The following is a 57,671-nucleotide window of genomic DNA, read 5'->3' as shown; positions in this document are numbered from 1 at the left end:
ATAAGTTCGAATTGTTGAAAGTATTTGTATTGAAAATCAGTGCCTTGTGATAAAATGCAAGAATTCAAACCTGATATGTGGGGATTCAAACCTGATGAATGGATACTTTAATGAACTTTGCGGCCTAACCGAGAATCTGGTTTACAAATTTTATTATTAATATTATGAAAGTAAAGAAATGTAAAAACACGTTACTCTGCGGCACACTTACTCTCTGTTTGTGGGGAGGTTTTTCGCAAGTGAGGGCTGCTTCATTTGAAAATTTTGCAATAGAACAGCAAAGCAACAAAGTAACAGGTATTGTGAATGATGAGTTTGGTCCGGTGATAGGAGCCTCTGTTGTTGAAAAAGGAACCAGCAATGGTGTAGTTACTGACCTGGATGGTAAATTCAGTCTGAATGTTAAACCTGGAGCAACATTAATCATCAGTTTTGTAGGATACAAACAGCAAGAAGTAAAGGCTGGTAATGCTCCATTGAACATTGTACTTGAAGAAGACAGCAAGATGCTGAGTGAAGTGGTCGTAACTGCTTTAGGTATTAAGCGCGAGCGTAAGGCTCTGGGATATGGTGTGGCTGAAGTGCAGGGTGAAGCGTTGACCAAGGCCAAAGAAACGAATGTCATCAATTCAATGGCGGGCCGTGTTCCAGGTTTGGTAGTGACCCAGACTGCAGGTGGAGCTTCCGGTTCTTCCCGTGTGATATTACGTGGTAGTACAGAGATGACTGGTAATAATCAGCCTTTGTATGTGATAGACGGTGTACCTTTGGATAATACCAATTTTGGTAGTGCCGGTACTTACGGCGGTTTTGACCTTGGTGACGGTATTTCCAGTGTCAATCCTGATGACATTGAAAGCATGTCGGTGCTGAAAGGACCTGCTGCCTCGGCTCTTTATGGTAGTCGTGCCAGCCACGGTGTGATTCTTATCACGACCCAAAAGGCCAATAAGGATAAGGTTAGCGTGGAATACAACGGAACGCTGACTTTTGATACTCAGTTGGCTAAATGGGATGATGTTCAGCAGGTCTACGGTATGGGTGCCAACGGAACTTATCCCATTAACGCGGTGTCTAATACGAACATGAGCTGGGGTGCCAAAGCTGACGGTACCAATATGCTTAAGTATTTTGATGGTGTGGAACGTCCTTACCTGATAGTTCCTGACAATACTTCCCAGTTCTTCCGCACAGGCTTTACTGCAACTAACAGTGCTATCATCGGGGTGAATAATGGCAAGACCGGTATTCGTTTCACCTATACTGATATGCGCAATAAGGATATTGTGCCAAAGACTCACATGAGCAGGGACATCTTCAATTTGCGCGCCAATACCAGTGCCGGGAAGTTTGACTTGGATTTCAGTGTTAACTATACCCGTGAAGATGTGAAAAATCGTCCTGCATTGGGAGACAGCAAATCGAATATTGGAAAGAATTTAATGACTTTGGCCACCACTTATGACCAGGCATGGCTCAAGTCTTATCAGGATGCCAGTGGTGAATATGCCAACTGGAATGGTATGGACCCTTATAATGTGAATCCTTATTGGGATGTTTACAAGAACTCAAACAGCTCTAAGAAAGACCAATTCCGTTTCAATGGTAAGGTTGTCTGGAACATCACTCAACACCTGAAGGTACAAGGAACAGCAGGAGCTGAGCTTAATTGGTTTACTTTTGAAGACTACAAGGCTCCTACCACGCCGGGATATGAATCCGGTTACTTGCAGAATAATAATTTCCGTAATCGCATGTATAACTTCGAGCTTCTGGCCCTCTATAATAACTCTTGGGGGAATTTCGACTTTAATGCGACATTGGGAGGTAACTTGTACAAAGTGAATAACCAGACTATAGTCACTACTGCCAAGGACATGAAGATTCGCGATGTGGTGGCTTTGATGAGCTTCAATGAAGTAAGTGTAGAGCCTTACAGTTATCGTAAGCAGATTAACTCTATTTATGGTGCCGTTAACTTGGGTTGGAAGCACATGCTTTACTTTGATGCAACCCTTCGTGGCGACCAGTCTTCCACATTACCCATCAGTAATAACATGTATATCTATCCTTCTTTCTCCGGTAGCTTTGTATTCTCCGAGTTGCTGAAGTTGGGTGACAAACTTCCTTATGGTAAAGTGCGTATGTCATGGGCGCAAGTTGGTAGTGATACCGATCCATATCAGCTCGGATTGGTGTATACCAAGTCTAAGTTTGCTTATCCCGGTTATACTATTGGTTATATCAGTAACGGTACTATCCCCAATAAGGATTTGAAACCTACCAAGACCAATTCATTCGAAATGGGTCTGGAACTGAAATTCTTGAAGAACCGTATCGGCTTGGACTTCACTTATTACAGCCAGCTTAGCAAGAATCAGATTATGGGTATGGCCAGCTCCTCGACTTCCGGCTACGGCTATCGTTTGATTAATGCGGGTGAAATTGAGAATAAAGGTGTGGAAATAGCTTTGAACACTCGTCCGATTCAAACGAAAGACTTCTCTTGGGATTTGAATTTCAACTTCTCGAAGAATAGTAATAAGGTGAAGAAACTGGTGGACGACATGGATATGTTTGAACTGGAAAAGGCTACATGGCTTGACGTACAAGTGGCTGCCAAGGTAGGTGAGAATTTCGGCTCTATCGTAGGTCCCGACTTCCAGCGTAACGAAAATGGTGATATTCTTATCGATCCCTCAACCGGATTGCCTATGTACGACAAGAGCAACCATGTGCTGGGAAATGCATCTTGGGACTGGACCGGCGGTGTTTATACCAACTTCTCCTACAAGAATATTTCACTTTCTGCCGTGTTTGATGTGAAGGTAGGTGCTGACCTTTATTCTATGTCAGCTCGGGCCGCGCATGAAACAGGCAAGAGCATGGCCACTTTGGAAGGCCGCGAAGCATGGTATAAGTCCGAAGAGGCTCGTCAGGCAGCAGGCTATGCCAAGGATTCTCCTGACTGGATACCGACCGGTGGTTTCATTGCTCCGGGTGTGATTGACAATGGTGACGGCACCTATCGTGAAAACGACATTATAATTAATCCAGAAAAGTACTGGATGAATGTTTGCCGCAATGCGCCTTCTATGTTCATCTATGATAACTCTTATGTAAAGTGCCGCGAAATCACGCTGAGCTACACCTTACCTAAAACCTGGTTGAAGAATGTAATAGACGGACTGACAGTATCGTTTGTAGCCCGTAATCCGTTCATTGTCTGGAAAAATATTCCAAACATTGACCCGGACTCCAACTACAACAATACCACCGGTATGGGTATGGAGTATGGTTCACTGCCTTCACGCAAGAGCTACGGCTTCAATATTAATGTAAAATTCTAAGAGACCCCATACAATTTATCCAATACATTATTAAAAAAGATATATACAATGAGACACTATAAATCATATATCACAATGGCGTTGGCAGCATGTACTTTGTCTTTTGCTTCTTGCAGCGATGAGTACATGGAGAACATGAATACCGATCCCTCAAAGGCTGCAACCATTGACCCCAACGCACAGCTCACGACTGCCCAACTCCATACTTATGGTGACCTGGAGGTGAGTGAAACTTACCGTAGCTACATTTATGCCTTTAATCAGCAACTGATGGGCTGCTGGAATACTACGAATTATGGTGGCCGCCATACACTTGACCTTAACGAGATGGGGCATATCTGGCAGAACTACTATTTGAAAAATATCAAGGACCTTACCGATGCGCAGGCACGCACTACGGATGATGACGAGAAGGTGAACATCAATGCGGCTGTCCGCATCTATCGTGTCTATCTCATGTCTCATCTTACTGATATTTATGGTGATGTACCTTACTTTGAAGCGGGAAAAGGCTTTATTGATGGTAAGTTCACGCCTAGATATGACACGCAAGAAGAGATATACAATGACTTTTTTGCGGAACTCGACGCTGCCGTAACAGCTTTTGATGGTACCAAGGACCGCATCACCGGAGATGTCATTTATAACGGTGATATAAACAAATGGAAGAAGTTTGCCAATTCACTCCGCTTGCGTTATGCTATGCGTATCTCGGATGCCAACCCACAGAAGGCCCAGGAAGAGTTTGAAAAAGCTTTGGCTGCAAATGGTGGTATCATTGTCTCTGGTGCTGATGACGCACTGATTCCTTATTTGGATATTGCTTTTGACTTTGGTGGCGAAAGCTATTCCGACTATCGTCGCAACGCTTTGTCACAACGTCTGTATGGTAACGACCCTCGCAATAACCCCAGTTTTATCTGCTCTACTTTTTATAATCAGCTGTTCAATACTGGTGACCCTCGTTTCCTTGCTATCATACGATTCTACTTTGACCAGATAATGAGCACAACCAGTACCGAAGGCCGCATTGATATCACTGAAGAGGTATTGGCTAAAAATATGGCGCATCCGCGCGATCCAGGTGCATTCTTCTATGAACCTTGGCCCGAAGCGTACGAGAGCGACCTTATAAAAGAATTGCAGGAAAGCAATCCTGCCATTGAAAAGATTTCCATGGATACAGAAACGGAACCCAAGTTGGCAAGTAACTTTCTTGAGGGTGAAAACCCGGGAGTGGTTATAACCTCGGCCGAAGTGGACTTCCTGCTGGCAGAAGCTGCTCTGAAAGGATGGAATGTGGCTGGCTCCGTAGAAGAGCATTATAGAAAAGGTGTACGTGCGGCTATGGACTTCTTGACGGACAATTACGGATGTGATAAAGTAACTGATGAAGAGTTCGACAACTATATGGCCAATAACATCATTGGTTACACGGTAGAGCAGAAAAAGGCATCTATCAATACGCAGGCATGGATTCTGCATTTCACCAATCCGTTGGAGTGTTGGGCTAATTTGCGCCGTTCCAACTACCCACAGCTAAAGTCTCCTGCAGAGTATGGCTTCAGCCAGGTTCTTACTGGGGGAGCAGCTATCCCGGTCCGTCTGTGTTATCCTGTGCTGGAATCTTCATACAATAAGAAAAACTATGAGGAAGCGCTGGAGCGTATGGGAGGTAATAATAGCTGGAATACCCCTGTGTGGTGGGATAAAAATAATGTTCAATAATTTCTGTTCAACATCAAATTAACTATCAATATGAAAAAGATATATGTTATGCTGTTTGCCATATTGGCATTCAACGCCTTCTTGACAAGCTGCAGCGACGAAGAGCCGTTCTCTACGGCTACGCCCAATGATGAGCCTCGTATACTCGACCCTACCTTTCCGGATCGGGTCAATGGAAATTTGGCCACATTTGCCAATTTCAGTCGTGACGGCAAATTTTCGATGAAACTCACGGTGACTCCCGCGGACTATACTACCGTAACCTGGTTTGTGGATGGAGAAGAAGTGGCTACCGGTACTGAAATAGAAAAGGAATTTATGGCAGGAACTTATCACCTTAAAATAACAGCTACCACCACTGTTGGGAAATCCACTTACCGTGAGGGGCTTATCCAGGTAAATCCTTTAGTGGATGACCCCAGTGCCACTGAAGTGGCATTCGAACGTATTGTGGCTCCCGGTAATAAAGCTTGTCTTTACGGCGATAACCTGGATAAAGTGGAAAGCATTCTTATTGGTGGGATGGCTGCCACGGATATTACTTATGTGGAGTCGGAAGATGGCAATTATGTGGAATATACTGTGCCTGCCGGCTTGTCGGAGGGAGACTACCGGGCTATTTTTATCGATGCCGAAGGAAATGAATATGGCGCCAATAAAGTGAAAGTGACTAAAGGGGCTATGATTACAATGGGAGCCAACCGTGCTACCGTTGGTACGGCATGGATAATGACCGGTATTAATCTTGATGCTGTTGCCTCGGTTGCGGTAGCTGATGTGGAGGTAGTGGAATTTGCAGAGCAAACTACCACTTCTCTCACGCTGATTTGCCCGGAACTGGCAGAAGGGGAATATACAGTGACTGGTAAGACCAAGACTGGTGAGAGTATACAGTTCTATGCCAATGGTGAAGTTACTACAGAACAGAAAGTTACTATCTCTTCTGAGAAAGCCCTATGGGAAGGCCATCATTATGTGTCTTGGGACAAAGCGGACGGTGATCCGAACAAATCGTTCAACCTAATTCCTCAAGAAGTGATGACTGCCCTTAAGCCGGGAACTATTTTGCGGGTGTATTATTCGATAGAGCCTACAGCAGAATATCATCAGATGCAACTTGCTACCGGTTGGTGGACAGGGCTGATGGATAAGATAGAATTCAGTGAAGATGGTGTTTACGAACTGATTATCACCCAAGAGGTTATTGACAAGATAAATGCTGAGGCCGGATTCCTTTGTGTGGGACACGGTTACTATGTTGACTTGGTAACAGTTCAATAATTTCTAATAAAGAGTGAAAAAATGCATACTTACATTTTACGATTTTTTCTGCTGTTTGCTGCATCTGCCACAAATCTTAGTGCACAGATACCCATATATCAAAATCCTGATATGCCTATCGAAGTGCGCGTTGAGGATGCGTTAAGCCGTATGACACTTGAAGAAAAGGTGGCACTTTGCCATGCGCAGAGCAAGTTCTCATCGGCAGGGGTGCCCCGTTTGGGTATTCCAGAGTTGTGGATGAGTGATGGACCTCATGGAGTTCGCCATGAGTTTGAATGGAATACTTGGAATTATGCGGGTTGGACCAACGACTCTATTACGGCTTTTCCTGCTCTTACGGCTCTTGCCGCCACTTGGAATCCGGATATGGCTGCACGCTATGGCAAGGCTATTGGCGAGGAGGCACGTTATCGTAAGAAAGACGTATTGTTAGGTCCCGGTGTCAATATCTACCGTACTCCCCTTAATGGGCGTAACTTTGAGTATATGGGTGAAGACCCTTATCTTGCCGGTGTGATGGCGGTTCCTTATGTCAAGGAATTGCAAAAGAACGGTGTTGCTGCTTGTGTGAAGCATTTTGCATTGAACAACCAGGAGCTGTGGCGTGGTACCGTTGACGTTGAAGTGAGTGACCGTGCTCTTTACGAAATCTATTTGCCTGCTTTCAAGCAGGCAATAGTGGAAGGGGGGGCATGGAGCGTCATGGGAGCTTATAACAAGTATCGTGGCCAGCATTGTTGCCATAATGCCCGTCTGCTCAATGATATTCTACGTGATGAATGGGGTTTTGACGGTTGTGTCATTACGGATTGGGGAGGAGCTCACGACACCAAAGAGGCTGCTCTTAATGGTCTTGACATTGAAATGGGGTCTTATACCAACGGTTTGACTTCGGATAATAGCTTGGGGTATAATCTCTATTATTTGGCAGACCCCTATCTGGAGATGTTGAAGAAGGGGGAATTGCCGATGGCGTCAGTGGATGCGAAAGCGAGAAATATACTGCGTCTGATTTTCCGGACTTCATTGAATCAGAATAAGCCGTATGGCTCACTCTGTACCAAAGAACATTATGATGTGGCTAAAGTAATAGGTGACGAGTCCATCGTACTGTTGCGGAACAATGGCATTCTTCCATTACAAGCTGATAAGTATAATCGGATATTGGTGGTTGGTGACAATGCTGTCCGTAGACTTACGGATGGTGGCGGTTCGTCGGAATTGAAACCAAAAGATATGATTTCTCCACTTGATGCACTGCGTGCCCTATATGGTGATAAGATAGAATACACCCAGGGTTATGCATGTGGCCGTCCCTTTTTTGGATATGAGGAGGAAATGCAACAGACGGTGATAGACTCTTTGCGTGTTGAGGCTGTGGCAAAGGCACGGCAGGCAGATGTTGTTATCTATGTGGGAGGTTTGAATAAAAATGCTTTTCAGGATTGTGAATCTACTGACCGTAAGTCGTATAATTTACCTTTTTCTCAAAATGAATTGATAGAAGAGCTTGTTGCTGTCAATCCAAATCTTGTGATAGCCAATATCAGTGGCAATGCTTATGCTATGCCGTGGTTGAAGAAAGTGCCTGCAATCCTGCATATTTCTTATTTGGGGACCATGGGAGGAGCGTCGATTGCAGATGTTATCAGTGGTAAAGTGAATCCATCGGGTAAACTGCCTTATTCTTTCCCGGTGAAGTTAAGCGATTGTTCGGCGCACTCTTTTGGTGAAGGGGCTTATCCGGGTATCGATACTGGCAAGGAAGATGTGTCTTTGACGGATTATCAGCGCAATGTCGGTGTCAACCCTAAAGAAGAGTATAAAGATGATATTTTAGTAGGTTATCGTTGGCACGATACAAAGAAGATTCCGGCTCTTTTTAGTTTTGGCCATGGATTGAGTTATACTTCTTTCAAATACGGCAAGTCTCGGCTGTCATCGAAGACGATGGATGAAAAAGGAAGTATCAAGGTGACAGTGCCTTTGACTAATACGGGTACGAGGATTGGTAAAGAAGTTGTACAACTTTATCTTGGGGATCCGGTGTGTAGCGTTATCCGTCCATTGAAAGAGTTGAAGCACTTTACAAAAGTAGAGGTCGAACCTGATGAAACTGTTCAAGTGGAATTTGTTATCACTTCTGATGATTTGAAGTTTTTTGATGAGGCAAGCCATCAATGGGTAGCTGAACCAGGAGTATTCAATGTGTATGTCGGGACTTCATCTGCAGATATTCGTTGCATGCACTCCTTTAAATATATATGTGATTGACGTAATAATTCAACGGCAATTAAACATATATGTGAAGAAAACGTACTGCCTTTTAGGCAGTACGCTGCATAATGAATCATTCTTTTGAAGCTTGAAATTTAATCAATATCCATTATCTTTGTATATTTGGATAGATAATTGCTAATATAAAACCATGATGAAACAGAAACTTCTTTACCTTTTGCCACTCTTCCTATTGTCGGGATGTGGACAGGTTACTTACAAGAATGCATCTCTGCCGGCAGAAGAGCGTGCCGGACTTTTGCTGAAGGAACTGACGCTCGAAGAGAAGGTGTCCTTGATGATGGACAGCTCCAAACCAGTGGAACGCCTGGGCATCAAGCCCTATAACTGGTGGAATGAAGCGTTGCATGGAGTGGCGCGTGCCGGGCTGGCCACAGTGTTTCCCCAACCGATTGGTATGGCGGCATCCTTCTCGCCGGAGACTGTATACGAGGTATTTACTGCTGTTTCTGATGAGGCCCGTGCCAAGAATGCCTACTATACATCCCAGGAAAGCCATGAACGCTATCAAGGATTGACGATGTGGACGCCTACAGTGAATATCTATCGCGACCCCCGCTGGGGAAGGGGTATAGAGACTTATGGGGAAGACCCTTATCTGACCAGCCGTATGGGTGTGATGGTTGTAAAAGGTTTGCAGGGTACGAACGATGGAAAATATGACAAGCTGCATGCTTGTGCCAAGCACTTTGCCGTACACTCCGGTCCGGAATGGAACCGCCATGAGTTTAATGCGGAAAATATCAAGCCCCGTGATTTGTATGAAACTTATCTTCCTCCTTTCGAGGCTTTGGTGAAAGAAGGAAAAGTGAAGGAGGTGATGTGTGCCTACAACCGTTTTGAGGGCGATCCTTGCTGCGGTAGCGACCGCCTACTGATGCAGATTTTGCGCGATGAGTGGGGATTTGACGGTATTGTCCTTTCGGACTGTGGAGCTATTGCCGATTTTTACAGAGACTATGGTCATAAGACGCATCCTGATGCAGAGTCCGCTTCGGCGGCTGCGGTGCTGAGTGGAACTGACTTGGAGTGCGGTTCGAGTTACGAGGCCCTGGTAGAAGCGGTGAAGCAGGGAAAGATTGATGAAAAAGCAGTGGATGTAGCAGTCAAGCGTCTTTTGACGGCTCGCTTTGCCTTGGGTGAAATGGACGAGCCGGAGAAGGTGTCCTGGACCGGCATTCCTTTTTCTGTGGTGGCTTCTGCCGGACACGACTCTCTGGCGCTCGACATGGCTCGCAAGTCAATGACACTGCTTATGAACAAGGATAATACCTTGCCGTTGAAGCGTGGAGGGCTGACTGTAGCCGTGATGGGTCCGAACGCCAATGATTCTGTGATGCAGTGGGGAAATTATAACGGTATGCCTCCGCACACAGTCACCATTCTGGACGGAATTAGAAAAGCCTTGGGGACTGATGACCGGCTTATTTATGAACAAGGCTGCGGATGGGTGGAGAGAGCTCAGATACAGAGCGTCTTCAACCGTTGCAAGACTGCCGACGGGAAACCCGGATTTACTGCACGCTACTGGAATAACGTGACTCGTGACGGTGAGCCAGTCACTACTGCCCAAGTGACCACTCCTTTCCATTTCTGTACATCCGGTGCCACGGTTTTTGCTCCGGGTGTGAACCTTACCGACTTCTCGGCTACCTACAACAGCGTATTCACTCCCGACCAGTCGGGAGAGGTGGTCTTTGACATCTATGCTTATGGCTCAGGGAGATTGCGGATAAATGGGGAGGAAGTGAGAGGATTCTCCAATCAGCACGGTGGGCAGAAGAGTGCTTATACTTTGCAGGTACAAGCAGGAAAAACGTATGACGTTGAATTGGATTTTGAATATTTCCGTAGCGATGCACAGTTGAACTTTGACCTTGGATTTAAGAATGAAGTGGATGTGAGGAAATCTGTGGAGCGTGTAAAGGATGCTGATGTCGTGGTCTTTGTGGGAGGAGTCTCTCCGAACCTCGAAGGCGAGGAGATGGGTGTTGAGCTTCCCGGATTCAGAGGAGGCGACCGTACCGATATAGAGTTGCCTGCTGTCCAGCGGGAACTGATTGCCGCTTTGCACCGTGCCGGTAAAAAGGTGGTGTTGGTGAACTGTTCAGGTTCTCCTATCGGCTTGGAGCCGGAAACCGGGAGGTGTGGAGCTATCCTGCAGGCATGGTATCCCGGTCAGGCAGGTGGTACGGCTGTAGCCGAAGTCTTGTTCGGTGATTACAATCCGGCAGGACGCTTGCCGGTCACCTTCTACCGTAATGTGTCACAGCTTCCTGATTTTGAGGATTATAATATGACCGGCCGGACTTACCGTTACATGACCCAGGAACCGCTTTTCCCCTTCGGTCATGGATTGAGCTATACCTCTTTCTGCTATGGCGCTGTGGTGCTTGGTTCGGATAATATAAAGTCCGGTGAGAAATTGAGATTGAATGTCCCCGTAACCAATACCGGCAAATGTGACGGTGAAGAGGTTGTGCAGGTCTATTTGAAGAAAAACGATGATGTCGAAGGACCGAGCAAGGCATTGCGTGCTTTCAAACGGGTACATATCCCGGCAGGAAAGACGGTCGATGTAGAGTTTGATTTGGGCGATAAAGAGTTGGTGTGGTGGAATCCGCAAAGCAATACCATGTGCGTTTCCGAAGGCAGTTATGAACTTATGGTGGGCGGTAGCTCGCAGACTGCTGGTTTGCTGCGCCGGTCTTTTGTCATTCAGCCTTGATACATTGCTGACAAAGTCGAAAAAGAAAATTCCGCTTGAAGGTAAGTCATGACCCTCAAGCGGAATTTTTGTGTACTGGGGATACATGTTCTTAATAATCCTTAATACAATATGTTAACTTCCTTGCTTCTCTGTTCTTATCTAATTTTAATTGATATATTTGTGATATCATTATGATATCAATTAAATCTATAGAATATGGAAACAAAAGAGTGTGGTTTCAGTGGTTTCAAGATGAATGGCTTTTTGGCCTTGTTCCTTCATTTGGTAGTGCTTACGGCAGTGATAATCTTTGGGTTTATCATTTCTGTGCCTACCTTGATCCTTTCGGTGTGTCTGTGTCTGATATGGTTTATTATGTTTGCCGGCTATATGGAGCTGGAGCCGAACGAGGCGCGTGCTATGGTGTTCTTTGGTAAATATAAAGGGACGTTCAAGGAGACCGGCTTTTTCTGGGTAAACCCTTTCCTTAATAAGAAGAAGCTTTCGCTTCGTGCACGCAACCTGGATGTGGAGCCGATAAAGGTGAACGATAAGATTGGTAATCCTATTCTTATAGGACTGGTATTGGTGTGGAAGCTGAAGGACACCTATAAAGCCATGTTTGAGATTGATTCACAAACAATGGCTGCATCCGCTCCGACAGCGGGTAATGCGAACCAGGTCAGTCTTGGCAATGCGGTGGCCAACCGTATGAATGCGTTCGAGAATTTCGTCATGATACAGAGTGATGCCGCTCTTCGCCAGGTTGCCGGTCAGTATGCCTATGATGATAATGAGGCTGATACGGAAGAGTTGACACTTCGTTCGGGCGGTGAGGAAATCAATGAACAGCTGGAGCAGAAATTGAATGAACGCCTGGCCATGGCAGGTATGGAAGTGGTGGAAGCGCGTATCAACTATCTGGCATATGCGCCCGAAATTGCCGCTGTGATGCTGCGTCGCCAGCAAGCATCTGCCATTATTACGGCACGCGAGAAGATTGTGGAAGGGGCAGTCTCTATGGTAAAAATGGCGCTCCATAAACTTTCTGAAGAAGAAATTGTTGAACTGGACGAAGACAAGAAAGCAGCAATGGTCAGCAATCTGTTGGTAGTGCTTTGTGCGGACGAGGCTGCCCAACCGGTAGTCAATACGGGAACGTTGAACCATTGATAAAGGATACGGATGAAAGAGATGGGAGGCATAGGACGGTGGGCTCTTATACTGCTCTTGCTGGGCAATGTATATGGGGGCTTTGCACAAGATGCGAATACTGCGCGCGCGCAGCACATTTATGAATTGTTTGTGGCAGGGCAAGGTGACAGCATCCATGCGGCATTGAACCGGGAGTTGCAGGAGAAACTGGCTCCGGCACTCTTCAATGATTCTTTCCGGCAAGCAGAGAAAATGTTTGGTAAATCCATATCAAAAGGAGAATGGAAGACCGATTCTGCCCAGGGAATTACTATCTATTATTCCGATGTGGAATTTGAACGTTATAATCTCCGCTTTCTAGTGGCTTTTGATGCTGACGGGGCACTGAATACAATCCGGCTAGTCCCTGCACCTGCTGTTAGCACTGCCCAACCGGTAGCCTATGATAAGACAAAAATGGATGAAAGGGATATTACGCTGGGAGCCGACGGCTACAAGCTTCCCGGAACGTTGACTTTGCCCAAGAGGGCAGTCGGTTCGGATGTATGCAGGGTTCCTTGTGTTATTCTGGTACATGGTTCCGGTCCTCACGACCGTGACGAGACGATAGGTCCCAACAAGCCTTTCCGTGACCTGGCCTGGGGATTGGCGGAACGCGGCATTGCCGTCGTCCGCTATGAAAAACGGACAAAAGCATATGGTGCGGCTTGCGTTCCTGCCGGTCGCGAACTCGATTATGATACTGAGGCCGTGGACGATGCCGTTGCCATAGTGGAGCAGGTAAGGGCTTTGCCCGAGCTGGCTTCTGACAGTGTGTATGTGTTGGGGCACAGCCTGGGAGGTACATTGGCTCCCCGTATTGCCGGGCGTTCGAAAGGTTTGGCAGGTATCATTATCCTTGCCGGACTGGCAAGACCGCTTGAAGATGCTCTTGAGGAACAGTTTTATTATACCTCTTCTTTGACGGATTCTTCAGTCAATGTAAAGGCTCAACTTGATGAACTGAAACAACAGTTGGTGAATGTCAAAAAGCTTGGTACCGAAGAGTTCGATGAGGCAATTCCCTTACCATTGGGGCAGCCCCGCTCATATTGGCTGTTTGCCAACGCTTACAAACCGGTGGAGGTTGCCGCTAAACTAAAGCTGCCCATATTTGTTCTTCAAGGGGAGAGAGATTATCAAGTGACTATGGAAGACTTCGGTTTATGGCGTTCCGGTCTGTTGCGTTGTAAGAATGCGTACTTCAAATCTTATCCGAAATTGAATCACTTGTTGCAGGAAGGCAGCGGCAAGGCGACTCCGTTTGAGTATAGCCATGCTTCGCCCGTCCCGGCATATGTTATGGATGACATTGCCTCCTTCGTGCGGGGCAAGCAGAATACTCTTTGATTGGTACTTGGTTATATCAAAGTAACTTCAATCATAAATCGTAAATTGTTAAATAGTAAATAAATAGTGGCTAAAAAAGAAACTTCAACCAAAAGCTTTGTCCTCCGTGTGGATGCTGCAACGATGGATGCCATTGAAAAATGGGCAGCCGACGAGTTCCGTAGTACCAATGGACAGCTTCAGTGGATTATCGCTGAAGCATTGCGGAAGAGTGGGCGGATGAAGAAGTCCAAGAATCCTCCTCCGTCTGAAGAGAAAGCAAAGGAGGATTAGTGATAACAGATTCTAAATCGTAGATAATATGATTAATCTTGGTCCTTATTCCGGCAAGAAATGCCCTAATGTCCGTTTCCAACCCACTGTGCTTGACCGTATTCTGGAAGGTACGGCCCTGCTTATCGTGCTCGTTACGTGGATTAGCATTTTAATAGTTCTTTTACCATTTATCCTCCTTTTTCATCTTTATTTGTTGTTATAAATCTGCCATTACCTACTAATGGTTACTCTTTCTCTTCTTTTCGCAATTTTTAGGTATTGTTCTCCTTTTTAACTACCTCTACCTTTGCTCCCAACAAAATTTAAGATAAAAGATGAGAAAATTAACTGGCTTATTCGTTTTATGTTTTTTGCTTTCTGCCAATGCTTTGCAGGCTGCTGAACCTGAAAAAGTTACTTCTGCAGCAGAGAGTACGGAGATTTCAACAGACAAAGAGAAAAAGGAAAAAGTAGCGAATGATGGCGACAACTACAAGAAATTCCGTTTCGGTGGATACGGAGAAATGGTTGCAAGTTTTAAGGATTATGGTATTAACCGTTTCTATGGTGCACCTGAAGGCAATCCAGACAAACATAGGAATACAATTTCTATACCCCGTTTCGTGTTGGCTCTGGATTACAAGTTCAATTCCAAATGGATACTCGGTGCTGAAATCGAGTTTGAATCCGGTGGTACGGGTACTGCTTATGAACTTGAGAATACGGAAAACGGTGAGTATGAAACGGAGGTGGAAAAGGGTGGCGAAGTGGCTATCGAGCAATTCCACATTACCCGTTTAATTGTTCCACAATTCAACATACGTGCCGGTCACATCATTGTCCCGGTAGGATTGACCAACGCCCATCATGAACCAATCAATTTCTTTGGAACTTATCGGCCGGAAGGAGAGACAACCATCCTTCCTTCTACGTGGCATGAAAACGGACTCGAGTTTTTTGGTTCTTTTGGAAAAGGATATGCCAGCTTTGATTATCAGGCCATGATAGTGGCCGGTCTGAATGCCAATGGCTTTGACCGTAACACCTGGATAGCAAGTGGCAAACAAGGCATCTTTGAAGAAGACAACTTTACTTCACCGGGCTATGTGGCTCGTCTGGACTATAAGGGGGTTCCGGGGTTGCGTATAGGTGCTTCGTTCTATTACTGCGCTGATGCCGGTTCCAATTCTGACAAAGCGGATACTTATTCGTCTACCGGTAAGATTCCGGTAAGAATTTATACGGCAGATGCCCAATACCGTAATAAATATGTGGTTGCCCGTGCCAATATGGTATACGGAAATTTGGGTAATTCAGCGAAGCTTAGTGAGGCAAATACCAAATTGTCGAATAAATCTCCTTACAGCCGTATAACCCCCATTGCAAAGAATGTAGTCAGTTATGCAGCCGAGGCCGGTTTGAATATCAGCGCTTTCTTCAAAGGAAACAGGAAAGTTCCGGTTATCTACCCCTTTGCACGTTATGAATATTATAATCCGCAAGAAAAGGGAGAGGCCAGCCAGATAATGGAGAAACGTTGTCAGGTAAGCATGTGGACTGCCGGATTGAATTGGTATGCCTTGCCTAATCTGGTGGTAAAGGCTGATTACACTACCCGCCAAATCGGAACAAACAAGGTTTTTGGAACTGGCAAGTATAATAGTGAAAATGAGTTTTCGATCGGTATTGCCTATATCGGTTGGTTTGTCAAGAAGTAGATGAATAGTAATCAATTAATTTTATACAGATGAAGAAAAATTTCTTTTATGCGACAGCTTTGGTATTAGGGCTGGCATTTACGGCTACTGCTTGTAGCGATGATGATGACAACAGTACAGTTAATCCTGCTGACATTGAGTATAACTCGGAGAATGCGGCAAGTTGGCACAACTACATGAGAAATGTGGCGGCTTTGTTGAAGACAGATGCCACCAATCTTTATGATTCTTGGAATACGAGTTATAAGGGTGGGGCAAGTTTTGCAACTTCCTTCAAAGCTCATAATGGTGCCTATAACTTTTCAAGTGCCTGGAACTGTATAGAGCAGGTTATCGACGGTTGTGTTGAAATCTCCAATGAGGTAGGTGAGACGAAGATTGGTGATCCATATAATAAATATATGGCAAACAATGTTATAGAGGCCCTCTATGCTGTTGAGTCATGGTATAGCTGGCATTCCCGTGATGATTATACCAATAATATTTACTCAATCCGCAATGCCTATTACGGCTCTTTGGACGGTAAGGTGAGCGACAAGTCAATTTCAAAATTGGTGGCTGGAGTCAATGCGGAGTTGGATATGAAAGTGTCGGCAGCTATCACTACGGCAGCATCGGCTATTCAGGCTATTCCCCAACCTTTCCGTAATAATATCAACAGTCAGGAAACGGTAGCGGCTATCAAGGCTTGTGAAGAACTGGAAAGTGTATTGGATAAGGAGTTGAAACCTTATATCAGGGACAATAGCACCATTAACAGCAATGAAGCACTTGACCCGATTGTTGAAAATTATGTCAATGTTGTGGTTTTGCCTACCTATAAGGATTTGAAGGAGAAGAATAGTACGCTGTATGACGCTGTGGTGGCTCTTGCCAACAATCCCTCTAACAGTGCTTTTGAGACGGCATGCAATGCTTGGATAACAGCCCGTGAACCTTGGGAGGAAAGTGAGGCGTTCCTATTTGGGCCGGTGGATGAGCTGGGACTTGACCCGAATATGGATAGTTGGCCTTTGGACCAGAACGCCATTGTCCAGATTCTGAATTCCCAGAAATGGGGCGATTTGGAATGGAGCGAGGGTGATGATGATGCAAAAGTTGAATCTGCTCAAAATGTACGCGGATTCCATACTTTGGAATTCCTGCTTTTCAAGGATGGCAAGCCTCGTACAGTTAAATAAGAATTATTTATAAACAATACTCAAGAAGTAAAGGGGAGGATTTGGAGAATCCTGCCTTTACTTCTTTGGCATGTTTGGATATGCCATTATTAAAAAGTAGATAAAGATGATGAATCGTTTAATGAGATATTCATGTCTTCTCCTTTGTTTGTCGGCAGGTTTGACTGCTTGTGATGATGATGGGATTGACGTGTTGGATATAGAGATTCCTGAAGGATACGCTCTGTCTGCCGGAACGTCCACAATCTTCATGAATTCATCCAAGGCCTATGATTCACCGGCAGACTGGGTGTCGGGTGTTTACAACAGTCGCTTTAATGATGGTGACGGGCTTTACGATGATGTGCGTACGAGTAGCAATGGCATGGGAGGTGGTCTTGGCCCAGTCTATGCGGGGTATTCTTGTGGCAGTTGTCATCGTAATGCCGGCCGTACCAAACCGACGCTGTGGAGTGAAGGTGGATCGGGTAGTTACGGGTTTTCCTCGATGCTGGTTTATATAAGCCGCAAGAATGGTGCGTTTTTTCAGGATTATGGTCGTGTCCTCCATGACCAGGCAATTTATGGAGTGAAACCGGAGGGGAAGCTTTCTGTGGAGTATACTTATGAGACTTTTACCTTTCCCGACGGAGAGAAGTATGAACTTTGCAGACCGGCTTATTCCATATCCGAATGGTATGCTGACAGTATAAAGCCTGAAGATATGTTCTGTACGGTGCGTATCCCGTTGAGACATGTCGGTATGGGGCAAATGATGGCTTTGGAAGCTACGGAGATTGAAGCGCTTGCTGCAAAAAGTAATTATCCGGAGTATGGTATAAGTGGCCGTTGCAATTACATTACCGAACGTGGTGTGAGAAGCTTGGGGCTGTCGGGAAATAAGGCTCAACATGCGGATTTGACTGTTGAACTTGGTTTTTCAAGTGATATGGGTGTTACCAATAGCCGCTATCCGGAAGAGATATGCGAGGGGCAGTCCCAGGTGAATCAAGGCAGCATGATGGGGCTTTCTTATGCCCAGTTGGATGTTTCTACAGAAGATATGGAAGATGTTGACTTGTATATGCAGAGTCTTGGTGTTCCTGCACGGCGTAATGTGAATGACCCGCAGGTGATAAGGGGAGAACAGAATTTCTATAAAGCCAAGTGCCATCTTTGCCATGTCACCACGTTGCATACCAAGCCTCGGGGCTCCGTGCTGTTGAACGGTACCCGTTTGCCATGGTTGGGAAGTCAGACAATTCACCCCTATTCGGATTTTTTGCTGCATGATATGGGCTCCGAAATTATGGGAGTCGGTCTGAATGATAACTATGTAAGTGGGTTGGCGCGTGGCAATGAATGGCGCACTACTCCGCTTTGGGGTATCGGGCTTCAGGAAAAGGTAAACGGACATACCTACTTCTTGCACGATGGTCGTGCTCGCAATCTTGTTGAAGCCATAATGTGGCATGGGGGAGAGGGAGAAGCATCGAAAAATCTCTTTAAGAACATGAGTAAGGATGACCGTGATGCCCTGATTGTATTTTTAAATTCACTTTAGAACTAATAAGCTTTATATAAAAAGTAATTATGAAGAAATTTTTATATGTCGCCATGCTGGCTGTTTTGCCTTTGACCGCTATGGCGCAACATGAGGAAGATACGGAGAATGGTGTAGTGTCATTGGCCGGAAGAGAAGGTTTTACCATTGAAACAAAGAAAGGTGATTTTGTTTTCAAGCCTTATCTGTTGGTACAAACGAGTGCTAATTTCAATTGGTATGATGATGAAGGCTTGGATAAGGCTTATAACCAAGATAATATTGCCAATTCGGGTTTTTCCATTCCTTATGCCGTACTTGGCTTTACTGGCAAGGCTTTTGGAAAAGTAGCTTTCAATCTGTCCATCAATGCTGCTGCAAGTGGAGGAGCGCTGTTACAGCAGGCGTGGTTTGATGTACAGCTGAAAAAACAATTTGCGATTCGTGTCGGAAAGTTCAAGACTCCATTCTCGCATGCCTATCTGACAACTCTTGGCGAAACACTGCTTCCCCAGTTGCCGGTTTCTCTGACGTCTTCTGTAATTTTGCCTTATTCGTTGAATGCCGTGACGCCTAATATCGGTACGGGATTTGACCTGGGTGTTGAAATTCACGGTCTGGTGGCAGATAAGTTCGGTTATGAAGTCGGCTTGTTCAATGGAACCGGAGCTTCCGTGAATACAGCTTCAAAGACGATGAGTGATGACTGGCATATCCCTTCATTGCTGTATGCCGGACGTCTGACTTATATGCCCAAGGGGGTGATGCCTTCCACACAAGGTAATCCTAACCGTTTGAACGAGGATAAGATATTATTCGGTCTTTCGGGTTCTATCAATGTGGAGAGTGAAAATGAGAGTACCAATGATACCCGTGTGGGGTTGGAATTTGCCATGTTGAAGAACAAGCTCTATCTGGCGGCTGAAGCTTATTATATGAATGTAGGTTTCACCAAACGGCAAAAGATAAATGAATCGTATAGCTTTTTAGGCGGTTATGTGCAAGGTGGTTACTTTGTCGCTCCCCGCCTACAGCTTGCCGCACGCTACGATATCTTCAATCGTAACGGTACGGATGACGACGGTTTCCTGAATATGCCTGCTGTAGGTATGAATTACTTTTTCAGAGGATGCAACCTGAAATTGCAGGCAATGTATCAGTATGTAGCCCGTTGGGGACACGACACGCAGCTCGACCGTGATAATGATAATTTAGGTCTGGCCACTCACTCTGCCACGGTGATGCTTCAATATACATTCTAAATGAAGTCAGGAAAGGATTCGTCTATGAAAAAATACATTCTTTTCTTTTTTCTGCCCGTGCTTCTTATAGGTCTGCATGCATGCGATGAGGGGAGAATTTATGAGAATGCCGTAGTGGCCACGGGTGAAGGACGCACAGTGAAGATGACAGGCCGGATTAGTGGTGTGGATAAGTGGTCGGGCGACTATAGTGTGGTAGTGGCAGGATTTGATGATGAAAGCGATTATGCCATTGTTTCAAAGGTTGTTCCGGTATCCGAATCGGATAATGATGAAATCCAGTTGACAATGTCCGGCATAACGGATGAGGTGACAACAGTCGAGCTATGTGTAATCAATAAGTTGAGAAAGCGCATTGTCAGTTTGGTGGCAATGGAATGTACTGAAATCGCTGATACTATACTTATGGATGCAGGAACAGTTGATGCAAGTATGTACAATGCCATTCAACAAAAAATATTCAATGCCACTTGTACGGCTTGCCATGGTCTTAGCACCACTCCGGGTGGTGGCTTGAATCTGCTGGAAGGACATAGCCATGCTGATCTGGTCAACCGGGCTTCAACGACGGTGGACGGTAAAATGAGGGTTATGCCCGGCAATGCGTCAGAAAGTGTCTTGCATCTCATATTGGGTACGGACATCAGCTCGGATTGGCGTATAGACCATTCTCAGATGATAACCTCATCTGATATGCAGTCTTTGATTGGCAACTGGATTGACGATGGTGCACAACCGTAATAATGATGGGTCTTACTGGTAATACCGGTACTTTTTTGAACAACAACGACTAATTGATATTTAATATGAAAGATAAACAACAACAAACTAATCAATCGGAGAATACCTTAACCGAAATCTTTAAATATGAGGTAGAAGCGGGTGTTTCGGAATATCATGTAATGATTCATGCCACCAGACCGGAAGCGACTTATGAAGAACAGCTGAATGCGGTGGTCGACACTTACTGCCAACTGCGTGAAAGTGAACTACAAGGTGCTGTTGCCATCTTTAAACGCTACTTTCTAAGTGACGCCGCCAATCAGGCAGATATGCTACTGGCGCTTTCGGCAGAATGTTCGGATTGTGCACTCTCCGTGGTAGAGCAGCCGCCGTTGAACGGTACAAAGATTGCACTGTGGGTCTATCTGCAGAAAGGTGTGGAAACACAGGTACTTCATAACGGATTGTTCGAAGTGAGACATGGCGCCTACCGTCACCTTTGGGGAGGCGGCTCTTTCAATCGTGCCGCCAATTCGGAATACCAGACCCGTCTGCTGTTGAATGACTATGTGATGCAGCTGATGGAACAGGGCTGCAAGCTGGCTGATAATTGCATACGTACCTGGTTCTTTGTACAGAACGTGGATGTGAATTATGCCGGAGTGGTGAAGGCACGTAATGAGGTGTTTGTTACCCAGGACTTGACGGAGAAGACTCATTATATTTCCAGTACCGGTATCGGTGGCCGTCATGCCGACCCAAAAGTGACGGTTCAGATGGATACTTATGCTGTAGATGGTTTGAAATCTGAACAAATTCACTACCTTTACGCACCGACACATCTGAATCCCACATACGAATACGGTGTGAGTTTCGAGCGAGGTACGTATGTGGATTATGGCGACCGTCGCCAGGTGTTTATTTCGGGTACTGCGAGCATCAATAATAAAGGTGAGGTGGTATATCCCGGAGACATTCGCAAGCAGACGGAACGTATGTGGGAGAATGTGGAGGCTTTGTTGAAAGAGGCTGGCTGTACGTTTGATGATTTAGGACAGATGATTGTTTATCTGCGGGATGTTGCAGACTATACCGTGGTCAAAGGAATGTATGACGAACGTTTTCCGGATACTCCGAGAGTGTTTGTATATGCTCCCGTATGTCGTCCGGGTTGGCTGATAGAGATGGAATGTATGGGAGTCAGGTCTTTAGAAAACAAAGAGTTTGCTCCATATTGATTTTTTACTTTTAATTGATAGCTCTTAATTGAAAAAGTTTCTCATAGCTGTTTATGGTTGTTTGCTGCTCATGCTTGCTGCAACTACGTTTGTAGAGCAGACGTGCAGTACGGATTTTGTAGAAAAGCATGTTTATCATACGATTTGGTTCTGTTGTTTGTGGGGAGCCCTTGCTGCGATGACTGTTGTTGTGCTTGTAAGACTGCGGTTGTGGCGGCATCTCCCGACGTTGTTGTTGCATGGCTCCTTCCTCGTGATTTTGGCGGGAGCCATGACTACGTTTCTTTGTGGCCGGAAAGGATATGTGCATCTTACTGTCGGCAGTGAGGTGAACTGCTTTTTGGAACAAGACGGCAGGCAGGTTGTAGAGTTACCGTTCACCTTACGTCTGGACAGTTTCCGGATTGAGTACTATCCGGGTACGGATGCTCCTGCAGATTATATCAGCTATATTCACGGTGAGACGCCCGTCTCCATGAACCGTATTCTTTCACGGCAGGGGTTCCGCTTTTATCAGTCTTCCTTTGATGAGGATATGCAGGGGAGCTGGCTGACAGTGAATTATGACCCGTGGGGGATAGGGATTACCTATAGTGGATACCTCTTGTTAGGTGTCTCCATGCTCTGGATGCTGGTCAGCCGGGGAGGAGAGTTCCGCAGGCTGCTGAGGCATCCGTTGTTGAAGAAGGGAGGAATGTTTGTCCTATTGTTGCTGTGTCTGGGAAGTGGGGTACATGCGCAGAAGAGAAGCCTTCCGGCACTGGCACGCAAGCAGGCGGATAGTCTTGCCCGTAAGCAGGTGATTTATAATGACCGTGTGGTTCCTTTCAATACCCTTGCGCGCGATTTTGTACTGAAACTGACGGGAAAATTGTCTTATGGAGGCATGACGCCGGAGCAGGTGATTGGCGGATGGCTTCTGCGTCCGGAGGTTTGGCAGAATGAGCCGATGATTTATATCAAAAACGAGGCACTCCGTCGCCTGCTTCATTTGGAGACACCCTATGCATGTCTGGCTGATTTGTTCGACGGTGAGAAGTATCGCTTGCAGAAGTTCTGGAAGGGGAAGCAAGACCATCATCGGAAAATGACTTCTCTGGAAAAGGCCATTGTAGAGGCGGATGAAAAGGTGGGACTGATTTTGATGCTCCAAAATGGTACATTGATTCGTCCTTTGCCGGAAGACGGGAGTGTGGAGCCTGTTTCCGATACTAAAATACAAGCCGAATTGCTGTATAACCGTATTCCTTTCAGCAAATTGCTGTTCATGTTCAACCTTACGGTGGGGATGCTGGCTTTCTTCCGTCTGCTGTATCGCGGCCTGCGCCGTTCGTCGGCATTGTCAGACTCTTCCGGTAGGATTGTAGCGCTCTCTTTCTCTTCGCGTTTGGCAGATACTTTTTTCCCGTTTTCTCTTTATGCGGCGTTTCTCTTTCAGCTCTTCGGGTATGGTCTGAGGTGGTACATCGGCGGGCGTATCCCGTTGGGTAATGGATACGAAACGATGCAGTTCATGGCATTGTGTGCGCTGTTCCTGGCTTGTCTGTTTCGGCGGCGCTTCCCGTTTATGGTGCCTTTCGGTTTTTTGCTGTCCGGTTTTGCCTTACTGGTGTCCTATTTGGGACAGATGAATCCCCAAATCACTCCCTTGATGCCCGTGCTCGTTTCTCCGTGGCTCAGTACGCATGTGTCGTTGATAATGATGTCTTATGCTTTGTTTGCCTTTATGATGCTGAACGGCATACTGGCATTGTGTCTTCGCCGTTCAGCCCGGATGTTGATGCTGCTCAGCCGATTGCTGCTTTATCCCGCCGTTTTCTTTTTGGGAGCCGGCATTTTTCTGGGTGCGGTTTGGGCCAATGCTTCTTGGGGGCGTTATTGGGCTTGGGACCCGAAGGAAGTATGGGCGCTGATTACCTTTATGGTTTATGGAGCGGCGTTCCATGCGCGCAGCCTGCGCATTTTCCGCAGTCCGTTATTCTTCCATATCTATATGGTTGCCGCCTTTCTGACAGTCCTGATGACCTATTTCGGGGTGAACTACATCCTTGGAGGAATGCACAGCTATGCCAATGCCTGATTTACGGGTGGTTCTACCTATTTATGATGACTGACTTGTTTTATTATACCTAATTTAAGTGATTGCGTACTGTCTGCCGATGCCCTATCTTTGCAACATCAGATTTGAATGAATTAGTTAGTCATAATTACGTAACCACTTTTATGAAGATAAAAGGATCCCCGCTTCCCGATGTGATATCGTGAAGCGGGGATTTGTGTATGGCGTGACGGATACTGTGGGTAAGGTTGGATAAGGATACTTGTGGGGCATAAAGAGTCATAGGATGGGGAGGGATGACATAGGGGATGAGCTTTGTCTTCAGGCACAAGATAAACCTTAATCAATAGGCAGAGGGCTTTTCCCGTATGGAGGAGCATACTTTTGCAAGGGATTCATCCGGTTTTTCCCTATAGGCCGCAGCGGGTAGGGAAACGGTTGCCGGAAGAATCTTATAGAGAGTCCTTGATGTCGCTCAATTCTACCAGCTTGTTGACAATAGCGTAGATGGTGAGCCCTGCCGGAGAATGTATCTGCAGTTTGCGTGCAATGTTACGGCGATGGGTAATGACGGTATGGATGGAGAGGTAGAGTTTGTCGGCGATGGCTTTGTTGGTCATGCCCTTCACAACGCAGGTGATGATTTCCTTTTCGCGCTGGCTCAGGGTTTCTTGTTCGCTGTCTTTTTCCTCTTCCTCCTCGGTGTGTAGCAAGTGGTTGATTTTGGAGGCGATGACATCTACGTCATCGCACATGGCGAAGTTCTCGTCATATTCCTTCAATATGTTGTTGTCGATGACGGAGCATACCATAGCAATGTACTTGATACCGGATTTTCCGTGTTCTGCCTTGAAGGCGGGCAGGTCGAACCAGCCACCGAAAGTGGGGTTGATGATGATAATGTCTGCCGGATGCATGTGAATGTAGTTCTGCAGCGATTCCGGAGAAGAAACCTCAATAGGGTGTGCATTCAAGTTGGGAATACGCTTCAAAACAGCCGTCAGGCCACTCCGGATGATGACCGAAGTTTCTGCAATGACAATCTTCAAAGAAGTATTATTGTTCATTTTTCAGTTTCCTTTCTATTTGCGCTACGGCGGGAACAAACATATAATCTTCTACCTGGCAGTGGGTGGCAAGGTCTTGTTCGCAGTTGAATATATCGAACAAGACCGCATTCAGGAGATTGTTGTTCTCCTTTTCCGGGTAGTATTTGATGATGATGTTCTTCAGCTCTTTCAGTTTGGTATCTATCTGATTATGTTTGCTGGCAAAAGTGGCGATGTTGTATTCGTCCGATAGGTTGCCTTGGAGTAATTGCTCTACATAGGTGAATACGGCCTGGTTTTCATATTCCATGTGGCGGCGTACTTCCTTGGCATATTCATCGAAGAACTTCAGGATGAGGTAGGCTACATCGTTTGTACTGGAACAATCGATGGCTTCGATGAGTTTGCGGCGGATGGCCGGCAGGTTGAAGTCGAGGAAATATGTGTGGGCACGCTTCAGATAATCCATAAGGGCGGGAATGGAAAAATCACTTTCATTACCGCTGTAAGAGTATTGTTCTTCGCTGATAAAGTTGGCTACGGCGAGGAATGTAGGGCAATCGACGCCTTGTGCTTCGCAGACGTCCTTCACGCTCTTGTCTCCGAATCCTAATGACAGTCCGAAGCGGCTCATCACCATTAATAAGGAGTAATTGTCACAGATGAGGTCACTCATCTTGTCCGTGGAGCGGTACTTATGTTGCTCATTCATTGTATGTTATTGTTTTTAATTCTCTGATTCGTGCGCAAAGTAACGGCTTTTATCCGAGAACTGCAATCACTATTAGTAGGTATTTTGCTTGTCGGGAGACGGTTGGAGACTGGTGTTTGCCGAATAAACTAAAAGCTTTAGTTTTATTTAACGAGAGAAATTAGTTTTTGAACTAGATAATTTAGTTATTTGCGGAAAACAAAGAATGTTATGAAAGGATTGACTGCAAAAGAAGAAGAAATCATGGGCTTTTTCTGGGAAAAGGGACCCTTGTTTGTGAAGGAAATGCTGGCATTCTATGAAGAGCCGAAACCACATTTCAATACTTTGTCCACCATTGTGAGAGGATTGGAGGATAAGGGATTCTTGAGCCATCATACGTACGGCAACACGTATCAGTATTATGCGGTGGTCAGCGAGGAGGATTTCCGCAAGCGGACACTGAAGAACGTTATCAGCAAATATTTCAATAATTCCTATCTCAGCGCAGTGTCGTCTCTGGTGAAGGAAGAGGATATATCCCTGGAAGAACTGAAGCAGTTGATACAAGACGTGGAAAAGGGAAGGGACTGAGATTGTTGAGACTCTAATAACTCTGGCTTATGAAAAACATCGGATTGGTTTGTTTGCTGCTGGTAAGTATTTGCTGCGGATTGCAGGCAAAGAAAATCGTAAAGGTACCCTATTTCATGGCATGCAATACGCGTAGCATTGAAGTGGAGCAAGTGACGCTTGGAAAAGATACGACCTGGCTGGCGGTGAGGCTTTATGGCATGCAGGGCGATAGGGTCAGGATTGATTCGACAGCTGTGTTGCGGGCATCCGGAAAGGATTACGGATATTTGGGAAATACCGGTTTTGCCAGGGATGAATGGACGCATATTCCCGCTTCCGGTGAAATGACTGCTGTTTTGAAGTTTAGTCCGCTTCCGATGGATACTGAGAGCTTTGATTTTGTAGAGACACCGGACAGTGATGAAGGATGGGTAATTTATGGTATACAGCTCAACGGAGAGAAACCTCGGGTGGATATTTCCGAACGTTTGCGGAATAAGAAACCGGATGAGGTTTTGCCATTGCCCGGACCGGAATTGAATATGGGAAAGACTGTCATAAAGGGGCAGATATTGGGGTATAAACCGGAGTATGGAGTGACGTTACGCTACTATGACTCGCCTTGGTTCTTCATGTATTTCACCGGTAAGGACTTGAAGATAGCGGAGGATGGCACGTTCCGTTATGAGACAGAGGTGCTGTTGCCGAGCGGTGCTACGCTGTGGATATCCCGTTCGAAAATAGAATTGTTTCTCGTTCCGGGTGGAGAACTGGATGTCACAATCAATCTGCCTGAAATATTCTATTCGCAAAGCCGTCTTTTAAGCCGGAAAAGGGATGGTGTAACGGACAACTGTGTTTGGTTTGAAGGAGACTATGCCGGTCTGAATACCGAGTTGCTGCGGTTCGGTGAAATGAAAAGCTTATCGGGAGCTGATGATTTTTATGCAGATATTTGTGGGATGACTCCGCAGGCATATAAAAAGTATCTGTTCAGGCATTATGAAGATATGCAAAAGAAACTTGTAAAAAACAAGGATATGAGCCAGGCTTGCCGTACTTATATTCGGGCAAATCTGGATATGAATCTGTTCAGCCTTATCTATAATTACAAGAGTAACCTTAGTTATGCCCCGATGCTTTCGGGCAGGAAGGGGGTGAAAAGGGCGGACATGACGGTGGACAGTACCTCATACTTCAAGGAAATACTGCAACTGGATATTCTGCATACCCCCGAACAGAAATATTACAATTATTATACGGACTTTGTGAAGACCGCTACCGGAAATTTCCGGGATAAGTTTGTGCAAGACCCTCTTTGGCCGGACATGCTTCTTGCCGGGCGTGCTTCCCGTAATCTGAGCAAGTACATGCCTTTGACTGAGGAAGAGCGTCGGACGGTGGACAGCATCGCTTCTCCCGACCTCAGGCAATTGTTCCTGATGAGAAACGGGAGGATTGAAGCCGAACTGAAATCAGAGTTGGAAGCTACTAAGGGAAAGACCGGATATAAGATTGTTGAGGTGGAAAAGGAGGTAGCGGCAGACAGTTTGTTGCAGGTCATTACTCGTCCTTATCGTGGCAAGATGGTACTGGTGGATATGTGGAACACCTGGTGTGGTCCTTGTATGCGGGCCATGAAAAGCCTGAAACCGTTGAAAGAGGAGCTGAAAGAGGTGGTTTATCTATATATTGTCGACGAAACATCTCCTGAAGGAAAATGGAAAGTAATGATACCGGATATACCCGGTATTCACTGTCGCATTAGCAATGAGCAAAGTACGGCATTGGCAAAGCTGTACGAATATCCGGGTATCCCGACCTATTTCGTCGTGAACCGTGAAGGAGATATTTCCTACAAAGCAACCGGATTTCCCGGAGTGGAGATGCTACGGAATGAACTGACCAAGTAACTGTAAATAGTAAATCGTAAATCCCTAAATAGTAAATAATTCCATGGGTCTGTTTTTTGTTTATATACTCAAATCTTCTGTTTGCCTGGCGATATTCTATTTGTTTTATCGCTTGTTGCTGGCACGCGAGACGTTTCATCGTTTCAACCGTTTTTCATTGTTGGGCATTTTGCTGTTGTCCTGCCTATTGCCTTTGGTAGAGGTAAGTGTGAAGCAGGAGACGGAAGTGCACCAGACGATGCTGACATTGGAGCAGTTGCTGATGATGGCAGATGCAGTGAATGCCACTGAGGCCGGAGCAAGGGCTGAAACGGCAACAGTCACCTGGATACAAGTGGCGCTGCTTGTCTATCTGGCAGGAATCGTTTTCTTTGCCTTCCGCAACGTATATTCGTTGGTACGGTTACTGATGTTGCTGAAATCGGGTAAAAAAGAGGATATCGGCAGCTACTTACCGGGCAGGAAAGAGCGCGTTACTTTGATTGTACACAACTGTGACATCGCTCCGTTCAGTTGGATGGGATATATTGTCATTTCACGGAAAGACTTGGAGGAGAACGGACGGGAAATCCTTATCCACGAGCTTGCCCATATCCATAACCGCCATTCCTGGGACTTGCTGGTGGCTGATGTCTGCATTTTCTTTCAGTGGTTCAATCCGGCATCATGGCTCCTGAAGCAGGAATTGCAGAATATCCATGAGTTTGAAGCGGATGAAACGGTGATAAAGGAGGGTGTGGATGCAAAACAGTATCAACTATTATTAATAAAAAAAGCTGTCGGCACAAGGCTCTACTCTATGGCCAACAGCTTTAATCACAGTAAACTTAAAAAACGTATCACTATGATGTTAAAAGAAAAATCAAGCCCGTGGGCACGTTTGAAGTATCTTTATGTACTTCCGGTAGCTGCCATTGCAGTGACAGCTTTTGCCCGTCCCGAAGTCTCCGATAAAGTGGAGAAGATTTCAAGCGTCAAAGTTAACGATTTGGCTGCAATTGTAGAAACAAAAGTGGCGGAAAGTGCAGGTGACACTACGAAGCCTGCCGATGTGAAGTATGTACCGGCGGAAGTCCGCAAGCAGTTGAAGGGAACTTCGGTCTTCGAGGTGGCAGAGGAGATGCCGGAATTTCCCGGCGGCGGAATGAGTGCTTTCATGGATTATATCAAGACGAATATGCGTTATCCGGCATCTGCCAAAGAGAACGGTACGCAGGGACGGGTCACTGTCCAGTTTGTGGTGGATGAAGATGGAAGCATCAAGGACTCCAAGGTGCTCCGTTCTGTGGATAAGGATATGGATGCCGAGGCGCTGCGATTGATAAACACTATGCCGAAGTGGAAGCCGGGGAGACAGAAGGGGCAGCCGGTGGCTGTGAAATTTACGGTGCCGGTGATGTTCAGGCTGGACGACGACAAACTTGAAAAAACTTCTTCTGCCAATGGTATTACAGTTGAAGGATATGCGGGTAATGGGAAAGAGCCATTGTATATTGTGGATGGAAAAGAGGTGACGCCATCTGTCATGAGTGCATTGAATCCTGATAAGATAGAACGTGTAACGGTTTTGAAAGATAAATCTGCCACGGATTTATATGGAGAAGAGGGACAGAATGGCGTTGTTCTGATAACCCTGAAACAAGGAACTCCGGGTATGGTTATCCGCCGGGGTAATGAGGTGGCAGAGAATGCTAAAGTACAGCATAAGAGTAGTCTTGATTTAATAAAGACTGTCTATATTGATGGAGAAAAGGTTGACTTGGGTACTAAAACTATCGATGATTTAATACCTGCCGAGAATATTGAGGGTATTGAGGTGAAGAAAGAGGCAGGTGGAAAAGGTGAGATTTACATCACTACTAAAAAAACTAAAGCTGTAGAAAAGACCATTGCCAAAGGCAATATGAAAGTGGAAGGCAAAGTGGTGGATGAGCAGGGTGAGCCTGTTATCGGTGCGGCTGTTCTGATAGAAGGTACCACTACGGGAAGCGTTACCGATGTCAATGGCAATTTTGTCCTTTCTGTACCTTCTAAGGATGCTGTATTGGTTGTTTCGTATATAGGCATGGCTACCGGCAAAGTGAAGGTGCAGCCCAAGCTTACGATTACGCTGAAAAGTGAATAGTCTCTAACAACTATGATAAGGAAAATTCTCTCTTTGTTTCTGATTCTGGTAGCTGTGGGGGCAGGGCTTTGCTCTGCCCAGACAGCCGGTAAGAAATATTATTTGGTGGGCGGGCTTTTCTTCGAAGGCATGCCGCCTGGTGTGGGTTCGGACAACGTGGCGGCTTTCATAATACATGAGGACGGCGCGAGACACGAGGTTACGGAACTCCGCTTGCGCAAGGGCATTGTGCTGTCTGAGGAGGTGAGAGAATATGCTACTCCTGCCGACGAGGTGCCTGGTGCGGAAGCTTTCTTGATGAGTTACCGTGGAGGAACGGGGAAGAAGTTGCCGATAGGCGGTGCCGTACAGACTTTGAAGAAGGAAGAATGGATAGGAAAGGCTTTTCCGGAATTCAAAGTGAAAGACACAGAAGGACAGGAATGGAGCAAGGCCGATGTGACGGGACGTCCTATGGTCTTGAACTTCTGGTATACCGGCTGTGGTCCTTGTATCCGTGAAATGTCGGAGCTGAACAAATGGATAGAAGTCTATCCTGATGTAACCTATCTTGCTACGACTTTTGACAGTGCTGTACAAATAAAGAAAATTGTAGAGAGCCGTCCTTTCCTCTTTACCCAGATAGCCGATGACTTGTTTTTCTTCGAGACCTTTCATGTGAGTGGTATGCCGGTCACTATACTGGTGGATAAGAAAGGCATTATCCGTCATATAGAACAAGGTACTGGAACTGCGAAACTTCGGTATATGCAGGATAAGTTGCAGAAACTTGTCAGCGAATAATTCTTTCCTGATGAATAGGGGATAAGGATTTCAGAGGATTTTTTTTGCCCTTTCACAGATTATCATACCTTTGCGAATATAAATCTAAGGAAGGCAAGGTTATGATAAAACATCTTTTTTTAATATGGGGACTGCTTGCGGCACTCACTGCTGAGCCGGTTCTGGCTTGTACATCTGCCGTCGTTTCTGGAAAGGTTACTCCTGACGGCCGTCCGTTGCTATGGAAAAACCGTGATACGGACTATCTGCGAAATCATGTTGCTTATATAAAAGGGGAGAAGTATAACTTCATTGCCGATGTGAATAGTGCTAACTTTCCTGCCTTGAAAGAGGCATGGATGGGTACAAACTCCGTTGGTTTTGCCTTGATGAACACCCAATCCTACAATCTGGTGGAAGTGAAAGATGGGGAAGAACGGGGGGCAGCCAACGGGAGGATTATCTACCGTGCCTTGGAGGTTTGTGCCACGGTGGAGGATTTCTGCCATTTCCTCGATACCATTTCCAAGCCCAGCTTGATAGAGGCCAATTTTGGCGTAATCGACGCTCAAGGCGCTGCCGCCATGTTTGAGGTGGATTATTATAAATATACGATGTATGATGCCAATAATCCCAAAGATGCTCCTTACGGCTACATTGCCCGTACCAACTTCTCTTTTGCCGGTGAAGCAAATCGGGGGGCAGGTTATGTACGCTATATGGAGGCAGACAGGGTACTGATGAGGGCTTCTGCAACGGGAGGGATCACACCGCAGGGTATATTTAATGATCTTTCACGTTCGTTTCGCAACGGCATGCTTGATATTGATTTGAAGAACGGGAAATTTAATCGCCCGCAAGGTTCCGGTTGGTTTGTCGACCAGGATTTTATTCCCCGTAACAGTACTTCTTGTTCCATTGTGGTGCAGGGCGTAAAACCGGGTGAGAAGGTGGAACTTACTACGATGTGGACAATGCTGGGATATCCTCCTACGGGTATTGCCGTGCCGCTTTGGGTGAAGGATGCGGATAGACTTCTGCCTCCGATGGTATGTTGGGACAAGGCGTGTGCCGCCGCTCCGCTCAGTGATTGGTCACTCCGGCTTTCCAACAATGTCTTTTGTTATAATCAGGGGATGGGAACCAATCGTTATCTGAATTGGGAAAAACTGTACAATATGGAGAATAATGGCTATATGCAGCAGCTTGTTACGGTAGAGGCAGAGGTGTTTCGCCGTACATGCCTATTGTTGGACAGCTGGAGACAGCAAGGAAGCATTGATTCTCAAGAAATGCAGAAGCTTTATCAAGATGTGGAAGCACTTGTCCGAAAGGCTTATACGCCTTTGATGGAACAATGACAGTATTCCAGTATTTCCCCTTCCTGCTCCGGGTGGAACCAGTGGATTTCCTCGTCCCGTTTGAACCAGGTCATTTGCTTACGGGAATAGATGCGTGAGTTCTGCTTTATCTTTTCGATGGCAAAGGGTAATGTCCATTCACCATCCAGGTACTTGAATATTTCTTTGTAGCCTACTGTATTTAGGGAATTTAGACTTTTATGCGGGTAGACCATGCGCGCTTCTTCCACTAAACCCTCTTCCACCATTTGGTCCACCCGGCAGTTGATGCGTTCATAAAGCTCTTCCCGGTTACGTGTTAATCCTATTTTGATGATACGGAAGGGGCGTTCTTTCTTTTGTTGAGTGCGGAAGGAAGTGTAGGCCTTTCCCGTCATGTAGCAGATTTCCAAAGCATGGACTACGCGTTTGGGATTCTTCAAATCTACTATTTTGTAATATTCCGGATCCAACAGCTTAAGTTCCGCACAAAGTCTTTCCAGACCTTCTGTTTCGTATTTGTGCAGCATGAGCTGGCGTGTATCGGCATCTACGGTCGGAATGTCGTCAATTCCTTTACAGACTGCATCTACATACATCATTGAGCCTCCGGTCAGCAGTACGGTGTTATGCTTTGTAAACAGGTCTTCCAGCAGCTTCATCACTTCCGCTTCGTATTGGGCGGCACTGTAATAGTCTGTCAGCTTCAGGGTACCGACGAAGTGATGCTGTACCCGTTGCAGTTGCTCCGGTGTAGGGGCAGCCGTGCCTATCTTTAAATCTGCATAGAGTTGTCTCGAATCGGCCGAGACGATACAAGTATGGAAATGTTCTGCCAATCGGAGGCTGAGCTCTGTTTTGCCTACTCCGGTGGGACCGATAAGTACGATTAGGGTGTGCATGCGGGTAAAAAAATAGGCACGGATTACGCGGATTACACGGAATATTCAATAACAACCGTGTGTTTCCGTGTAATCCGTGCCTAAAAGAAATCTGTATGGTATGTCTGTTTAATATTTCTCTTCTTCAAAGGAGTTTCCGACTTCGTCCAAACCGCCGAAACCCTCTTTGTCGAAATCTTCCATATCGAAGTCCTGGTCGCCGTAAAAGTTTTCGTCCAAATCAAGGGAACCGCCAGCAGCTGCCATCTCTTCAAAATCAATGGTCTGCTTGGGAGCTTCACCTGCTTTCTTGGTGCATTTGGCTCCTTTCATTTCCTTTCCGGTAATGATTTCAGAAAGCTCGATGAAGAAGCAGCGCTCAGTCATATAATCGAATACATAGAGAAGTTTCTGCTTCTCGTCTTCAACCAGTTCGCTCAGCTGGGTCTCTTTCATCACCCAACTGTCCATTTCCGGATTGTCATCCATTTCTTCCAGCGTAATTTCTTTCTCTTTCTCCCAGTCATCATCGCAAATGAAGAAAGAAGTCATCTGGTCGTTAGTGTAGCCTGCCGACTTTAGAATCGCTTCATGGAAGTCATAAAAGGTAGCTTCCGGGTCTATCTGTATTTCTCTGACAAAATCGTCCACCTCATCAGAGATGATTGTAAATCTGTAGATCATGATGATTTATAATTTATGATTTCTGACTTTGTGTAAATCATACGTTTTTCATTTTCCTGCGGGGATAATGCCGCGGGCTGATTCACGTATAAAGTTTACGATATAGCTTATTTCCGGTGTCATTTCCATTTCATCCTCGATTTTCTTCAAGGCATCCGTATTGTTCAGACCGCCTTGATAGATAATACGATAGGCATCATGGATTTTCTCAATGGTCTCGTTGGAGAAGCCACGGCGGCGTAACCCTACCACATTGATTCCCGCATAGCAGATAGGCTCGCGTCCGGCAATGATGTACGGTGGGATGTCCTTGCTGAAACGGCAGCCGCCTTGTATCATTCCATAACCGCCCACATGGCAGAATTGGTGCATCAGTACATTGGCGCTGATGATGGAATAATCGTCGATGACAATTTCACCCGCCATTTTTGTAGAGTTGCCAATGATACAGCTGTTGCCTATCAGAGCATCGTGGGCCACGTGTACACTTTCCATCAGGAGATTGTTGTTACCGACGATGGTTCTGCCTTTGGCAGCTGTACCGCGGTTGACAGTTACGTTTTCACGTATGATATTGTTGTCTCCGATTTCAGCAGTGCTTTCCTCCCCTCTGAACTTTAAATCCTGGGGAATAGCACCGATAACGGCTCCCGGGAAAATGGTGTTTCCATTGCCGATGCGTGCACCGTACAGAATGTTGACATTTGCCATAATCTTGTTGTTATCACCGATTACCACATTCTTGTCAATGAAAACAAAAGGAGCAATCTCTACGTTTTCCCCGATTTTGGCTTCGGGATGAATATACGCTAAGGGACTTATCATATTATTTACGATTTAGCTATTTACGATTTACGATTGAGAATACTTGCGATTTACTGTATATACGATTTTATCCGAATGTGATAATTCTCACGAATAATTTGAATCGTAAATCGTAAATAGTCTAATCGTAAATTTTATTATTTGTTCTTAACTATTTGCGCCATAAACTCTGCTTCGCAGACAACTTTTTCGCCTACAAACACATAGCCTTTCATGGTAGAGATGCCGCGGCGTATGGGGGCCATCAGCTCTACACGGAAGATGAGGGTATCTCCAGGTACCACTTTCTGGCGGAATTTCACACCGTCAATCTTCATGAAGTAGGTGGAGTAACGTTCCGGTTCATCCACTGAATTCAGTACAAGCAAACCTCCCGTCTGTGCCATTGCCTCTATCTGCAACACACCGGGCATTACGGGTTCCTGCGGGAAGTGTCCCTGAAAGAAAGGTTCGTTGGAAGTTACGTTCTTGACACCTACAATGTAGTTGGCACCTATTTCTATGACTTTGTCCACCAATTGCATCGGGTAACGGTGAGGCAGAAGTTCGCGGATGCGGTTTACATCCATAATCGGTTCGCGGTTGCAGTCGTAGGTAGGGGCTTGTATTTCGTGCAAACGGATTTCCTTGCGCATCTGGCGGGCGAACTTATTGTTGATAGTGTGTCCCGGGCGGGTAGCGATGATACGGCCCTTGATGGGCTTGCCTATCAAGGCCAGGTCACCGATGACATCAAGTAACTTGTGGCGGGCGCATTCATTGGGCCACACCAAAGGTTTGTGGTTGATATATCCCAATTGTTTGGCGTCCATATGAGGAACACCCATCACGTCGGCCAGCTTGTCATAGTTCTCCTGGGACATTTCGCGTTCGTAAATAACAATCGCATTGTCAAGGTCGCCGCCCTTGATAAGACCGGCTTGCAGCAACGGCTCAATTTCGCGTACAAACACGAAAGTACGGCTTGCGGCGATTTCATCCTTGAACTTCGTCATGTCCTCCAGCGTTGCAAACTGGTTGGGGAGGATGTTGGAATCGTATGATACCAATACATTCAAGCTGAAGTTCTCGTCCGGCAACACGATGATGGAAGAGCCGGTTGTTTCGTCACGGAATTCAATTTTGGACTTGATGATATAGAAATCTTTTACGGCATTTTGTTCTACAGTGCCTACGCGCTCTATTTCGTTGACATAATATTGGGCGCTTCCGTCCAGAATGGGAAATTCCGGTCCGTTTACCTGTATCAAGCAGTTATCGATACCCAATGCATAGAGGGCTGCCATACCATGCTCCACTGTGCTCACCTTTACTCCGTTTTTGGAGATTACAGTTCCACGGGTAGTTTCGGATACGTTGTCTGCAACGGCATCGAAGGTAGGCTGTCCTTCCAAGTCAATACGTTGGATTTTGTATCCATGGTTATCCGGAGCAGGATTGAAAGTAACGGTTAGGTCAAGTCCCGTATGAAGACCTTTTCCACTAAGCGAAAAGCTATCTTTTAGAGTCTTTTGTTTTAACATTGGTTACTTATTTAATTGTTGTTTAAGTTCATTCAATTCTTTGCGGAGCTGGCGCAGTTCCACTTGCATTTCCGGCAAACTTCTTTGTGCGATGGATGCCTTGAAATATTGTTTCAGCTCCATAGGAGGGGTACCGATAAGCTGGCTACCGTCCTTTATGCTACTGGGAACACCAGACTGTGCGCCAAGGTTCACTTTGTTGCCAATATGAATATGACCTGCAATGCCTACCTGCCCGCCGAACATGCACCATTCTCCTATCTTGGTAGAACCTGCTACACCTACTTGCGCCGCCATTACGGTGTGGGAGCCTATTTCATCATTGTGTGCCACTTGAATCAAATTATCCAGTTTCACACCGCTATGTACGATGGTGGCTCCCATAGTAGCACGGTCCACACACGTGTTGGCACCGATTTCCACATGGTCTTCCAGGATAGTGATACCTATTTGCGGTATTTTTTCATAGCCCTCGGAAGTGGGGGCGAAGCCGAAACCGTCTGCACCGATAACGCAACCGGAGTGCAGGATGCAGTGGTTTCCTACCCGGCAATCGTGGTAGATGGTGGAGTTAGCGTAAATAATACAGTCATTGCCCACTTTGGCACCGCTGCCAATCGTGACGTGCGGATGAATGACCGTATTGTCTCCCACCTCTGCGTATTCGCCAATGCAGGCAAAAGGCGCAATGTAAACATCCTTGCCAATTTTAGCTGTCTCGGCAACAAAGGCCAGAGAGTCAATTCCCACCCGCTTTGGCTTGCTTTGCTCATAAAGATTTAGCAATTTAGCAAGACTTTCATACGCATTGTCCACTTTAATCAGGGTGGCTTTCACTTCTTGTTCCGGAACAAAGTCCTTGTTTACCAGAACAATGCTTGATTGGGTTTCGTATATGTAGGGGGTATATTTGGGGTTGGATAGAAAGGAGATGGCTCCCGGTATTCCCTCTTCGATTTTCGCAAAGGTGTGAACGGTAGCATTCTCGTCTCCAACAATTTCTCCTTGGATAAATGTTGCAATTTGTTTAGCAGAGAACTCCATGTCTTATTCTTGTTAGATGGTTTCAAAACGCAAATAACGGACTTTTTTTTTATATTTCCTTGTCCTGAGGTGAATATTTTATACTTATCTATGCAAACGTTGGTAGCATAAGTAGTACTTTTTTACTTTCTTGGACAGAAGAGAGATATTGAGCATATCCGATGCTTCGGCAATATTCTTGATGCTGCCGTCGTTGTAGAGGATGTCAATACTGTCATCTGCCTCGTCGTACATATTCTTCTCGATGCTGGGGGTAGAGATGAAATATCTCGCTTCGGAGAGAGGGATGTTCAGTTGTTCACTGATTTGCAAAGTTAGTTCTTTTTTCCGTTCCTCACTAATAGGTTCGGTAGAAATCTCGACTTTGAAGATGTTTCGGTTAATCATGCCGGCGCTCAAGGTGGACAAAACCTTGTCCGAATGGCGGCTCCATACCTTGAGGGCAGTCCAGATGTCATTATCGTCCAACTGAATGAAATTCTCCAAACATTCGGGATTGTTGTAGAATGCCTCCCGGCTGATGTCGTTGTATAGAAAGAATTTCAAGGCGGGTGAGGCAAAGAGGTCTATGCCGCGGCTTGCCAGTTCCTTGGCGCGGAGCAGGGTGCTAATCAGCATTTTCTCGTAGGCAACGGAGGTTTTGTGCAGATAGACTTGCCAGTACATCAGGCGGCGGGCAGTGAGGAAGTTCTCAATAGAATAGATGCCTTTGGACTCTACTACCAGGTGGTCATCCTTTACATCCAGCATCTTGATAATGCGGGCGGAGCCAATGTTGCCTTCGGTCACTCCGGTATAGAAGCTGTCGCGGCGCAGGTAGTCCAGGCGGTCCATATCCAGTTGCCCGCTTACCAGTTGGTGCAGGAAGCGCTTGGGGTATTCATCCTTGAAAATTTGAATGGCGAGTGTCAACTGTCCGTTCATTTCCTTGTTGATACGTTCCATCAGCATCAAGGAGATGTCTTCGTGGGAGACGCCCTGCACGATGGTATTTTCCAGTACGTGGGAGAAGGGGCCGTGGCCGATGTCGTGCATCAGGATAGCGGCTTCCACAGCTTCGGCTTCGCTGTCGAAGATAAAGTTTCCTTTGGTGGCAAGTTGCTGGATGGCCTCACTCATCAGGTAGAAGGCTCCCAAAGAGTGTTGGAACCGTGTATGCTGCGCACCGGGATATACGACAGAGGACAACCCCAGTTGCTTGATACGGTTTAGACGTTGCAAAAGAGGATGTCGTACAACATCGTACAACAACCCCTTTGGTATGTTGATGAACCCGAAGACAGGGTCGTTGATAATCTTTCTTTCGAACATTAAGCGTTAGTCGTTAATCACTTTTTTCAACTCTTCCGCCATCTGTGCCTGCACTTCTTGGGCTGCTTTTCGGCTGGCGGCGGCGAAGTTCTCTGTCTTGTCCACGTAGATGATGCCACGGCTGGAGTTGACAATCAGGCCGCAAGTCTTGTTCATGCCATACTTGCAGACTTCTTCCAGGGAGCCGCCTTGTGCGCCTACGCCGGGAACCAATAGGAAGTGTTCGGGAACAATCTTGCGGATATCTTCGAAGGCGCGGCCTTGTGTGGCGCCTACTACGTACATCATCTGTTCGTCACTGGCCCACTCCTGGGATTTGCGGAGCACTTTTTCGAAGAGGCGTTCGCCGTTGGTGTCTTCCGTCAGCTGGAAGTCGTGCGAGCCTTTGTTGCTGGTCAACGCAAGCAGGATTACCCATTTGCCTTCGTACGTAAGGAACGGGGTCACACTGTCTTCGCCCATGTAGGGAGCTACGGTTACGGAATCTATATCCAGCTCTTCGAAGAAGGTACGGGCATACATGGCAGAGGTGTTCCCGATGTCACCGCGTTTGGCGTCGGCGATGATGAATTGGTCGGGATAGTTCTGCTTGATGTAGTTTACGGTTTTCTCGAAAGCTATCCAGCCTTTCACGCCCATGCTCTCATAAAATGCCAGATTGGGCTTGTAGGCGATGCAGAGGTCGGCAGTAGCGTCGATGATGGCTTTGTTGAAAGCGAATATAGGGTCTTCCTCTTTCAGAAGATGTTCGGGTATTTTCTTGATGTCGGTGTCAAGACCTACGCAAAGGAATGACTTCTTGCGCTTGATGTTCTCGAATAATTGCTGTTTGTTCATATTATTTTTTAGTTACGGGTTACTTATCACTGCCTTACAGTTCGCTCTCTTTCAGTCTTTCTGCATTTTCCGCCACAATCAGGTGGTCGATGCAGTCTTGGATGTCTCCGTCCATGAAGGCGGCGAGATTGTAGATGGTGTAGTTGATGCGGTGGTCCGTGATGCGTCCTTGCGGATAGTTGTAGGTGCGTATCTTGGCGGAGCGGTCGCCAGTGCTGACCATCGTCTTACGCTTGGAGGCGATGTCGTCGATGTACTTCTGGTGTTCCTTATCGTAGATGAAGGTACGCAAGCGCGAGAGGGCGCGTTCCTTGTTCTTGGGCTGGTCGCGCGTCTCGGTACATTCGATGAGGATTTCTTCGACTATGCCTGTGTTGGGATTCTTCCAGTTGTAGCGCAGGCGCACGCCGGATTCCACCTTGTTCACGTTCTGACCGCCGGCACCACCGCTTCGGAAGGTGTCCCACTTGATTTCACCTTCGTTGATAACTACGTCGAACTCTTCGGCTTCGGGAAGCACGGCTACGCTGGCGGCTGAGGTGTGTACCCGTCCTTGCGTTTCTGTGGCCGGTACGCGCTGCACGCGGTGCACGCCCGATTCATATTTCAGTGTGCCGTATACATTGTCGCCCGTCACGGAGCAGACAATTTCCTTGAAACCGCCGGCTGCACCTTCGTTGGCGCTGGATATCTCCATTTTCCATCCCTTGGATTCGCAATACTTGGTGTACATGCGGAAGAGGTCGCCGGCAAAGATTGCCGCTTCGTCACCACCCGTGCCGCCACGAATTTCGAGGATGGCATTACGGCCATCCTGCGGGTCGGCGGGGACGAGCAGCAGCTTTATCTGCTCTTCCAGTTCCGGTTGGCGGGCTTGGCAGGCATCCAGCTCTTCGCGTGCCATTTCCCGCATCTCCTGGTCTGTTTCGTTGGCGATAATTTCTTTGGCTTCTTCTATGCCGCCCAGTACTTGCATGTACTCTTTGCGGGCATTCATCAGGTCGCCCAGTTCTTTATATTCTTTGGTGAGCTTGACGTAACGCTTCTGGTCCGCAATCACTGCCGGGTCTGTAATCAAGGTCGACACTTCTTCGAAGCGGGCGACAAGCCCTTCCAGCTTTTCGAGTATGGTATTGTTGTCTGCCATATATTTAATACTTGAACTCTCCGAATTCGCTCTTGATAATCAGTTCTTTCTTGTCGCTTTCTTCCACGCGGCCTACAATCTGTGCATCGATGTTGAAACTCTTCGAAATAGCAATCACCTCTTCTGCATGTTCGGGAGAGAGGTACACTTCCAGGCGATGCCCCATATTGAACACCTTGTACATTTCGCTCCAGTCCGTATCGCTCTGCTCCTTGATGGTCTTGAACAACGGTGGAACGGGGAAGAGATTGTCTTTGATGACACGGCAGTTGTCTCCCACAAAGTGCAGTACCTTGGTTTGTGCGCCGCCCGAGCAGTGTACCATACCGTGGATTTGGGGACGGAGCGCATCGAGCAGCTTCTTAACTACCGGTGCGTAGGTGCGGGTGGGGGAAAGTACCAGCTTTCCTGCATCCAGCGGACTGTCTTCGACACTGTCTGTCAGTTTTAGCTTGCCACTGTATACCAGCTCTTCGGGTACAGCCTTGTCATAGCTTTCAGGGTATTTCTCTGCCAGGTATTTGGAGAATACATCGTGGCGTGCGCTGGTCAGTCCGTTACTGCCCATACCGCCATTGTATTCTTTCTCATAAGTAGCCTTTCCGTAAGATGCCAGACCTACAATCACATCGCCCGGACGGATATTGGCATTGTCTATAACATCTGAGCGCTTCATGCGGCAGGTCACTGTCGAGTCTACGATAATGGTACGTACAAGGTCGCCCACGTCGGCTGTTTCGCCACCGGTGGCATAAACGCCTACACCCATTTCACGGAGTTCGGCAAGCAGTTCGTCCGTACCGTTGATGATGGCGGAGATTACTTCGCCGGGAATGAGCAGCTTGTTGCGTCCGATGGTGGAAGATACCAGAATGTTGTCTACCGCACCCACACAAAGCAGGTCGTCGATGTTCATAATCAGTGCATCTTGTGCAATGCCTTTCCACACACCCAGGTCGCCGGTTTCCTTCCAGTACATATAGGCAAGACTGGACTTGGTGCCTGCTCCATCGGCATGCATAATGTTGCAATACTCCGGGTCACCGCCCAAAATGTCGGGGATAATTTTGCAGAAAGCCTGCGGGAAAATACCTTTGTCGATATTCTTGATGGCGTTGTGCACATCTTCCTTTGATGCGCTGACGCCTCGCATCATGTATCGTTGATTACTCATGAGATAATAGGTTTGTTCAATTGAATGTGCAAAGATACATCTAATCTTCTACAACACAAAGCGAGGCACAAAGTTTCTCGCCTTTGTGCCTCGCTATAGAGTTGTGTATTTATCAGAATTGTACCTGGGGAGCTTGTTCCGCTCCTTCTGCCGCTTCGAAATAAGCTCGTTTCTCAAAACCGAAGAGACCGGCAAGGATATTCTTGGGGAAACGGCGAATGGCTGTATTGAAGTTCTTGGCTGCATTGTTGAAGTTGGTACGTGCTACGTTGATACGGTTTTCCGTACCTTCCAGCTGTGCCTGCAGTTCCAGGAAATTCTGATTTGCTTTCAAGTCCGGATAGTTTTCTGTGATGGCAAGCAATTTACCGAGGGCGGAAGTCACCGCACCTTGTGCTTTCTGATATTCAGCCAGCTTTTCCGGAGTAAGGTCTGCAGCATCCACTTTGATTTGAGTGGCTTTGCTGCGGGCTTCTACTACACCTTCCAGTGTTTCCTTCTCGTGCGTGGCATATCCTTTCACGGTATTCACCAAGTTCGGAATCAGGTCGGCACGGCGTTGGTATTGGGTTTCTACGTTCGACCATTGTCCGCTGACATTTTCGTCCATGGTTACGAGTCCGTTATAGCCAGTTACCCCCCAAATGGCGAGAAGAGCTATAACAACGATAATGATAATGGTTGATTTCTTCATACTTTTCATTTTTAGGCCTCACCTCCGATTCCTCTCCGATAGAGAGAGGGGAGGAGGGGAAGGCAGTTATTAATCATTTAATTATATTCTATGTAAACGTTTTATTTTCTTCCAGTATCCTCGAAGGTGTGTCAAAACGGTTGATGGCACACAGATGACACATCCTCGGCGTTAGAACCGGGAACCGGCTCCACCGCCACCTCCCATACCGCCTCCGAAGCTGCCGCCGCTGAAGCCTCCTCCGCCACCTCCGCCGAAGAGACCTCCACCACCGAAGATGACCGGACCACCTCCGCCTCCTCCCCGGTAATTTTCATCGTATGACTGCTGGCGGCGCACTACTTTATGTCCGCAATTGCGGCAGGTGTAGGTCACATCTTCCGTTTTCACTCCATTGCGGCGTGAGATGAGTACGCTGCTGCTACGTTGCAATTTATGTTGTCCGCAGTTGGGGCATTTGTTGGCAGCGCGTTGGGCAAGGATACCTATAATAGATGCCACTGCGAGGAAACCGATAAGCCCCAGTAGGATACCTCCTACGGAGAGGTCATCCTCCTCTTCCGTGTCATTCACCATAGTGCCGTCAAGACGTGAACAGACTGCCTTTACACCCGCTACCATTCCGGCATCCCAATTACCGTCTTTCAGATAGGGAATCATGTATTTGGTCTGTATGCGTTTGCAGATGGCATCAGGAAGGTCCCCTTCCAAGCCGTATCCCGTATAAAACTGGATGCAGCGTTGGTCGGTTACCAGCAGAATGACCAAACCGTTGTTTTTCTCTTTTTTCCCTACTCCCCATTCATTGAGCAGCTGATGTGAGAAATCAAAACAGTCTTCTTGTCCGATGGAGGGAACAACGGCAACTACCGTTTCAATACCAGTCTGCTGCTCCAATGCATAGAGCATACGGTCTATATTGTCACATGCCTCCGTTGATAGGATTCCGGCTGGGTTGCACACATAGCGTGTCTTGTCCTGAAGGTGTACTTTAGGAATATTCTTAGTGGTGTAGACTTCTTGTGCCTGCAAGGATAAGAGCAGGCATAAGAAGGATGCTATAGAAATAAATCGTCTCATACTACCAATATTTGTTGCGGCGAAGATAGGAAAAATCACGTCAATGTATGTATTTCCCTACGAATTTCTTTACATGCTCGGTGTATTCCTGCGGATAATCCTTGTAAGACATGGCATGTGTGGCACCGGGTACAATCCATAATTCTTTGGGTTCGGGCTTGGCTTCATAGAGGGGATAAACCATCCACGTCGGTACAAAGGTGTCGGCATCACCGTGGATGAAGAGCATCGGCAAAGTACATTTCTTTACTTGCTCCAGGGCAGAAGCTTCGCGGAAGTCCCACCCGTACTCCTGCCGGCAAAGCCAGCTTGCAGTATGCAGTAGGGGGAAAGCGGGCAGTCCGAACTGTTCTTTCAACTCCCCGCGAAACTCATCCCATACGCTTGTGTAACCGCAGTCTTCCACAAAACACTTGATGAATGGCTGTTGGTATTGTCCGTGTTCCACTTCGCCGGATACCATCATGGTGGTGGCGGCTCCCATGGAGATGCCGTGTACTACCATCTTTGTACTGCGGGACGCTATGCTGTCCGCATGGTTGCGTCCGAAAAGCTCATCGGCGGTCTCGGTCCATTGCAACACGTCGAGCCGGTCTTTCCAGCCCATCTGTACATGGTTCCCTTCGCTCATCCCGTGTCCGTAAAGGTCGGGCAGCAGGATGTTGAACCCCATCTCCTTGCTGTACAGATAGCCTATCATCAGCATGCGCACGGCATTATCCGTATATCCGTGTACGATGACTGCTGTTTTGAGGGTGGGGTGGGCGGCGGCAACGTAGAGTGCATGCAGCGTCTCTCCGCGGTCGTTCTCGATGTAGAAGTCCTTCAGTGCTCCTGCGGTCATCAGGCTATCCACCCAGGGGTGCAGTTCGGGATAGCGCTCGTACATGAAATCGTAGGATGCGGCTATGTTGCGGCTGCGTGAAACGAGGTCGTCCGGTTTCAGGGAATAGCCCAGCATATAGTACCCTCCGCACAACAGTACGGTGCAGAGGGCAGCCAGACCGAGAATCGAATATTTTATGGCTTTCTTCATTATTTATTCCAAATTTCCCATGCAGCAAAGGCCTGCAGCAGCAACATCTCCAGTCCGTTCTTGGTGACGGCTCCTTGTGCCTGGCCTTTCTTCATGAAGAGGGTTTCGTTTGGATTATATAACAAATCGTAGAGCAAATGGTTGGGAGTCAGTAGCTCGTAAGGAATGTTGGGGCAGAAGTCCACTTTGGGATACATGCCTACTGGGGTACAGTTGACAATCACTGTGTACTCTTGCATGATTTCCGGTGTCAGTTCCTCATAAGTGAGGTATTTATCCTCTTTCTTGGCGCGTGATACGAAGGTACTTTTTATACCCAGGTTCTCCAGCCCGCGATATACGGCTTTCGATGCGCCGCCGGTGCCCAGAATCAAGGCTTTTTTGTGATGTGGTTGCAAAAGTGGTTCTATGGATTGTGTAAATCCTATGATGTCGGAGTTGTAGCCAACCAGTTTCACTTTGCCTTTGGGAAGGCGGATAATCTTAATGACATTGACGGCGCCTATCTTGGCCGTGTCTTTGTCCAGTTCGTCCAGGTAGGGGATGACTTGCTCCTTGTAAGGGATAGTCACATTCAGTCCACAGAGGTTGGGATTTTCCTCGATAACTTCCATGAAATCCTCGATACGTGGAATTTCGAAGTTTACATATTCTGCATCAATATTTTCTGCCTTGAATTTCTCATTGAAATATCCGATAGAAAAGGAATGTTTCAACGGGTAACCTATTAAACCGTATTTCTGCATAATATTTTAGTTATTGATTGAACTATATTCGTTTGTTTATGGAGTACATTATTGGTCGGAAGTAGTTGAGGAGGTGATTACCGGTTCTTTGATGATAACAAAACCTCCGAATTGCAATCCGTTGTCTTTTCCGTTCAAACAGAACTTTCTGTCGAATACGGGTTTATTTTTTGATTTCCAGGTCAGTTTGCTAGAGAAGGTGATGACGTCTTGAGTACCATCGTTCCAGTCTATTATCACTTTTTCGTTATCGAATGTATCGTCGCCATTGAATTCTCCAAAAGTGAGAAAGTATTTGCCAGTTTCAAATTTCATTGTTTGCAGACCGTTGAAGTGTGCAAGGTAAGCTTTGGTTTGGTTTATAGGAACGTCCTTTTCATAAATTTTTCCATTATAGATTGCCTTGATTCCTTGCTTGGCAATGTTGCCGGGAGTTTTAGGATTCAACAAATCATTACCTTGAACATCTTGTACTGCGATATGCAGTTCGATAGGAGCAAAATCCCATATCATATCATCACTTCCCGAATCATCGCAAGCTGTGAAACCGGCAACGCAAAGGAGGGAAATAAATAATAAATAGAGGGTGTGTGTAGCTTTCATAAGGTCTCTTTCTTATATAAGTTTCTTCTTTTTATTTAGTTGCCACATAAAGTGTACATATCCCGAAAGTCAGCCGCTTGAAGTGCACTTCGCTGAAGCCTGCCTTGCGGATAACTCCCTGCATCACTTCTCCTTGCGGGAAGGCGCGAATACTTTCCGGTAGATAGGTATAGGCGCTGTTGTCTTTCGAAATACATTTACCGAGCAGGGGGATAACGACTTTGGAGTAGATGGTGAACAGTTGTTTCATCGGGAAGCGGTCCGGTGTAGAGAGTTCCAGTATGACGAGATGTCCGCCGGTCTTTAGTACGCGGCACATCTCAGACAGTCCTTTGTCCAGCCCTTCGAAGTTGCGGATGCCGAACGCTACGGTCACGGCGTCGAAGCTTTCGTCGGCAAACGAGAGGGAGGTGCAGTCCTCCCGGGCAAATGAAATCTTGTCCGAGAGGTGCGCCTGCTTTACTTTTTCACGTCCCACGTTCATCATGCCTTCCGAGATGTCGGTGCCAATCAGGCTATCGGGTTGCAGTTCGCGGCATGCAAGGATGGCGAAATCGCCGGTGCCGGTAGCTACGTCCATAATGCGCCGGGGGCGGAAAGGACGTAGGTACTTGATTGCTTTCCTACGCCAGCTGCGGTCAATACCCATGGATAGAGTGTGATTCAGCTTGTCGTAGGCAGGAGCGATGTTGTCGAACATTTCTTCCACTTGTTCGCTCTTCTTGCCGTCATTGCCGTAGGGCTTGATGTGTTCTTGGGGGTAATCCATGATTTTTTAATGTGCTAATGTGCTGATATGCCAATGTGCTAATTGGCTGCGCTATTATGCCGCAAGGTCATTAGCACATTGGCATATTATCACATTAAGTAATTAGTTACATTCTTTTCAATGCGTTCGGCAATGTTGCTGGTATCTTCCTTTACAAACTTCTCGCCGGTGATGTGTTCGTACAGTTCGATGTAACGTTCACTGATTGAAGTAACGATTTCGTCTGTCATTTCCGGTACTTGCTGTCCTTCTTTACCTTGGAAGCCGTTGTCCATCAGCCATTCGCGTACAAACTCCTTGGAGAGTTGCTTTTGCGGTTCGCCGTTGGCAAAACGTTCTTCGTAGCCTTCGGAGTAGAAGTAGCGGCTGGAGTCGGGCGTATGGATTTCGTCCATCAGGTAAATCTTGCCGTCGTGCTTGCCGAATTCGTATTTGGTATCTACCAGAATCAATCCGCGTTCAGCTGCAATCTCGGTGCCGCGTTTGAAGAGGGCCATGGTATATTGCTCCAATACGGCATATTCTTCGGGTGTAGCCAGACCTTGTGCCAGGATTTCTTCTTTGGAGATGTCGGCATCGTGTTCGCCAATCTCGGCCTTTGTGGTCGGGGTGATGATGGGTTCGGGGAATTTCTGGTTTTCCTTCATCCCTTCGGGCAGTTTCACGCCGCAGATTTCACGTACGCCGCTCTTGTAGGCACGCCATGCGCTGCCGCAGAGATAGCCGCGTACAATCATTTCTACGGGGAATCCCTCGCACATCACACCTACCGTCACCATCGGGTCGGGCGTAGCCATTTTCCAGTTGGGACAGATGTCGGTTGTGGCATCCAGGAATTTTGCTGCAATCTGGTTCAGCATTTGTCCTTTGAAGGGAATACCTTTCGGCAATACTACGTCGAAGGCTGAGATGCGGTCGGTAGCTACCATGACCAACTTTTCACCATTGATGTTGTACACATCACGAACTTTTCCGTGGTACACGCTTTTCTGTCCGGGAAAGTTAAATTCAGTTGCTGTTAATGCTTTCATCTTTGTAATATTTACGATTTGAGAATTTACTGTTTCTGTTCAATCTTGCTATCAGCTTGTTCGGCTTTGCGTCGTTCACGCTCCGCTTTCGCTTCCTTGTCGAACTTCTCGTAGGCCTCCACAATCTGAGTTACCAACTTGTGGCGTACGATGTCTTTCTTGTTCAGCTCCACAAAACTGATGCCTTTTACGCCTTTCAGAATCTTCAGTGCCTGCACCAGACCGGAAGTCTGGGAAGAAGGCAAGTCAATCTGCGTCATGTCCCCCGTGACAATCATCTTGGTGTTCATGCCCATGCGGGTGAGGAACATCTTGATTTGCTGGGTGGTCGTGTTCTGCGCTTCATCCAGAATGACAACGGCATCGTTCAGTGTACGTCCGCGCATAAAGGCGAGAGGGGCAATCTGGATGATGTTCAGCTCCATATACTCTTTCAACTTGGCGGCAGGTATCATGTCCTGCAGGGCGTCATAGAGTGGTTGCAGATACGGGTCTATCTTGTCCTTCATGTCGCCGGGCAGGAAACCGAGCTTTTCTCCGGCTTCTACGGCGGGGCGGCTGAGAATGATTTTCTTTATCTCCTTATTCTTTAGTGCCCGCACGGCAAGCGCGATGGCAGTATAGGTTTTTCCTGAACCGGCAGGACCGATGGCAAACAGCATGTCATTCTTGGCAAATGCCTCTACCAGCTTCAGCTGGTTCTCGCTGCGCGGGATAATCGGCTTTCCGGTTACGCTGAATACAATGACATTGCCCGACTTTTCCGCTTGCGGGGCATTGCCTTTGATGATGTCTATAATGACCTCTTCTTTCAAAGAATTGTATTCGGCACAGTATTTCTCCAGTTTGGTGATGTTTTCCTCAAATGCACACATTTCCTCCTCATCACCCAATACTTTGATGACATTGCCGCGGGCAACAATGCGGAGCTTGGGATACAAGGCTTTTATCAGCTGCATGTTGGCGTTGTTTACGCCATAAAATATTACCGGGTCAATATCTTCAAGAACAATCAGTTTTTCTATCATTGATATGTTTTAAGTTCAATTCGTTCTTTTAGTGAAACGTTCTGCAAATGTAGTGAAACGTTTGGATACTTAAACAGTTCCATTGGGTATTTTTTTTGCAGTGGCTTCGGGTAGATTGTCGGTAATTGTTGCACGACGATGCCGTTTCCTTTTTTTGAGCATCCGATACGTTGTCGGTTCAGCGTCTGTTCCTTCATGTTGAAGATGATATTGGGGTCGAAGTGCTGCCCGTTGACGCGTGTCTCGAAGTGCAGATGCTCAGTAGAGGCGCGTCCGGTGCGTCCGGTCAGTGCGATGGGCTGTCCGGCTTTGACTGTGTCGCCACAATGTACAAGGTTTTTGAAGTTGTGGCTGTATATCGTTTCCAGTCCGAAGTCATGGCGTACGACGACGACATTGCCGTAGGCGCTATAAGGCTTGGACATCCGTACTACGCCGTTGAAGGCACTCCGTATGGTGTCTTTGGCGCAGGTCTTGATGTCTATGCCGCTGTGGCGTCCCCGCCCCCGTCCGTAAGGGGAGATGACTTTTCCTCCAGGCAGGGGAAAGGAGTATTCCGTGTCCGGAATGTCCTCCAAAGGTAGCTCTATCAGTTCTCTTTGCGAAAACAGTCCCGGAGTGGCAACGCGAATATGGTTGGTTTCCATGGCGGAAAAGACCGTTTTCTTCCCTTGTGCCGTGGCACCAAGGGCTATGAGCAGGAGAGGGACAAGAATACGGATTTTCATTTATTCAAAATATTGTATACTCCCACCGGTAGAGGAAGCATATTTCTCCAACAGTTCCAATATCATTTCGGCTGCTTCTTTCAGACCTTCCTGCCCGTTGTAGCCGTTGACAATGGCAAGGATATGGCGGGTTTCAAGTTTCATCTTGGTGCGTTCGTGGTCGCTGGTCGGGGTACCGATACCGCCTATACGGTCGCGGTAGACGGGCAGCCCTTCTATGTTCAGCATGCCGCGGCCTATACCCTCGAACGATTCCTCGGCACGTCCTATGCCCAGCTCAAGGTCGCTTCCTTGTATCTCGTCGGCATCAAATCCGCCGATAGAGTGGCCCGTACGTAGGGAGACAAGGTTGATAAGGTCTACCAACGTATCTATCTGATAGAGTTCCAATCCGCGCAGCAGTCGCCGTCTCAGTGCTTCGGCCGAGGGACGGTAGCGGCTGGGATCCTTGCCGCAACGTTTGTAGGCTTCGCGGGTGGCGGCAATGACGGGTTGGTACTTGATGCTGTCCGTGGTTTCACGGGCTCTTAGCTCTTGGGTGAAAGTTGCGATTTCCTGCCACAACCCTTCGCAATATGGGGTATTTGTCACTTCGGCAAATACGGCTGCACCGCGGAATTCGGGGCAATTCTGCTTGATTTCTTTAGAAAGTGCGATATGATACATTAATGCAATCCGTTTGAATGGGTTAACATGATTCCCGACAATATCCTTCCGGATTTGATACCCATCCGGCGTGCCGAGAAGAACTCTTCATATTGGGTAAAAGTACATATATTGGCTGTCTCCACTTGTGCGGAAGGTACTCCGAAGTCCAGCAGTTGCAGTCGGTTGGCAGCCCATAGGTCGATATGGTATTTGTGGGTGGCGGGTTTCCATTCGGAGATGTAATCCATCTGGAAACCGTTCTTGCGGAATGCTTCATAGACTTCGTCGCCTACCTCGAAGGCGGAAAGGGAGATGCCGGGGCCGATGCAGGCTATCACTTCTTTGCCCTCTGTACCATAGCGGGCACGCATCTTGTCGAGTGTGTGGCCGAGGATGTAATTCACAGTGCCGCGCCATCCGGCATGAACAGCGGCTATCACGGCATTCTTCCGGTCGTAGAGCAGGATGGGAATGCAGTCTGCCGTAGAGATACAGATGCAGTAGCCCGGTTCACGGGTTATCAGTGCATCAATGCCCTGCAACATGGAGTGGCGTTCTTCTGCTGTTGCTTGCAGGTAAGTTCCGTCAATGACAAGTGCCTTTGTCCCGTGGGTCTGAAACGGGATGACCAGTTCTTGGGGGCGTTGGGGCAGGGAAGAACATACTATTTCCTGGTTGCGGCGTACAGCTTCGGCTTCGTCTCCCGTGTAAGGTGTACAGTTGAGGGAGGCATAGTTACCTTGGCTGCATCCACCGTGGCGGGTGGTTACAAAACAAGAAATGCCGGGATATGAGGCAAGCAGCTCATATTCCAACATTTTCTTATCTTCTGTAAGAGGAATCATTTTTTATCTTCCTCCCAATCTTCTTCGTATTCAAAGTCCTCGAGGTCCTCTATGTCCTCGTCGTCGTTGACGTATTCATAGCTGAGGTCCTCGTCCTCACCCTCTTCTTTCAATTCTTCCTGCAGGTGGCTGAGGTCTTTGGCGCGATGGGCAATGCTGTCCACTTTGCCTTCTATCTTATTACTTTCCTTGTTCAGCTCTTCCCAAAGGATGTCTTTCAGCGTAGAGATGCCCATGCCGGAGACAGCAGAGATGAATATATGCGGAATCCCTTCGGGCAGTGTCGGCTCTATCTCGTCCATCAGTTCCTGGTCGAGCATGTCGCATTTGGTGACGGCAAGCACGCGTTGTTTGTCCAGCATTTCGGGGTTGAAGGTGCGGAGCTCGTTCAGGAGTATGTCGTACTCCTTGCGGATGTCGTCGCTGTCGGCAGGCACCATGAACAGCAACAGGGAGTTGCGCTCGATGTGTCGCAGGAAGCGCAATCCCAATCCTTTGCCCGCACTGGCTCCTTCGATGATTCCGGGAATGTCCGCCATCACAAACGATTTGCTGTCGCGATAGGACACGATGCCCAGATTGGGTTCCAGCGTTGTAAACGGATAATTGGCGATTTTGGGCTTCGCCGCAGAAACGGATGCCAGTAAAGTGGATTTTCCTGCATTGGGGAAACCTACCAGACCGACGTCTGCCAGCAGCTTCAGTTCCATGATTACCGTCAACTCCTGCATCGGTTCGCCCGGTTGTGCAAAGCGGGGAGCCTGGCGTGTGGCGGTTTTGAAGTGCCAGTTACCCAGACCTCCGCGTCCGCCTTTCAGCAAGATGACTTCTTGTTCGTGCTCGGTGACGTCGCAGATATATTCACCCGTTTCGGCGTTGTACACCACCGTGCCGCAGGGCACTTCAATCACCTTGTCCGCTCCGTCTTTTCCGAAACTGCGGTTTTTGGAACCGGATTCTCCGTGACCTGCCAGGATGTGGCGATCGTACTTCAGATGGAGTAGCGTCCAGTAGTTGCGGTTACCCCGCAGGATGACATGGCCTCCTCGTCCTCCGTCACCTCCGTCGGGGCCTCCGTTGGGTATGTATTTCTCACGCCGCATATGCGTAGAACCTCGTCCGCCCTTTCCGGAGCGGCAATATATTTTTACGTAGTCAACAAAATTCGATTCAGCCATATTCTGTTTTATTGTTATTTCACTGCGTCAATAGCCTTGCAAACATCGGCAAAGATTTCTTCCAATACGCCGAAGCCCTGGATGTGTTGGTATTTGCCGTCCTGCTTGTACCAGTCAATCAGCGGAGCTGTCTGTGAGTGGTAAACCACCAGACGCTTCTTGATTGTCTCTTCATTGTCGTCTGCACGTCCTGATTCTTGTCCGCGCTTGATAAGGCGTTTCATCAGTTCTTCTTCGGGCACGTCGAGGTCGAGCATTACGCTGACTTCCTGTCCGCGTTCGGCGAGCATCTTCTTTAATGCTTCAGCCTGGGCGATTGTTCTGGGGAAGCCGTCGAAAATCACGCCTTTGCTATCCTTGAAGCTGTCGAATACGCTTGCCAGAATATCAATCATCAACTCATCGGGAATCAACTGGCCCTGGTCGATATAACCTTTAGCAGTCTTGCCCAGTTCTGTACCGTTTTTCATTTCAGCACGGAGCACGTCTCCGGTAGAGATGTGGTTGATGCCATACTTTTCTACAATCTTTTCACTTTGTGTTCCCTTACCTGAACCGGGAGCACCAAAAATTACAATGTTCAACATTTGCTTAGTTATTATTTAATGATTTACTATATTATGTCTGTATCAGTCTACTACAGTATAAATGTCGGGATAGTTGCGCCCGAAGCCGTCATAATCCAACCCGTAGCCCACGATGAAATCGTTCGGAATATTCATGGCCACATATTCTATGTTCAAATCAACTTTCAGCTTATCGGGTTTCACCAGTAGAGAGGCAATATGAATCTCCCTGGGACCGCGAGTGCCGAGGGTGTCCAGTAAGCGTTGCATGGTGAGTCCCGTATCTACGATATCCTCTACAATGACCACTGTACGGTCTGTGAGGTCTTCATTGATGCCTATTACTTCCTTGATTACCCCGGTAGAGGATACTCCTTGATAAGATGCCAATTTGACAAATGAAATTTCGCAGGGAATCGTGATTCGTTTCAGCAAATCGGCGGTAAACATGAACGAACCGTTCAGTACGCTGAGGAATAGAGGATTCTTTCCTGCCAGGTCGCGGTTGATTTCGTTCGCTACACGGGTTACTTCTTTCAGTATGTCCTGCTCCTTGATGGAGACTGTGAACATCTTGTCTTTTATTTGTATGGTATCCATAGATGGGATGTTTTTAGAAAGTTGCCGCAAAAATACGATTTTTATTCCACTCCATGCATCATCTTCTGTAATTTCTTTGAAAGCAGGAAGAGGATAAGCGATGCCGTGGCAGACATGACGACGAACACCATGAAGAAATCGTACATTGTCTCGATGCGATAACCCAGCAGCGTCTTTACCTTTCCGGCTTCGGGGTAGAGCCCGCTCAGCGTGCCTGCAAACTTATTGGCAGTGGCGGTGGAGAGGTACCATATCCCCATCATCAGCGAGGCGAAGCGGATGGGCGTGAGCTTGTTCACCATGGAGAGTCCGATGGGCGAGAGGCAGATTTCGCCCATGGTATGGATGAAGTAGAGCCCCGTCAGCCAAATGAGACTCACCTTGATGCCCGGCTGAACATCTTTCACCCCAAAGCAGATGACGAGATAGCCCAGTGAAAGCAGTAGCAGGCCGATGGCTTGCTTGGTGGGCGAGGCGGGCTCCATGCCCCGTTTGCCCAGGGCGCCCCATACGCCCGGCATGATGGCGGCAAGTATCACCACAAAGAAGGGGTTGAAGGACTGAATCCAGGAGGCGGGCATTTCCCACCCCAGGATGACGCGGTCGGTCTGCTCGGAGGCGAAAAGCGTGAGCGAGGCGCCTGCCTGCTCGTAGGCCGCCCAGAAGAAAATGACGAAGAAGGCGATGATGTAGATGACGAAGATGCGGTCGCGCTCCGTCTTGGTGAGTGAGCCTTCCAGCAGGATGCTGACGGGAAACACGATGCAGGCGGTGAAGATGCCGATGCTTATCCAATCGCTCCCGAAACACCAGTAGAAGAAACCGGCAAGCGCGATGGCAAGCAGGGCGAGCAGCAGGTAGTTGCGCATGGGCCGTCCGTTGGCGTGGGCACTCTTCCGGGCGGTGTTGTCTGCCTGGGGCCGCTCCTTGCGGGCGTCGGGGATAATGCCGAGGGGCTTGCCATCGGGGCCGATGAGGTACTTGTTTTTCTGGGTTTCGAAGAGGACGACCGTCAGCACGGTGACGATGGCGGCAATGAGGAAGCCCCATCGGAAGTCGTGAGGGTTGCCCGTCTCGCCAAAATAGCCGCAGACCAGCGGGGCGAGGAAGGAACCCACGTTGACACCCATATAGAAGATGGTGTAGGCGGAATCCAGCCGTTTGTCACCCGGCTCGTAGAGCTGCCCCACCAGGGAGGAGACGGTGGGCTTGAAGCAGCCGTTGCCCAATATAAGGAAAGTCAGTCCGCCGTACATCAGCCAATGCGAAAGCTCACGCGCCTCCAGCATCGAGGCACTGGCAAACATCAGGAACTGGCCGACTGCCATCATCATGGCCCCCCAGAAGACGGAACGGCGGATGCCCCAGTATTTGTCGGCGATGTAGCCGCCGATTAAGGGTGTCAGGTACACCAGTCCGGTGTAGCTGCCGTAGATGGAGGCGGCGTGCTCCTTGTCGAAAAGGAGTGCCTGGGTGAGGAACAGAATGAAGATGGCACGCATGCCGTAGTAGCTGAAACGCTCTGCCGTGCTGGTGGCGAAGATAAGGTAAAGACCTTTCGGGTGTCGGGATGTACTCATTGAATATGCTTTTATTGTTTTGGCTTTTATTATATGTTGAGGGTACAAAATTAGTCATTATTTTGCGTAAGTTAATGGGTATAATTAGAAACTTGCCGACAAGCCTGCGGGAACTTGCCGACAAGCTTGTGCAAACTTATCCGTAAGCCTACGCAAACTTAAAACAGAATTTCTGTTTCTGTAAATAAAGCTTTTGTTTATAGAAATAGAGCTTTTGTTTCTAAGAATAAAGGCTTTGTTCTAAGAATCCTTTGCATTGAAGACAACTTTTCCTTACGGAGCAGATATTTTTTCCCGGGGGACAAAGCAACTTGATAAAAAACGTCTTCTCTTTGTACAGTTGAAATCAAAGCCCTATCTTTGCTCTACGATTTTAAGATAATCCTATTATGAAGATATTTCCTACTACAAGCATCAAGCAACTGGATGCAGATACCATAGAGAATGAACCGATTGCCTCCATCGACTTGATGGAACGTGCCTCACGCGCATTGGCCCGTGCCATTGCCGAGCGTTGGGAGCCGGACACGCCGCTCACCGTTTTTGCCGGACCGGGGAACAACGGTGGCGATGCGCTTGCCCTGGCGCGACTGCTGGCTGGGAAGGGCTACCGGCTCGAGGTGTATCTCTTCAATACGAAAGGGACGCTTTCGCCGGACTGCGAGACGAACAAGGAGCGGCTGGCCGACGTGCCGGGCGTGGACTTCCACGAAGTGACCACTCAGTTTGTACCTCCTGTGCTGACGGCGGACCATGTGGTGATAGACGGCCTCTTCGGCAGCGGTCTGAACAAGGCTCTGAGCGGCGGTTTTGCAGCCGTAGTGAAGTACATCAACGCTTCGCCCGCAACGGTGGTGTCCATCGATATCCCATCGGGACTGATGGGTGAGGACAACACCTACAACGTACATACGAATATCGTCCGTGCCCATCTGACGCTGAGCCTGCAATTGCCGAAACTGGCATTTCTCTTTGCCGAGAACGAGCCGTATGTGGGCGAATGGCAGTTACTGGACATCGGGCTCAGCAAGGATGCCATTCATGACATGGAAACGGACTTCTGCCTGCTGGAGCATGAAGACGTGTCTGCCCTGCTGAAGCCGCGCAGCCGGTTTGCCCATAAGGGGAACTTCGGCCGTGCACTGCTGATAGCCGGTTCGCAGGGAATGGCGGGAGCTTCGGTGCTGGCTGCGCGTGCTTGTCTGCGTTCGGGGGTGGGGCTGCTGACGGTGCATGTGCCGTTCTGCAACAACTTCATTGTGCAGACTTCCGTGCCCGAAGCCATGACGGAGCTGGACATCAGCGACACCTGCTTTGCCGCCGCTACTGATACGGACGATTACCAGGCCGTGGCGATAGGTCCGGGACTGGGAAAGGCGGCAGAGACCGAGGCGGCTCTGCTGGAGCAGATAGAGATATGCCAGACTCCGATGGTGGTGGATGCTGATGCCCTGAACTTGCTGGGCGAGAAGCGTAACTATATAGGGCGTCTGCCCAAAGGGAGTATTCTGACTCCGCACCCCAAGGAACTGGAGCGTCTTGTAGGCAAATGCCAGAATTCGTACGAACGCCTGATGAAGGCTCGCGAGCTGGCGAAGAGCGCCGGAGTGCATATCATCTTGAAAGGCGCTTATTCTGCCATTGTCACTCCTGCCGGGAAATGTTTTTTCAACCCTACCGGCAATCCGGGTATGGCAACGGGAGGCAGCGGTGATGTGCTGACGGGAGTGGTGCTTGCCTTGCTTGCCCAAGGCTATGAGCCGGAGAAGGCTGCCTGCCTGGCCACGTATGTGCACGGACTGGCGGGAGATGTTGCCTGCAAGAAGCAGGGGGCAGTGGGGATGACGGTGGGGGATATAGTTGCCTGCCTGCCGCTAGCGTGGAAGATGCTGGAAGAATAAGGAGAGAAGTGTAATTTGGATGGCTTGTCATGTCAACAGAAATAAGATATTTTGAAAACAGAAAAGATTGGCGGAAGTGGCTGGCTGACAATTTCGATACTGCCGATGGAGTCTGGTTTGTGTTTCCTACTAAATCTTCAAGCGAGAAAAGTATTGTATATAATGACGCTGTTGAAGAGGCCCTTTGTTTCGGGTGGATTGACAGCACGATAAAGTCACTTGACAAAGAACATAAAATTCAGCGTTTCACGCCCAGGAATCCTAAAAGTACCTATTCGCAAGCCAACAAAGAAAGGTTGAAATGGTTGCTGGAGCATAAAATGATACATCTTGAATTTGAGGATAAAATACGAACTGTCTTGTCGGTTCCTTTTGTTTTTCCAAATGATATAATCGACAGATTGAAAGAGGATGAAAGAATATGGAAGAATTATCAGAGTTTCTCTGACCCCTATAAACGTATCCGAATCGCATACATTGAAGCGGCGAGGAAACGACCGGAAGAATTTGAAAGGCGATTAAATAACTTTATCTGTAAAACGAAAGAGAACAAAATAATAATAGGGTTTGGCGGGATTGAAAAATACTATTAACGCTAATTCTTTTCCGCTTATTTCTCTCTTGTCGTAATGTGGAAGCATCCTTGCTTCAATTCGTACTTGATGTAGCATTTGTCGGCTTTCCGCAGGTCACGGAGCACTTCCGAAAGGACCAGTTTTAAGGTATCTGCGCTGACATCCTGCAAAGGACGTCCATCCTCGTCTTCTATTTTCTGAAAGCGCTTCCAACTGACATCGAATGTCGTTCCGTAAAAATGTGCCGAGTTTGGAGAAGCATTGCCGTTACGGCGGCGCAGGCGTTTTACGTCGTCTTGGGGGCGGGGG

49 protein-coding genes are annotated in these 57,671 nt (G+C 47.4%); 22 read left to right on the top strand and 27 right to left on the bottom strand.

Annotation, left to right across the window (positions count from 1 at the left end; translation table 11 throughout):
* Nucleotides 1–164 precede the first annotated feature (164 nt).
* The 15 genes from DWZ03_RS16770 (at nucleotide 165) to ccsA (ending at nucleotide 23,893) form a co-directional block, all read left to right on the top strand.
* Nucleotides 165–3,350 (top strand): SusC/RagA family TonB-linked outer membrane protein, encoded by a 3,186-nt coding sequence (locus tag DWZ03_RS16770; RefSeq protein ID WP_120130419.1) that lies wholly within the window; start codon nucleotides 165–167, stop codon nucleotides 3,348–3,350.
* Between the two features lie 48 nt (nucleotides 3,351–3,398).
* Nucleotides 3,399–5,078 (top strand): SusD/RagB family nutrient-binding outer membrane lipoprotein, encoded by a 1,680-nt coding sequence (locus DWZ03_RS16765; RefSeq protein WP_120130418.1) that lies wholly within the window; start codon nucleotides 3,399–3,401, stop codon nucleotides 5,076–5,078.
* A gap of 30 nt (nucleotides 5,079–5,108) precedes the next feature.
* The gene (locus DWZ03_RS16760) at nucleotides 5,109–6,359 is read left to right on the top strand and encodes a hypothetical protein (RefSeq protein WP_117958580.1); all 1,251 of its coding nucleotides are present in this window, start codon (nucleotides 5,109–5,111) and stop codon (nucleotides 6,357–6,359) included.
* A 21-nt stretch (nucleotides 6,360–6,380) separates the two neighbouring features.
* On the top strand, nucleotides 6,381–8,636 hold the full coding sequence (locus tag DWZ03_RS16755; RefSeq protein ID WP_120130417.1) for a glycoside hydrolase family 3 C-terminal domain-containing protein: 2,256 nt from the start codon (nucleotides 6,381–6,383) through the stop codon (nucleotides 8,634–8,636).
* A gap of 157 nt (nucleotides 8,637–8,793) precedes the next feature.
* Complete coding sequence (gene xyl3A / locus DWZ03_RS16750) at nucleotides 8,794–11,388, top strand: xylan 1,4-beta-xylosidase (RefSeq protein WP_117588986.1); 2,595 nt, start codon at nucleotides 8,794–8,796, stop codon at nucleotides 11,386–11,388.
* A 198-nt stretch (nucleotides 11,389–11,586) separates the two neighbouring features.
* Nucleotides 11,587–12,543: an SPFH domain-containing protein gene (locus DWZ03_RS16745; protein WP_117588956.1), complete on the top strand. Its 957-nt coding sequence runs from the start codon at nucleotides 11,587–11,589 to the stop codon at nucleotides 12,541–12,543.
* 12 nt (nucleotides 12,544–12,555) lie between these two features.
* On the top strand, nucleotides 12,556–13,914 hold the full coding sequence (locus DWZ03_RS16740; RefSeq protein WP_117588957.1) for an alpha/beta fold hydrolase: 1,359 nt from the start codon (nucleotides 12,556–12,558) through the stop codon (nucleotides 13,912–13,914).
* A gap of 66 nt (nucleotides 13,915–13,980) precedes the next feature.
* Nucleotides 13,981–14,187: a hypothetical protein gene (locus DWZ03_RS16735; RefSeq protein ID WP_005823802.1), complete on the top strand. Its 207-nt coding sequence runs from the start codon at nucleotides 13,981–13,983 to the stop codon at nucleotides 14,185–14,187.
* Nucleotides 14,188–14,504: 317 nt separating this feature from the next.
* The gene (locus tag DWZ03_RS16730) at nucleotides 14,505–15,887 is read left to right on the top strand and encodes a hypothetical protein (RefSeq protein WP_005823799.1); all 1,383 of its coding nucleotides are present in this window, start codon (nucleotides 14,505–14,507) and stop codon (nucleotides 15,885–15,887) included.
* Nucleotides 15,888–15,916: 29 nt separating this feature from the next.
* Nucleotides 15,917–17,068 carry an imelysin family protein gene (locus DWZ03_RS16725; protein WP_117713599.1) on the top strand — a complete coding sequence of 384 codons (1,152 nt, stop codon included), beginning with the start codon at nucleotides 15,917–15,919 and terminating at the stop codon, nucleotides 17,066–17,068.
* Between the two features lie 109 nt (nucleotides 17,069–17,177).
* Complete coding sequence (locus tag DWZ03_RS16720; protein WP_117588987.1) at nucleotides 17,178–18,611, top strand: di-heme oxidoredictase family protein; 1,434 nt, start codon at nucleotides 17,178–17,180, stop codon at nucleotides 18,609–18,611.
* A gap of 29 nt (nucleotides 18,612–18,640) precedes the next feature.
* Complete coding sequence (locus DWZ03_RS16715; RefSeq protein WP_005823796.1) at nucleotides 18,641–19,852, top strand: porin; 1,212 nt, start codon at nucleotides 18,641–18,643, stop codon at nucleotides 19,850–19,852.
* 24 nt (nucleotides 19,853–19,876) lie between these two features.
* Nucleotides 19,877–20,593: a hypothetical protein gene (locus DWZ03_RS16710; protein ID WP_009037108.1), complete on the top strand. Its 717-nt coding sequence runs from the start codon at nucleotides 19,877–19,879 to the stop codon at nucleotides 20,591–20,593.
* A 65-nt stretch (nucleotides 20,594–20,658) separates the two neighbouring features.
* Entirely contained in the window at nucleotides 20,659–21,813 is a 1,155-nt protein-coding gene (locus DWZ03_RS16705; protein WP_117588960.1) for a Rid family hydrolase, read from the top strand.
* A gap of 28 nt (nucleotides 21,814–21,841) precedes the next feature.
* Nucleotides 21,842–23,893 (top strand): cytochrome c biogenesis protein CcsA, encoded by a 2,052-nt coding sequence (ccsA, locus tag DWZ03_RS16700; RefSeq protein ID WP_022401730.1) that lies wholly within the window; start codon nucleotides 21,842–21,844, stop codon nucleotides 23,891–23,893.
* A 431-nt stretch (nucleotides 23,894–24,324) separates the two neighbouring features.
* On the opposite strand, the gene DWZ03_RS16695 is transcribed toward ccsA, so the two are convergent.
* Together DWZ03_RS16695 and DWZ03_RS16690 are read right to left on the bottom strand one after the other, a co-directional pair.
* The gene (locus tag DWZ03_RS16695) at nucleotides 24,325–24,939 is read right to left on the bottom strand and encodes a response regulator transcription factor (RefSeq protein WP_005823789.1); all 615 of its coding nucleotides are present in this window, start codon (nucleotides 24,937–24,939) and stop codon (nucleotides 24,325–24,327) included.
* Nucleotides 24,929–25,633, bottom strand: coding sequence for a hemerythrin domain-containing protein (locus DWZ03_RS16690; protein WP_008665531.1), 705 nt, complete (start codon nucleotides 25,631–25,633; stop codon nucleotides 24,929–24,931). The genes DWZ03_RS16695 and DWZ03_RS16690 overlap by 11 nt, the downstream gene beginning before the upstream one ends.
* 210 nt (nucleotides 25,634–25,843) lie before the next feature.
* On the opposite strand from DWZ03_RS16690, the gene DWZ03_RS16685 reads away from it, so the two are divergent.
* From DWZ03_RS16685 to DWZ03_RS16665, 5 genes are all read left to right on the top strand, one after another.
* Nucleotides 25,844–26,206, top strand: a complete 363-nt coding sequence (locus DWZ03_RS16685; protein WP_005823785.1) for a BlaI/MecI/CopY family transcriptional regulator — start codon at nucleotides 25,844–25,846, stop codon at nucleotides 26,204–26,206.
* A 29-nt stretch (nucleotides 26,207–26,235) separates the two neighbouring features.
* A complete protein-coding gene (locus tag DWZ03_RS16680; RefSeq protein WP_022401728.1) occupies nucleotides 26,236–28,101 on the top strand; it encodes a TlpA family protein disulfide reductase in 1,866 nt (621 codons plus the stop codon).
* Nucleotides 28,102–28,144: 43 nt separating this feature from the next.
* Nucleotides 28,145–30,226: a M56 family metallopeptidase gene (locus DWZ03_RS16675; protein ID WP_057088472.1), complete on the top strand. Its 2,082-nt coding sequence runs from the start codon at nucleotides 28,145–28,147 to the stop codon at nucleotides 30,224–30,226.
* 12 nt (nucleotides 30,227–30,238) lie between these two features.
* Nucleotides 30,239–31,009 (top strand): TlpA family protein disulfide reductase, encoded by a 771-nt coding sequence (locus tag DWZ03_RS16670; RefSeq protein ID WP_022401726.1) that lies wholly within the window; start codon nucleotides 30,239–30,241, stop codon nucleotides 31,007–31,009.
* A 101-nt stretch (nucleotides 31,010–31,110) separates the two neighbouring features.
* The gene (locus DWZ03_RS16665; RefSeq protein ID WP_005835346.1) at nucleotides 31,111–32,349 is read left to right on the top strand and encodes a carcinine hydrolase/isopenicillin-N N-acyltransferase family protein; all 1,239 of its coding nucleotides are present in this window, start codon (nucleotides 31,111–31,113) and stop codon (nucleotides 32,347–32,349) included.
* Here the strand turns inward: DWZ03_RS16665 and miaA are convergent.
* The 24 genes from miaA to DWZ03_RS16545 all read right to left on the bottom strand — a co-directional run bounded on the left by miaA (nucleotide 32,325) and on the right by DWZ03_RS16545 (nucleotide 54,886).
* Nucleotides 32,325–33,230 (bottom strand): tRNA (adenosine(37)-N6)-dimethylallyltransferase MiaA, encoded by a 906-nt coding sequence (gene miaA, locus DWZ03_RS16660; RefSeq protein WP_005823716.1) that lies wholly within the window; start codon nucleotides 33,228–33,230, stop codon nucleotides 32,325–32,327. The genes DWZ03_RS16665 and miaA overlap by 25 nt on opposite strands.
* A gap of 108 nt (nucleotides 33,231–33,338) precedes the next feature.
* A complete protein-coding gene (locus DWZ03_RS16655) occupies nucleotides 33,339–33,893 on the bottom strand; it encodes an IS1096 element passenger TnpR family protein (RefSeq protein ID WP_120130416.1) in 555 nt (184 codons plus the stop codon).
* Between the two features lie 48 nt (nucleotides 33,894–33,941).
* The gene (gene lpxA, locus DWZ03_RS16650) at nucleotides 33,942–34,718 is read right to left on the bottom strand and encodes an acyl-ACP--UDP-N-acetylglucosamine O-acyltransferase (RefSeq protein WP_005823711.1); all 777 of its coding nucleotides are present in this window, start codon (nucleotides 34,716–34,718) and stop codon (nucleotides 33,942–33,944) included.
* Nucleotides 34,719–34,855: 137 nt separating this feature from the next.
* Nucleotides 34,856–36,241 carry a bifunctional UDP-3-O-[3-hydroxymyristoyl] N-acetylglucosamine deacetylase/3-hydroxyacyl-ACP dehydratase gene (locus DWZ03_RS16645; RefSeq protein WP_005823709.1) on the bottom strand — a complete coding sequence of 462 codons (1,386 nt, stop codon included), beginning with the start codon at nucleotides 36,239–36,241 and terminating at the stop codon, nucleotides 34,856–34,858.
* 3 nt (nucleotides 36,242–36,244) lie between these two features.
* Entirely contained in the window at nucleotides 36,245–37,285 is a 1,041-nt protein-coding gene (lpxD, locus tag DWZ03_RS16640; protein ID WP_005835349.1) for a UDP-3-O-(3-hydroxymyristoyl)glucosamine N-acyltransferase, read from the bottom strand.
* Between the two features lie 84 nt (nucleotides 37,286–37,369).
* Nucleotides 37,370–38,596 carry an HD domain-containing protein gene (locus DWZ03_RS16635; RefSeq protein ID WP_005835351.1) on the bottom strand — a complete coding sequence of 409 codons (1,227 nt, stop codon included), beginning with the start codon at nucleotides 38,594–38,596 and terminating at the stop codon, nucleotides 37,370–37,372.
* Nucleotides 38,597–38,602: 6 nt separating this feature from the next.
* Complete coding sequence (pyrF, locus tag DWZ03_RS16630; RefSeq protein WP_005835353.1) at nucleotides 38,603–39,433, bottom strand: orotidine-5'-phosphate decarboxylase; 831 nt, start codon at nucleotides 39,431–39,433, stop codon at nucleotides 38,603–38,605.
* A 34-nt stretch (nucleotides 39,434–39,467) separates the two neighbouring features.
* A complete protein-coding gene (gene prfA, locus DWZ03_RS16625; RefSeq protein ID WP_016272584.1) occupies nucleotides 39,468–40,580 on the bottom strand; it encodes a peptide chain release factor 1 in 1,113 nt (370 codons plus the stop codon).
* A 4-nt stretch (nucleotides 40,581–40,584) separates the two neighbouring features.
* Nucleotides 40,585–41,754: an AIR synthase-related protein gene (locus DWZ03_RS16620; protein ID WP_005835357.1), complete on the bottom strand. Its 1,170-nt coding sequence runs from the start codon at nucleotides 41,752–41,754 to the stop codon at nucleotides 40,585–40,587.
* 112 nt (nucleotides 41,755–41,866) lie between these two features.
* Nucleotides 41,867–42,448, bottom strand: a complete 582-nt coding sequence (locus tag DWZ03_RS16615) for a LemA family protein (protein ID WP_005835359.1) — start codon at nucleotides 42,446–42,448, stop codon at nucleotides 41,867–41,869.
* A 171-nt stretch (nucleotides 42,449–42,619) separates the two neighbouring features.
* Nucleotides 42,620–43,528: a TPM domain-containing protein gene (locus DWZ03_RS16610; RefSeq protein ID WP_016272585.1), complete on the bottom strand. Its 909-nt coding sequence runs from the start codon at nucleotides 43,526–43,528 to the stop codon at nucleotides 42,620–42,622.
* Nucleotides 43,529–43,568: 40 nt separating this feature from the next.
* The gene (locus DWZ03_RS16605; RefSeq protein WP_016272586.1) at nucleotides 43,569–44,564 is read right to left on the bottom strand and encodes an alpha/beta hydrolase; all 996 of its coding nucleotides are present in this window, start codon (nucleotides 44,562–44,564) and stop codon (nucleotides 43,569–43,571) included.
* On the bottom strand, nucleotides 44,564–45,310 hold the full coding sequence (locus DWZ03_RS16600; protein WP_022401723.1) for a shikimate dehydrogenase family protein: 747 nt from the start codon (nucleotides 45,308–45,310) through the stop codon (nucleotides 44,564–44,566). The genes DWZ03_RS16605 and DWZ03_RS16600 overlap by 1 nt, the downstream gene beginning before the upstream one ends.
* Nucleotides 45,311–45,358: 48 nt before the next feature.
* Nucleotides 45,359–45,913, bottom strand: a complete 555-nt coding sequence (locus DWZ03_RS16595) for a hypothetical protein (protein WP_022401722.1) — start codon at nucleotides 45,911–45,913, stop codon at nucleotides 45,359–45,361.
* A 31-nt stretch (nucleotides 45,914–45,944) separates the two neighbouring features.
* Entirely contained in the window at nucleotides 45,945–46,682 is a 738-nt protein-coding gene (gene ubiE, locus DWZ03_RS16590; RefSeq protein ID WP_022401721.1) for a bifunctional demethylmenaquinone methyltransferase/2-methoxy-6-polyprenyl-1,4-benzoquinol methylase UbiE, read from the bottom strand.
* 89 nt (nucleotides 46,683–46,771) lie between these two features.
* The gene (locus DWZ03_RS16585) at nucleotides 46,772–47,713 is read right to left on the bottom strand and encodes a phosphoribosylaminoimidazolesuccinocarboxamide synthase (protein ID WP_022401720.1); all 942 of its coding nucleotides are present in this window, start codon (nucleotides 47,711–47,713) and stop codon (nucleotides 46,772–46,774) included.
* A 26-nt stretch (nucleotides 47,714–47,739) separates the two neighbouring features.
* Nucleotides 47,740–48,741 carry a PhoH family protein gene (locus DWZ03_RS16580; protein ID WP_005823681.1) on the bottom strand — a complete coding sequence of 334 codons (1,002 nt, stop codon included), beginning with the start codon at nucleotides 48,739–48,741 and terminating at the stop codon, nucleotides 47,740–47,742.
* Nucleotides 48,738–49,469: a M23 family metallopeptidase gene (locus DWZ03_RS16575; RefSeq protein ID WP_044468574.1), complete on the bottom strand. Its 732-nt coding sequence runs from the start codon at nucleotides 49,467–49,469 to the stop codon at nucleotides 48,738–48,740. Before DWZ03_RS16575 ends, DWZ03_RS16580 begins: the two co-directional genes overlap by 4 nt.
* On the bottom strand, nucleotides 49,470–50,135 hold the full coding sequence (locus tag DWZ03_RS16570) for a B3/4 domain-containing protein (protein WP_044468573.1): 666 nt from the start codon (nucleotides 50,133–50,135) through the stop codon (nucleotides 49,470–49,472).
* Entirely contained in the window at nucleotides 50,135–50,962 is an 828-nt protein-coding gene (gene pgeF, locus DWZ03_RS16565) for a peptidoglycan editing factor PgeF (protein ID WP_120130415.1), read from the bottom strand. The genes DWZ03_RS16570 and pgeF overlap by 1 nt, the downstream gene beginning before the upstream one ends.
* Nucleotides 50,959–52,140 carry a GTPase ObgE gene (obgE, locus tag DWZ03_RS16560; protein WP_016272593.1) on the bottom strand — a complete coding sequence of 394 codons (1,182 nt, stop codon included), beginning with the start codon at nucleotides 52,138–52,140 and terminating at the stop codon, nucleotides 50,959–50,961. The genes pgeF and obgE overlap by 4 nt, the downstream gene beginning before the upstream one ends.
* Nucleotides 52,141–52,154: 14 nt before the next feature.
* Nucleotides 52,155–52,727 carry an adenylate kinase gene (locus tag DWZ03_RS16555; RefSeq protein ID WP_005823672.1) on the bottom strand — a complete coding sequence of 191 codons (573 nt, stop codon included), beginning with the start codon at nucleotides 52,725–52,727 and terminating at the stop codon, nucleotides 52,155–52,157.
* A 42-nt stretch (nucleotides 52,728–52,769) separates the two neighbouring features.
* Complete coding sequence (hpt, locus tag DWZ03_RS16550) at nucleotides 52,770–53,306, bottom strand: hypoxanthine phosphoribosyltransferase (RefSeq protein WP_005823670.1); 537 nt, start codon at nucleotides 53,304–53,306, stop codon at nucleotides 52,770–52,772.
* A gap of 41 nt (nucleotides 53,307–53,347) precedes the next feature.
* Entirely contained in the window at nucleotides 53,348–54,886 is a 1,539-nt protein-coding gene (locus DWZ03_RS16545; protein WP_005835421.1) for a peptide MFS transporter, read from the bottom strand.
* A 389-nt stretch (nucleotides 54,887–55,275) separates the two neighbouring features.
* Between DWZ03_RS16545 and DWZ03_RS16540 the strand changes: the two genes are divergently transcribed.
* Together DWZ03_RS16540 and DWZ03_RS16535 are read left to right on the top strand one after the other, a co-directional pair.
* Complete coding sequence (locus DWZ03_RS16540; protein ID WP_120130414.1) at nucleotides 55,276–56,787, top strand: NAD(P)H-hydrate dehydratase; 1,512 nt, start codon at nucleotides 55,276–55,278, stop codon at nucleotides 56,785–56,787.
* A gap of 29 nt (nucleotides 56,788–56,816) precedes the next feature.
* On the top strand, nucleotides 56,817–57,380 hold the full coding sequence (locus DWZ03_RS16535; RefSeq protein ID WP_005823665.1) for a YdeI/OmpD-associated family protein: 564 nt from the start codon (nucleotides 56,817–56,819) through the stop codon (nucleotides 57,378–57,380).
* 17 nt (nucleotides 57,381–57,397) lie between these two features.
* On the opposite strand, the gene DWZ03_RS16530 is transcribed toward DWZ03_RS16535, so the two are convergent.
* On the bottom strand, nucleotides 57,398–57,671 hold a 274-nt coding region (locus tag DWZ03_RS16530), incomplete at its 5' end, for a DUF5715 family protein (RefSeq protein WP_243634969.1).

It is taken from the genome of Bacteroides sp. AF29-11 (assembly GCF_003602895.1).
Taxonomy (GTDB): domain Bacteria; phylum Bacteroidota; class Bacteroidia; order Bacteroidales; family Bacteroidaceae; genus Bacteroides; species Bacteroides uniformis.
Note: the sequence above shows the minus strand (reverse complement) of the source record. Positions and strands in the feature narration are given on the sequence as shown.

Coding starts and splice junctions, on each gene's coding strand:
- DWZ03_RS16770 (WP_120130419.1), top strand. CDS start 165: ATGAAAGTAAAGAAATGTAAAAACACGTTACTCTGCGGCACACTTACT.
- DWZ03_RS16765 (WP_120130418.1), top strand. CDS start 3,399: ATGAGACACTATAAATCATATATCACAATGGCGTTGGCAGCATGTACT.
- DWZ03_RS16760 (WP_117958580.1), top strand. CDS start 5,109: ATGAAAAAGATATATGTTATGCTGTTTGCCATATTGGCATTCAACGCC.
- DWZ03_RS16755 (WP_120130417.1), top strand. CDS start 6,381: ATGCATACTTACATTTTACGATTTTTTCTGCTGTTTGCTGCATCTGCC.
- xyl3A (WP_117588986.1), top strand. CDS start 8,794: ATGAAACAGAAACTTCTTTACCTTTTGCCACTCTTCCTATTGTCGGGA.
- DWZ03_RS16745 (WP_117588956.1), top strand. CDS start 11,587: ATGGAAACAAAAGAGTGTGGTTTCAGTGGTTTCAAGATGAATGGCTTT.
- DWZ03_RS16740 (WP_117588957.1), top strand. CDS start 12,556: ATGAAAGAGATGGGAGGCATAGGACGGTGGGCTCTTATACTGCTCTTG.
- DWZ03_RS16730 (WP_005823799.1), top strand. CDS start 14,505: ATGAGAAAATTAACTGGCTTATTCGTTTTATGTTTTTTGCTTTCTGCC.
- DWZ03_RS16725 (WP_117713599.1), top strand. CDS start 15,917: ATGAAGAAAAATTTCTTTTATGCGACAGCTTTGGTATTAGGGCTGGCA.
- DWZ03_RS16720 (WP_117588987.1), top strand. CDS start 17,178: ATGAATCGTTTAATGAGATATTCATGTCTTCTCCTTTGTTTGTCGGCA.
- DWZ03_RS16715 (WP_005823796.1), top strand. CDS start 18,641: ATGAAGAAATTTTTATATGTCGCCATGCTGGCTGTTTTGCCTTTGACC.
- DWZ03_RS16710 (WP_009037108.1), top strand. CDS start 19,877: ATGAAAAAATACATTCTTTTCTTTTTTCTGCCCGTGCTTCTTATAGGT.
- DWZ03_RS16705 (WP_117588960.1), top strand. CDS start 20,659: ATGAAAGATAAACAACAACAAACTAATCAATCGGAGAATACCTTAACC.
- DWZ03_RS16695 (WP_005823789.1), bottom strand. CDS start 24,939: ATGAACAATAATACTTCTTTGAAGATTGTCATTGCAGAAACTTCGGTC.
- DWZ03_RS16690 (WP_008665531.1), bottom strand. CDS start 25,633: ATGAATGAGCAACATAAGTACCGCTCCACGGACAAGATGAGTGACCTC.
- DWZ03_RS16685 (WP_005823785.1), top strand. CDS start 25,844: ATGAAAGGATTGACTGCAAAAGAAGAAGAAATCATGGGCTTTTTCTGG.
- DWZ03_RS16680 (WP_022401728.1), top strand. CDS start 26,236: ATGAAAAACATCGGATTGGTTTGTTTGCTGCTGGTAAGTATTTGCTGC.
- DWZ03_RS16675 (WP_057088472.1), top strand. CDS start 28,145: ATGGGTCTGTTTTTTGTTTATATACTCAAATCTTCTGTTTGCCTGGCG.
- DWZ03_RS16670 (WP_022401726.1), top strand. CDS start 30,239: ATGATAAGGAAAATTCTCTCTTTGTTTCTGATTCTGGTAGCTGTGGGG.
- DWZ03_RS16665 (WP_005835346.1), top strand. CDS start 31,111: ATGATAAAACATCTTTTTTTAATATGGGGACTGCTTGCGGCACTCACT.
- miaA (WP_005823716.1), bottom strand. CDS start 33,230: ATGCACACCCTAATCGTACTTATCGGTCCCACCGGAGTAGGCAAAACA.
- DWZ03_RS16655 (WP_120130416.1), bottom strand. CDS start 33,893: ATGATCTACAGATTTACAATCATCTCTGATGAGGTGGACGATTTTGTC.
- lpxA (WP_005823711.1), bottom strand. CDS start 34,718: ATGATAAGTCCCTTAGCGTATATTCATCCCGAAGCCAAAATCGGGGAA.
- DWZ03_RS16645 (WP_005823709.1), bottom strand. CDS start 36,241: ATGTTAAAACAAAAGACTCTAAAAGATAGCTTTTCGCTTAGTGGAAAA.
- lpxD (WP_005835349.1), bottom strand. CDS start 37,285: ATGGAGTTCTCTGCTAAACAAATTGCAACATTTATCCAAGGAGAAATT.
- DWZ03_RS16635 (WP_005835351.1), bottom strand. CDS start 38,596: ATGTTCGAAAGAAAGATTATCAACGACCCTGTCTTCGGGTTCATCAAC.
- pyrF (WP_005835353.1), bottom strand. CDS start 39,433: ATGAACAAACAGCAATTATTCGAGAACATCAAGCGCAAGAAGTCATTC.
- prfA (WP_016272584.1), bottom strand. CDS start 40,580: ATGGCAGACAACAATACCATACTCGAAAAGCTGGAAGGGCTTGTCGCC.
- DWZ03_RS16620 (WP_005835357.1), bottom strand. CDS start 41,754: ATGAGTAATCAACGATACATGATGCGAGGCGTCAGCGCATCAAAGGAA.
- DWZ03_RS16615 (WP_005835359.1), bottom strand. CDS start 42,448: ATGAAGAAATCAACCATTATCATTATCGTTGTTATAGCTCTTCTCGCC.
- DWZ03_RS16610 (WP_016272585.1), bottom strand. CDS start 43,528: ATGAGACGATTTATTTCTATAGCATCCTTCTTATGCCTGCTCTTATCC.
- DWZ03_RS16605 (WP_016272586.1), bottom strand. CDS start 44,564: ATGAAGAAAGCCATAAAATATTCGATTCTCGGTCTGGCTGCCCTCTGC.
- DWZ03_RS16600 (WP_022401723.1), bottom strand. CDS start 45,310: ATGCAGAAATACGGTTTAATAGGTTACCCGTTGAAACATTCCTTTTCT.
- DWZ03_RS16595 (WP_022401722.1), bottom strand. CDS start 45,913: ATGAAAGCTACACACACCCTCTATTTATTATTTATTTCCCTCCTTTGC.
- ubiE (WP_022401721.1), bottom strand. CDS start 46,682: ATGGATTACCCCCAAGAACACATCAAGCCCTACGGCAATGACGGCAAG.
- DWZ03_RS16585 (WP_022401720.1), bottom strand. CDS start 47,713: ATGAAAGCATTAACAGCAACTGAATTTAACTTTCCCGGACAGAAAAGC.
- DWZ03_RS16580 (WP_005823681.1), bottom strand. CDS start 48,741: ATGATAGAAAAACTGATTGTTCTTGAAGATATTGACCCGGTAATATTT.
- DWZ03_RS16575 (WP_044468574.1), bottom strand. CDS start 49,469: ATGAAAATCCGTATTCTTGTCCCTCTCCTGCTCATAGCCCTTGGTGCC.
- DWZ03_RS16570 (WP_044468573.1), bottom strand. CDS start 50,135: ATGTATCATATCGCACTTTCTAAAGAAATCAAGCAGAATTGCCCCGAA.
- pgeF (WP_120130415.1), bottom strand. CDS start 50,962: ATGATTCCTCTTACAGAAGATAAGAAAATGTTGGAATATGAGCTGCTT.
- obgE (WP_016272593.1), bottom strand. CDS start 52,140: ATGGCTGAATCGAATTTTGTTGACTACGTAAAAATATATTGCCGCTCC.
- DWZ03_RS16555 (WP_005823672.1), bottom strand. CDS start 52,727: ATGTTGAACATTGTAATTTTTGGTGCTCCCGGTTCAGGTAAGGGAACA.
- hpt (WP_005823670.1), bottom strand. CDS start 53,306: ATGGATACCATACAAATAAAAGACAAGATGTTCACAGTCTCCATCAAG.
- DWZ03_RS16545 (WP_005835421.1), bottom strand. CDS start 54,886: ATGAGTACATCCCGACACCCGAAAGGTCTTTACCTTATCTTCGCCACC.
- DWZ03_RS16540 (WP_120130414.1), top strand. CDS start 55,276: ATGAAGATATTTCCTACTACAAGCATCAAGCAACTGGATGCAGATACC.
- DWZ03_RS16535 (WP_005823665.1), top strand. CDS start 56,817: ATGTCAACAGAAATAAGATATTTTGAAAACAGAAAAGATTGGCGGAAG.